This is a genomic window from Marinobacter lipolyticus, from assembly GCF_018424605.1.
Classification (GTDB): Bacteria; Pseudomonadota; Gammaproteobacteria; order Pseudomonadales; family Oleiphilaceae; genus Marinobacter; species Marinobacter lipolyticus_B.
Genome location: NZ_QTKT01000016.1, coordinates 1 through 48,247, shown reverse-complemented (window position 1 = coordinate 48,247; position 48,247 = coordinate 1). Strand labels below are relative to the sequence as shown.

At 59.8% G+C, this 48,247-nt stretch carries 41 protein-coding genes, 1 tRNA gene and 1 other RNA gene; 16 read left to right on the top strand and 27 right to left on the bottom strand.

Annotated elements, in window-relative coordinates:
* Positions 1 to 175: 175 nt before the first annotated feature.
* Positions 176 to 1,039: a thioredoxin gene (gene trxA, locus DYI22_RS16595; protein ID WP_213479171.1), complete on the bottom strand. Its 864-nt coding sequence runs from the start codon at positions 1,037 to 1,039 to the stop codon at positions 176 to 178.
* Between the two features lie 195 nt (positions 1,040 to 1,234).
* Here trxA and lon point away from each other — a divergent pair, with 195 nt between their 5' ends.
* A complete protein-coding gene (gene lon, locus DYI22_RS16590; protein ID WP_213479170.1) occupies positions 1,235 to 3,685 on the top strand; it encodes an endopeptidase La in 2,451 nt (816 codons plus the stop codon).
* Positions 3,686 to 3,896: 211 nt separating this feature from the next.
* Here the strand turns inward: lon and DYI22_RS16585 are convergent, their stop codons facing one another.
* Positions 3,897 to 4,391 carry a MarR family winged helix-turn-helix transcriptional regulator gene (locus DYI22_RS16585; protein WP_213479169.1) on the bottom strand — a complete coding sequence of 165 codons (495 nt, stop codon included), beginning with the start codon at positions 4,389 to 4,391 and terminating at the stop codon, positions 3,897 to 3,899.
* Between the two features lie 352 nt (positions 4,392 to 4,743).
* Between DYI22_RS16585 and DYI22_RS16580 the strand changes: the two genes are divergently transcribed.
* The 6 genes from DYI22_RS16580 (at position 4,744) to DYI22_RS16555 (ending at position 10,720) form a co-directional block, all read left to right on the top strand.
* Positions 4,744 to 5,616: a tetratricopeptide repeat protein gene (locus DYI22_RS16580; RefSeq protein ID WP_213479173.1), complete on the top strand. Its 873-nt coding sequence runs from the start codon at positions 4,744 to 4,746 to the stop codon at positions 5,614 to 5,616.
* A 162-nt stretch (positions 5,617 to 5,778) separates the two neighbouring features.
* Positions 5,779 to 6,891, top strand: a complete 1,113-nt coding sequence (locus DYI22_RS16575) for a branched-chain amino acid ABC transporter substrate-binding protein (RefSeq protein WP_213479168.1) — start codon at positions 5,779 to 5,781, stop codon at positions 6,889 to 6,891.
* A gap of 161 nt (positions 6,892 to 7,052) precedes the next feature.
* Positions 7,053 to 7,976, top strand: a complete 924-nt coding sequence (livH, locus tag DYI22_RS16570) for a high-affinity branched-chain amino acid ABC transporter permease LivH (RefSeq protein WP_213479167.1) — start codon at positions 7,053 to 7,055, stop codon at positions 7,974 to 7,976.
* Complete coding sequence (locus tag DYI22_RS16565) at positions 7,976 to 9,247, top strand: high-affinity branched-chain amino acid ABC transporter permease LivM (protein WP_213479166.1); 1,272 nt, start codon at positions 7,976 to 7,978, stop codon at positions 9,245 to 9,247. The genes livH and DYI22_RS16565 overlap by 1 nt, the downstream gene beginning before the upstream one ends.
* Positions 9,248 to 9,253: 6 nt before the next feature.
* Positions 9,254 to 10,009, top strand: a complete 756-nt coding sequence (livG, locus tag DYI22_RS16560) for a high-affinity branched-chain amino acid ABC transporter ATP-binding protein LivG (protein WP_213479165.1) — start codon at positions 9,254 to 9,256, stop codon at positions 10,007 to 10,009.
* A gap of 9 nt (positions 10,010 to 10,018) precedes the next feature.
* Positions 10,019 to 10,720: an ABC transporter ATP-binding protein gene (locus DYI22_RS16555; protein WP_213479172.1), complete on the top strand. Its 702-nt coding sequence runs from the start codon at positions 10,019 to 10,021 to the stop codon at positions 10,718 to 10,720.
* Between the two features lie 81 nt (positions 10,721 to 10,801).
* Here DYI22_RS16555 and DYI22_RS16550 read toward each other — a convergent pair whose 3' ends face one another.
* A complete protein-coding gene (locus DYI22_RS16550; protein WP_213479164.1) occupies positions 10,802 to 11,236 on the bottom strand; it encodes a hypothetical protein in 435 nt (144 codons plus the stop codon).
* A 322-nt stretch (positions 11,237 to 11,558) separates the two neighbouring features.
* Here DYI22_RS16550 and DYI22_RS16545 point away from each other — a divergent pair, with 322 nt between their 5' ends.
* The 3 genes from DYI22_RS16545 (at position 11,559) to DYI22_RS16535 (ending at position 14,817) form a co-directional block, all read left to right on the top strand.
* Entirely contained in the window at positions 11,559 to 12,023 is a 465-nt protein-coding gene (locus DYI22_RS16545) for a DUF3015 domain-containing protein (protein ID WP_213479163.1), read from the top strand.
* A gap of 89 nt (positions 12,024 to 12,112) precedes the next feature.
* Positions 12,113 to 13,978: a DUF4105 domain-containing protein gene (locus tag DYI22_RS16540; RefSeq protein WP_213479162.1), complete on the top strand. Its 1,866-nt coding sequence runs from the start codon at positions 12,113 to 12,115 to the stop codon at positions 13,976 to 13,978.
* Positions 13,948 to 14,817 carry an alpha/beta hydrolase gene (locus DYI22_RS16535; RefSeq protein ID WP_213479161.1) on the top strand — a complete coding sequence of 290 codons (870 nt, stop codon included), beginning with the start codon at positions 13,948 to 13,950 and terminating at the stop codon, positions 14,815 to 14,817. The genes DYI22_RS16540 and DYI22_RS16535 overlap by 31 nt, the downstream gene beginning before the upstream one ends.
* Before the next feature lie 51 nt (positions 14,818 to 14,868).
* Here the strand turns inward: DYI22_RS16535 and pnp are convergent, their stop codons facing one another.
* The 13 genes from pnp to ftsH form a co-directional block, all read right to left on the bottom strand.
* A complete protein-coding gene (gene pnp / locus DYI22_RS16530; RefSeq protein ID WP_228301099.1) occupies positions 14,869 to 16,983 on the bottom strand; it encodes a polyribonucleotide nucleotidyltransferase in 2,115 nt (704 codons plus the stop codon).
* A gap of 375 nt (positions 16,984 to 17,358) precedes the next feature.
* On the bottom strand, positions 17,359 to 17,628 hold the full coding sequence (gene rpsO, locus DYI22_RS16525) for a 30S ribosomal protein S15 (RefSeq protein ID WP_213479159.1): 270 nt from the start codon (positions 17,626 to 17,628) through the stop codon (positions 17,359 to 17,361).
* Between the two features lie 88 nt (positions 17,629 to 17,716).
* A complete protein-coding gene (truB, locus tag DYI22_RS16520) occupies positions 17,717 to 18,637 on the bottom strand; it encodes a tRNA pseudouridine(55) synthase TruB (protein ID WP_213479158.1) in 921 nt (306 codons plus the stop codon).
* Positions 18,634 to 19,056: a 30S ribosome-binding factor RbfA gene (gene rbfA, locus DYI22_RS16515; RefSeq protein WP_213479157.1), complete on the bottom strand. Its 423-nt coding sequence runs from the start codon at positions 19,054 to 19,056 to the stop codon at positions 18,634 to 18,636. Before rbfA ends, truB begins: the two co-directional genes overlap by 4 nt.
* Before the next feature lie 25 nt (positions 19,057 to 19,081).
* Positions 19,082 to 21,643, bottom strand: a complete 2,562-nt coding sequence (gene infB, locus DYI22_RS16510) for a translation initiation factor IF-2 (protein WP_213479156.1) — start codon at positions 21,641 to 21,643, stop codon at positions 19,082 to 19,084.
* 18 nt (positions 21,644 to 21,661) lie between these two features.
* Complete coding sequence (gene nusA, locus DYI22_RS16505; RefSeq protein WP_213479155.1) at positions 21,662 to 23,155, bottom strand: transcription termination factor NusA; 1,494 nt, start codon at positions 23,153 to 23,155, stop codon at positions 21,662 to 21,664.
* A gap of 42 nt (positions 23,156 to 23,197) precedes the next feature.
* Positions 23,198 to 23,659, bottom strand: a complete 462-nt coding sequence (rimP, locus tag DYI22_RS16500; RefSeq protein ID WP_213479154.1) for a ribosome maturation factor RimP — start codon at positions 23,657 to 23,659, stop codon at positions 23,198 to 23,200.
* Between the two features lie 359 nt (positions 23,660 to 24,018).
* A tRNA-Leu gene (locus DYI22_RS16495) sits at positions 24,019 to 24,103 on the bottom strand.
* Positions 24,104 to 24,110: 7 nt separating this feature from the next.
* A complete protein-coding gene (gene secG / locus DYI22_RS16490) occupies positions 24,111 to 24,488 on the bottom strand; it encodes a preprotein translocase subunit SecG (RefSeq protein WP_213479153.1) in 378 nt (125 codons plus the stop codon).
* A 42-nt stretch (positions 24,489 to 24,530) separates the two neighbouring features.
* Complete coding sequence (gene tpiA, locus DYI22_RS16485) at positions 24,531 to 25,295, bottom strand: triose-phosphate isomerase (RefSeq protein WP_213479152.1); 765 nt, start codon at positions 25,293 to 25,295, stop codon at positions 24,531 to 24,533.
* Between the two features lie 75 nt (positions 25,296 to 25,370).
* Positions 25,371 to 26,714 (bottom strand): phosphoglucosamine mutase, encoded by a 1,344-nt coding sequence (gene glmM / locus DYI22_RS16480; protein ID WP_213479151.1) that lies wholly within the window; start codon positions 26,712 to 26,714, stop codon positions 25,371 to 25,373.
* Complete coding sequence (gene folP / locus DYI22_RS16475) at positions 26,711 to 27,544, bottom strand: dihydropteroate synthase (protein WP_213479150.1); 834 nt, start codon at positions 27,542 to 27,544, stop codon at positions 26,711 to 26,713. Before folP ends, glmM begins: the two co-directional genes overlap by 4 nt.
* 89 nt (positions 27,545 to 27,633) lie before the next feature.
* Positions 27,634 to 29,577: an ATP-dependent zinc metalloprotease FtsH gene (ftsH, locus tag DYI22_RS16470; protein WP_213479149.1), complete on the bottom strand. Its 1,944-nt coding sequence runs from the start codon at positions 29,575 to 29,577 to the stop codon at positions 27,634 to 27,636.
* A gap of 392 nt (positions 29,578 to 29,969) precedes the next feature.
* On the opposite strand from ftsH, the gene yhbY reads away from it, so the two are divergent.
* Entirely contained in the window at positions 29,970 to 30,281 is a 312-nt protein-coding gene (yhbY, locus tag DYI22_RS16465) for a ribosome assembly RNA-binding protein YhbY (protein ID WP_213479148.1), read from the top strand.
* Positions 30,282 to 30,371: 90 nt separating this feature from the next.
* Here yhbY and greA read toward each other — a convergent pair whose 3' ends face one another.
* The 7 genes from greA to grpE all read right to left on the bottom strand — a co-directional run bounded on the left by greA (position 30,372) and on the right by grpE (position 40,131).
* On the bottom strand, positions 30,372 to 30,851 hold the full coding sequence (gene greA / locus DYI22_RS16460; protein WP_213479147.1) for a transcription elongation factor GreA: 480 nt from the start codon (positions 30,849 to 30,851) through the stop codon (positions 30,372 to 30,374).
* 4 nt (positions 30,852 to 30,855) lie between these two features.
* Positions 30,856 to 34,074, bottom strand: a complete 3,219-nt coding sequence (carB, locus tag DYI22_RS16455) for a carbamoyl-phosphate synthase large subunit (protein WP_213479146.1) — start codon at positions 34,072 to 34,074, stop codon at positions 30,856 to 30,858.
* Between the two features lie 83 nt (positions 34,075 to 34,157).
* The gene (carA, locus tag DYI22_RS16450) at positions 34,158 to 35,282 is read right to left on the bottom strand and encodes a glutamine-hydrolyzing carbamoyl-phosphate synthase small subunit (RefSeq protein WP_213479145.1); all 1,125 of its coding nucleotides are present in this window, start codon (positions 35,280 to 35,282) and stop codon (positions 34,158 to 34,160) included.
* A gap of 195 nt (positions 35,283 to 35,477) precedes the next feature.
* Entirely contained in the window at positions 35,478 to 36,278 is an 801-nt protein-coding gene (dapB, locus tag DYI22_RS16445; protein ID WP_213479144.1) for a 4-hydroxy-tetrahydrodipicolinate reductase, read from the bottom strand.
* An 11-nt stretch (positions 36,279 to 36,289) separates the two neighbouring features.
* On the bottom strand, positions 36,290 to 37,417 hold the full coding sequence (gene dnaJ, locus DYI22_RS16440; protein ID WP_213479143.1) for a molecular chaperone DnaJ: 1,128 nt from the start codon (positions 37,415 to 37,417) through the stop codon (positions 36,290 to 36,292).
* 79 nt (positions 37,418 to 37,496) lie between these two features.
* Entirely contained in the window at positions 37,497 to 39,422 is a 1,926-nt protein-coding gene (gene dnaK / locus DYI22_RS16435) for a molecular chaperone DnaK (RefSeq protein WP_213479142.1), read from the bottom strand.
* A 112-nt stretch (positions 39,423 to 39,534) separates the two neighbouring features.
* Positions 39,535 to 40,131: a nucleotide exchange factor GrpE gene (gene grpE / locus DYI22_RS16430; RefSeq protein ID WP_213479141.1), complete on the bottom strand. Its 597-nt coding sequence runs from the start codon at positions 40,129 to 40,131 to the stop codon at positions 39,535 to 39,537.
* 239 nt (positions 40,132 to 40,370) lie between these two features.
* Here grpE and recN point away from each other — a divergent pair, with 239 nt between their 5' ends.
* Entirely contained in the window at positions 40,371 to 42,050 is a 1,680-nt protein-coding gene (gene recN / locus DYI22_RS16425; RefSeq protein ID WP_213479140.1) for a DNA repair protein RecN, read from the top strand.
* Positions 42,051 to 42,151: 101 nt separating this feature from the next.
* Here the strand turns inward: recN and fur are convergent, their stop codons facing one another.
* On the bottom strand, positions 42,152 to 42,562 hold the full coding sequence (fur, locus tag DYI22_RS16420) for a ferric iron uptake transcriptional regulator (protein ID WP_213479139.1): 411 nt from the start codon (positions 42,560 to 42,562) through the stop codon (positions 42,152 to 42,154).
* A gap of 122 nt (positions 42,563 to 42,684) precedes the next feature.
* On the opposite strand from fur, the gene DYI22_RS16415 reads away from it, so the two are divergent.
* Positions 42,685 to 43,011, top strand: coding sequence for an outer membrane protein assembly factor BamE (locus tag DYI22_RS16415; protein ID WP_213479138.1), 327 nt, complete (start codon positions 42,685 to 42,687; stop codon positions 43,009 to 43,011).
* Positions 43,012 to 43,018: 7 nt separating this feature from the next.
* Here DYI22_RS16415 and DYI22_RS16410 read toward each other — a convergent pair whose 3' ends face one another.
* The 3 genes from DYI22_RS16410 to DYI22_RS16400 all read right to left on the bottom strand — a co-directional run bounded on the left by DYI22_RS16410 (position 43,019) and on the right by DYI22_RS16400 (position 45,435).
* On the bottom strand, positions 43,019 to 43,300 hold the full coding sequence (locus DYI22_RS16410) for an RnfH family protein (protein WP_213479137.1): 282 nt from the start codon (positions 43,298 to 43,300) through the stop codon (positions 43,019 to 43,021).
* On the bottom strand, positions 43,297 to 43,743 hold the full coding sequence (locus tag DYI22_RS16405; protein WP_213479136.1) for a type II toxin-antitoxin system RatA family toxin: 447 nt from the start codon (positions 43,741 to 43,743) through the stop codon (positions 43,297 to 43,299). Before DYI22_RS16405 ends, DYI22_RS16410 begins: the two co-directional genes overlap by 4 nt.
* Before the next feature lie 72 nt (positions 43,744 to 43,815).
* Positions 43,816 to 45,435, bottom strand: a complete 1,620-nt coding sequence (locus DYI22_RS16400; protein ID WP_213479135.1) for a sodium-dependent transporter — start codon at positions 45,433 to 45,435, stop codon at positions 43,816 to 43,818.
* A 179-nt stretch (positions 45,436 to 45,614) separates the two neighbouring features.
* Here DYI22_RS16400 and smpB point away from each other — a divergent pair, with 179 nt between their 5' ends.
* From smpB to ssrA, 3 genes are all read left to right on the top strand, one after another.
* Positions 45,615 to 46,094: an SsrA-binding protein SmpB gene (gene smpB / locus DYI22_RS16395; RefSeq protein WP_213479134.1), complete on the top strand. Its 480-nt coding sequence runs from the start codon at positions 45,615 to 45,617 to the stop codon at positions 46,092 to 46,094.
* A gap of 160 nt (positions 46,095 to 46,254) precedes the next feature.
* Complete coding sequence (locus DYI22_RS16390; RefSeq protein ID WP_213479133.1) at positions 46,255 to 47,676, top strand: wax ester/triacylglycerol synthase family O-acyltransferase; 1,422 nt, start codon at positions 46,255 to 46,257, stop codon at positions 47,674 to 47,676.
* A gap of 99 nt (positions 47,677 to 47,775) precedes the next feature.
* Positions 47,776 to 48,141, top strand: a transfer-messenger RNA (tmRNA) gene (ssrA, locus tag DYI22_RS16385).
* Positions 48,142 to 48,247: the final 106 nt, after the last annotated feature.

The window sequence follows — 48,247 nt, the reverse complement described above, 5'->3', positions numbered from 1 at the left end:
GTCTGTTCCCCGTGTTTTTATTGCTTGGAAATACAAACCGACTCAAAGCAAAAATGCCCCGGACAATGTCCGAGGCATTTTGCTTGCCAGCCCAGGGGCTATGTAAATCGAGTTTTTACACAGCCTCAATTGCGGCCCTTTTTTCATGGGATGTCACACCATCCGATAAGACCGCTCAGTGCATCAGCGTATACAGCTTGCGCCGATAGGTCCGCACATCCGGATTGTTGTTGCCCAGCTTGTCGAACAGCTCGATCAGGGTGGTCTTGGCCACCTCGTCCTTGTATTTGCTGTCGACCTGCATCAGCCGGAACAGCAGCTCCATGGCCTCGGCATTGTTTTCCCTCAGCACATGATGAAGCGCCAGCTGGTGCAAGGCATTGGGGTCTTTCGGGTCCTGCTCCAGCGCCATTTCCAGGTCTTTGACGGGCGGCAGTTCCGCGGACTGTTTGAGGAATTTGACTCGGGCGGCAAGCTGTTTGGCCTGGTGCTGCAGTTTTTCTTCCGGAGGCAGGCTTGCCAGCACCTGCTCGGCGGTTTCCAGGTCACCCTGCTCGGCTTTCAGCTGGGCCAGATCAATCAGTACCTTCAGATTCTCGGGGTCCTTCTGGTTCATATCGGTGAGAATCGCCAGGGCACCGTCGACGTCGCCCGCGCCCCACAGCCGATGGGCCTTGTCGTAGGGGTCTTCTTCCGGCGCTTCCACGTGCTTGTCCAGCACCTTGCGAATCTCGCTCTCCGGCAGCGCGCCGTTGAAGCCATCCACCGCCTGACCATCCTTCACCAGAATGATCGTCGGCAGGCTGCGCACACCCAGTGAGGCGGTCAGTTGCTGCTGCTCGTCGGCGTTCACCTTGGCCAGCAGAAACGCACCCTGATACTCCTCCGCCAGCTTTTCCAGCAGCGGCATCAGTTGCTTGCACGGCGCACACCACTCGGCCCATACGTCGACAAGCACGGGCGTGGTTGAAGAGGCCTCCATCACTTTCTGCTGGAAGTTCTCCATGTTGGCTTCAAAGATATAGGGGGACTGGCTCATCGGTAGCACCTGAACGGATTGGAAATTGTCGTCGAATTTGCTGTGTTTCTGGGGGCAAACCGCCGAAATTCAAGGCACGTACACATCTTTAGCACGCCGCCTTGAAAACCGGGCGACCGACGTTACATAGGTTATTAATACTGCGCCGGGGCCATCGGCCCTGCCCCCCACTTTGCAAATGGATACCTGCACGGCATGAACGACGATACCCGCAACGATCCGCTGGAAGAATTCGAGGAAGACGTGACCGAATACATTGGCAAGGACGAGCACAGCAAAAGTCTGGCCCTGCCCCAGCAGATGATGCCGCGGCGCATGTACATACTGCCGGTGTCCAACCGGCCGTTCTTCCCGGCGCAGGTGCAGCCGGTGGTGGTCAACCAGAACCCCTGGCACGAAACTCTCAAGCGCGTGGGCGAAACCGACCACAAGGTACTCGGCATCTGCTATGTCGACGGCACCGACGCCGACGGCGGCATTCCGGCCAGCGACGAACTCGAGGGCATCGGCTGTGCCGTGCGGGTCCACCACGCCCAGCAGGAAGGCGGTAAGGTCCAGTTTATCGCCCAGGGTCTCCAGCGCTTCCGCATCGTGCAGTGGCTGCGGCGCAAACCGCCCTACCTGGTGGAGGTGGAATACCCCAGCGAGCCCGAAGAAGCCGCCGATGAACTCAAGGCCTATACCCTGGCCATCATCAGCGCCATCAAGGACCTGCTGCGCACTAATCCGCTTTACGGCGAAGAAGTGAAGCAGTACCTGTCCCGCTTTGGCCCGGACGACAGCTCGCCCCTGGCGGACTTCGGGGCGTCGATGACCAGCGCCCCCGGCCGCGAACTGCAGGACGTGCTCGATACCGTTCCGCTGCTGCGGCGCATGGAAAAAGTGCTGCTGCTGATGCGCAAGGAACAGGAAGTGGCGCGCCTGCAGAGCGAAATCAGCGAAGAAGTGAACGAGAAGGTGCAAAAGCACCAGCGCGAGTTTTTCCTGAAAGAACAGCTCAAGGTCATCCAGCGCGAGCTGGGCATGGCGAAAGACGACAAGACCGCCGACGCCGAGCGTTTTGAGGAGCGCATGGCCAAACTGAATCCGCCGGAACAGGTGCAGGAGCGTTTCGAGGACGAGCTGCAGAAACTGCAGATTCTGGAACAGGGTTCGCCGGAATACGGGGTCACCCGCAACTATCTGGACTGGCTCACCCAGGTGCCCTGGGGCATTACCTCCAGCGATCATTTTGACCTGGCCGAGGCCCGCCGCATTCTCGACCGCGACCACGATGGCCTGGCGGACGTCAAAGACCGCATCGTCGAATTTCTCGCCGAGGGCACGTTCAAGGGCGAAGTCAGCGGATCCATTCTGCTGCTGGTGGGCCCGCCTGGTGTCGGCAAGACCTCAATCGGCCACTCGGTCGCCGACGCACTTGGGCGCAAATTCTACCGCTTCAGCGTCGGCGGCATGCGCGACGAAGCCGAAATCAAAGGGCATCGCCGCACCTACATCGGCGCCATGCCCGGCAAGTTCGTGCAGGCATTGAAAGATTCCAGGGTATCGAACCCGGTGATCATGCTCGATGAGATCGACAAAATCGGCGCGTCTTATCAGGGCGATCCGGCCTCTGCACTGCTGGAAACCCTCGATCCCGAGCAGAACCGGGAGTTCCTCGATCATTACCTGGATGTCCGCATGGACCTGTCGAAGGTGCTGTTCATCTGTACCGCGAACCAGCTGGACACCATCTCCCGCGCCCTGCTCGACCGCATGGATGTCATCCGACTGTCCGGCTACATTGCTGAAGAAAAGCTGGCCATCGCCAAACATTACCTGGTGCCGCGGCTGCTCAAGCGCGCCGGCCTGCTGAAAAAGCAGCTCAACATCACCGATGCCGCCCTGAAACAGGTCATCGAAGGCTATGCCCGGGAAGCCGGCGTGCGCAACCTGGAAAAGATGCTGCACAAGATCATCCGCAAGGGCATCGTACGCTTGCTGGAAGATCCCGATACCCCGGTGAAAGTGGGCGTCGCGGACCTGACCACCTACCTCGGCCAGCCCGCCTTCCGCAAAGAGAAATCCCTGAAAGGCACTGGCGTGGTCACCGGCCTGGCCTGGACCGCCATGGGCGGCGCCACCCTGAGCATCGAGGCCTCGCGGATTCACAGCTCCCAGCGCGGCTTCAAGCTCACCGGCCAGCTCGGAGACGTGATGAAGGAATCGGCAGAGATCGCCTACAGCTACGTATCGTCCAACCTCAAACGCTTCAAAGGCGACCCCACGTTCTTTGATAAATCCTTCGTGCACCTGCACGTACCGGAAGGCGCCACCCCCAAAGACGGCCCCAGTGCCGGTGTCACCATGGCCACCGCCCTGCTCTCCATCGCCCGGCGGGAAGCACCGCAGCAGAACGTGGCGATGACCGGCGAGCTGACCCTGACCGGCCAGGTGCTACCGGTGGGCGGTATCCGCGAGAAAGTCATCGCCGCCCGCCGGCAGAAGATCAGCAACCTGATCCTGCCGGAGGCGAACCGGGGCGATTATGAGGAATTACCGGACTACCTGAAGGAAGGCCTGACGGTCAATTTCGCCAAGCAATACAGCGACGTGTTCCAGGTGTGTTTCGGGGACAAGCCGAAGCGGGGTTCTTCGGTACATTAACGATTGGTTTGTCGGATGCCGCTTGGTTAATCCGACCCACGCTCTCTGCGACACGTTGGGGGAGTTGTCTCACCGAGTCTGATCGGTGTCAGGGTGGGGGTGCTTTTTCTGCAGGGACAAAGGTGTCTGAGCGAAGCGAGTTCTTTTCCCGAAAGAAAGGGCACCCCCACCCTGGCACCAGCCCCCGTGAAGCAGCCTCCAGAGAAAACCGTCAGGCCTTCTCCTTCCAGCCATCGTCCTTCAACACCGGCCCCACGTCCAGTACCGGCGAGGCGTCGATATCATCGGCGTCCATCATATTGGCCACCCGCTGCAGCGACGCGATGATCATGGTCTGCTCCCACTCATGCAGGCTCTGGAACTTCTTGATGAAATCCTCCTGCAACGGCTGCGGTGCGCGGGCCAGAATATCCGCACCGTCTTCCGTCAGGTGCGCGTGAACCTTGCGCTTGTCCTGGGTGCTGCGCACCCGGTAGACCAGCTTCCGGTGTTCCAGGCGATCCAGAATCGTCGTCACCGTCGCCTGGCTCAGGCTGACCTTGTCAGCAATGGTACCGATGGTCACCTCGCCCAGGTCGCGGATCGTGCGCATGATCAATAACTGGGGCCCGGTCAGGCCGGCATGCTTGCTTAACCGCTTGGAATGCAGATCCGTTGCCCGAATCACACGCCGCAGCGCCACCAGCACCTGTTCATAATTATTCACGCTTCCACTCCGATCCGGACCTTTGGCCCCGCTCTGATTTCCATCGGAGGCGTTGAGCTGTTTCGAGTAAAGCACCTTGTTACCCGTCATCGGCTTAAGCCCCGCTACCGTTATGCATTTTCTTTATACCACTAACTATTAGAGGTCTTTACTCCTGCAAATGCAAGTCGGCAGTTTTACCCATCCATTCGTTCCTGCGGCATTTTTTCCGCCAGCCACTATGCTAAGGTCACGTTCTTTCAGTAATCCGGTTGATGGACAGGGCGCAATGACTACGCATTTTATCCGACAGATTTCTCTGGCAAATTCCCGCTGGCTGGCCACCCTTGCAGGCTTTTTTCTGACCCTGCTAATGGCAACCGGGGCCCAGGCCCAGCAAGGCGGAGAAACGCCGGACGACCTCACCGCGGAGGATGTCGAACAGCGTATCGAAACCCTCGAAAAGCCCATGTACACCCCGTTTGTGGAACTCTACCTGCTGGAAGAGAGCAAGGCCCTGCGCAAGGAAATGCAGAACACCCGCGCCGAGCTCATCGAGAAAGTCGTGGACAAGGAACTGTCGGTGGCCGACAAGACCATGTCTTACGCCACCGATACGGTGACTTACTTCTTCTACCTGATTGCCGGCGCCACCTCGATTCTCGTGGTGATCGGCTGGAATTCCATCCGCGATATGCGCAACCAGCTCACCAGCCTGGCGGAAAAACGGGTCAACGAACTGGTGGTGGAATACGAAAAGCGCCTCAAGTCGATCGAAGAACAGCTGCAGCAGAAATCCGACATCATCCATCAGAACCAGGCAGAGATTGAGCGCACCAACGAAGTGCACTCCCTGTGGCTTAAAGCCAGCCAGGAAACCTCCCAGCAGAACAAGATTGGCGCCTACGACCAGATTCTCGATTTGCGGCCCGACGACGTGGAAGCCCTGAGCTACAAGGCCGACGCGGTGTTGGAGATGCAGGAGCCACTGTGGGCCATCAGTCTGTGTCAGCGTGCCCTCAAGCTGGACCAGGGCAATGGCCACGCGCACTACCAGCTGGCATGCGCCTATGCGGAAATCGGCCGCTGGGATGACGCGGTAACCACGCTGCAGAAAGCCATCGACATTTCCGAAGCCTACCGCGATGACGCCTCGGTAGACCCGAGCTTCGAGCAATTAAGGGATCACGAACGCTTCAGGACACTGATATTCCCGGAAACGGACGACACCAACACGGACAGTTGAGCAGGCGCCGGCACAGTCTTTGCTGGTCAATTTACCGCTTACCGATTGCCGCATGTTCCGGAGCAAAGACTGGCCCGATTTGCTTGACAAGCAACGGGGTGTGGTGTTTGTTTAACTATCTGAGAACATAAGAATAACCCTGAACCAAACAGGACAGACCCAATGAAAACGTCAGTAAAGAAACTCGTAACCGCTGTTAGCGCCTCCGTCGCCCTGCTGGGTGCCGGCCACGCCGCCGCTGAAATCAAGATCGGCATTGCCGGACCGGTTACCGGCCCGGTCGCCCAGTACGGTGACATGCAGTTCTCTGGCGCCCGCATGGCCATCGAGCGTATCAACGCCGACGGCGGGGTGAACGGCGAGATGCTCGAAGCCGTGGAAGTGGATGACGTCTGCGACCCCAAGCAGGCAGTAACCGTTGCCAACCGCCTGGTCAACGAAGGCGTGCGCTTCGTGGTGGGCCACCTGTGTTCCAGCTCCACCCAGCCGGCGTCTGATATCTACGAAGACGAAGGCATCCTGATGGTAACGCCGGCGTCCACCAGCCCGGACATCACCGAGCGCGGCTATGAACTGGTGTTCCGCACCATCGGTCTGGACAGCATGCAGGGCCCGGTGGCCGGCAAGCACATCGCCAGCCTGAACCCGGAGCGCGTCGCCATCGTTCACGACAAGCAGCAGTACGGTGAAGGCATCGCCACCGCCGTGCGCGACACCCTCAAGGACGCCGGCGTTGAAATTGCCATGTTCGAGGGCATTACCGCCGGCGACAAGGATTTCTCGTCACTGATCACCAAGCTCAAGCAGGCCGACGTGGATTACGTCTACTACGGCGGCTACCACCCGGAACTGGGCCTGATCCTGCGCCAGGCGCGCCAGGCTGAGCTGGACACCGTGTTCATGGGCCCGGAAGGTGTGGGTAACAAGGACATCAACACCATCGCCGGTGATGCCGCCGAAGGCCTGCTGGTCACTCTGCCCCCGGCCTTTGATCAGAAAGAAGAGAACAAGGACCTGGTCGAAGCGTTTGCAGACAAAGGTGAAGACCCGTCCGGCCCCTTCGTACTGACCTCCTATACCGCCGTGCAACTGATTGCTGAAGGCATCGAAGAAGCGGGCTCCACCGATCCGTTCGATGTCGCCGAGGCACTGCGCAACGGTACTTTCGAGACCCCCATCGGCACTGTCGAGTACGACGACAAGGGTGACATGAGGTCATTTGAGTTCGTGGTCTACGAATGGCATTCAGATGGAAGCAAAACTCCGGTAAACTGAGCCGAAATCGTTAAAAAACGGTAATAATGAGAGCACCTTCTCACCGCGATCCGGGAGAAGGTGTTTTTCTAGGCTCCTGCTGATCCTGACCACACTCGCGCCGTTACCCCGGCGGGTTCGTGTGGCCGGTGTAGGGAGCAGGCTTTCGGAGTCCCATTACAATGCAAGACCTCCTGTACTTCTCTCAGCAGCTCATCAACGGGCTGACGATCGGGAGCACCTACGCCCTGATCGCCATCGGTTATACGATGGTTTACGGCATCATCGGCATGATCAACTTTGCCCATGGTGAGATTTACATGATTGGCGCCTACACCGCGCTGATCGCCATCACCGGCCTGGCCGCCCTCGGTATTGCCTGGCTGCCACTGGTACTCATCGTGGCACTGGTGTGCGCGATGATCGTCTCCAGCTCCATGGGCTGGGCGGTTGAACGGGTGGCCTATCGTCCGGTACGCGGGCGCCACCGCCTGATCCCCCTGATCTCCGCCATCGGCATGTCGATATTCCTGCAGAACTACGTTCACCTGGCCCAGGGTTCCCGCAACATCGGCTTTCCGGCGCTGATCGAAGGCGGCTTTCGCTTCGGTGCTGCCGACTCGTTCCAGATCTCCATCTCTTACATCCAGATCACGATCTTCCTCACCACTCTGGTGTGCATGACTTTGCTGTCGCTGTTCATCTCGCGTTCGCGCATTGGCCGCGCCTGCCGCGCGGTGTCCCAGGATCTGGGCATGGCGAACCTGCTGGGCATCGACACCAACCGGATCATCTCGGCCACGTTTGTGATCGGCGCCGCTCTGGCGGCGGTGGCTGGCCTGTTGCTGGGCATGTATTACGGTTCCATCGACCCGTTGTTCGGCTTTATCGCCGGGTTGAAAGCCTTTACCGCGGCGGTACTCGGCGGCATCGGCAGCATCCCAGGAGCAATGCTCGGCGGGCTGATTCTGGGGGTTGCCGAAAGCATGACGTCGGGCTACCTCAGCGGGGAATACAAAGACGTGGTGTCTTTCGGCCTGCTGATCCTGATCCTGCTCTTCAAACCCACCGGCCTGCTCGGTAAACCGGAGGTGGAGAAGATCTGATGCCTGCACATAACCTGAAACACGCACTCTTCTGCGCCGTTGTCACCCTGATCATTGCGTTCCCGATCCTCGGGTTCAATCTGGTCGCTTCCGGCACCGACATTGTACTGGAAGGCGCCAAGACCCAGACCATGATCTCGGTGGTCCTGGCCGCCATCGTCGTCTTCCTCTTCCAACTGTTCCGCGATCACATCATGGCGTTGCTGGGCAAGGCGCCGGCACTCAATCCACTGGCCAATCGCGAGCCGATGGAGCAGAGCAAACGGCTGAAACTGGAATCCACCTTCCTGACGCTGATCATCATCGGCGCGTTGATCTGGCCCTTTTTCGTCTCCCGGGGCTCGGTCGATCTGGCGACGCTGGTGCTGATCTACATCATGCTGGCCCTGGGCCTCAACGTGGTGGTCGGGCTCGCCGGTCTGCTGGATCTGGGCTACGTGGCCTTCTACGCCGTTGGCGCCTACACCTTTGCGCTGCTGTCCCAGTATCTCGGGCTGTCGTTCTGGATGGCGCTGCCGATCGGTGCGCTGCTGGCAGCGCTGTTCGGTCTGGTGCTGGGCTTTCCGGTGCTGCGACTACGGGGGGATTACCTGGCCATCGTGACCCTCGGCTTCGGGGAAATCATCCGCATCCTGCTTAACAACATGACCAACCTCACCGGCGGTCCCAACGGCATCGGCGGCATCCCCGACCCCACCCTGTTCGGCATGGAGTTTGGCCGGCGGGTGAAGGAGGAAGGTAACACCTCGTTCCACGAAACCTTCGGCATTGCCTACAGCAGCGAGCACAAGATCATCTTCCTGTACCTGATTGCCCTGGTACTGGCGGTGATCACCGCGCTGGTGATTCGCCGCCTGATGCGCATGCCCGTCGGCCGCGCATGGGAAGCGCTGCGGGAAGATGAGATTGCCGCCCGCTCCCTCGGGCTCAGCCGTACCGGGGTGAAACTCTCTGCCTTCACCATCGGTGCCTTCTTCGCCGGCTTCGCCGGCACCGTGTTTGCCTCCAAGCAGGGCTTTATCAGCCCGGAGTCGTTCGTTTTCCTGGAATCGGCCATCATTCTGGCCATCGTGGTACTCGGCGGCATGGGTTCGCAGATCGGTGTCATCCTCGCCGCCATTGCCGTCACCGTACTGCCGGAACTGGCGCGGGAGTTTTCCGAGTACCGGATGCTGATTTTCGGCGCCGCCATGGTGCTGATGATGGTGTGGCGCCCGCAGGGTCTGATGCCCATGCGTCGCATCCACATTGAACTGAAATCACAGGAGTAACGGACGATGCTAGAAGTACAGAATCTGTCCATGCGCTTTGGCGGGCTCCTGGCGGTGGATCAGGTGTCGCTGGACGTCAAAGAGCACGAAATCGTGTCCATCATCGGCCCCAACGGGGCCGGCAAGACCACCGTGTTCAACTGCATGAGTGGCTTCTACAAGCCCAGCGACGGAAAAATCCTGTTTGAAGGCGGTGAAGTACAGGGCAAGCCCGACTACAAGATCTCGCGGTTGGGCATGGTGCGAACCTTTCAGCATGTCCGCCTGTTCAACCGCATGACGGTAGTGGAAAACCTCCTGGTGGCGCAGCACCGGCACCTGAACACCAACCTGCTCTCGGGGTTGTTGAAAACCCCCAACTACCGTGCGCGGGAACAGAAATCGCTGGATCGCGCCTCCTACTGGCTGAAGCGGGTGGGGTTGCTGGATCTGGCGAACGTCGATGCCGGCAACCTGGCTTACGGCCAGCAACGGCGTCTTGAGATTGCCCGCTGCATGGTCACGGAACCGAAACTGCTGATGCTCGACGAGCCCGCGGCCGGCCTCAACCCGTCGGAAACCCGCGCCCTCAATCAGCTGATCGTCAGTCTGAAGGAGGATTACAACGTCTCGGTGGTGCTTATCGAACACGACATGAGCCTGGTGATGGACATCTCCGACCGCATCAACGTGATCAACCAGGGGCGCCCCCTGGCCAGCGGCACGCCGGATGAGATCCGCAATAACGACGACGTCATCAAAGCGTACCTGGGTGAGGCCTGAACCATGTCAATGCTAGTACTAGAGGATGTGCATACCCATTACGGCAAGATCGAGGCGCTGCACGGGGTGTCGGTTGAGGTCAACAAAGGCGAGATTGTCTCGCTGATCGGCGCCAACGGGGCCGGCAAGACCACTCTGCTGATGACCGTCTGCGGAAGCCCCCAGGCCAGTTCCGGCCGGGTTATTCTGGAAGGCCGGGACATCACGCGGGACCCTACGTCCAGCATCATGCGCTCGGGCATCGCCATCGTGCCGGAAGGCCGGCGGGTGTTTTCCGGCCTGACGGTGGAGGAGAACCTCCACATGGGCGGATTTTTCAACACCAAGGCCGAGATTCGCAAGAGCCAGGAGCACGTGTATGAGCTGTTCCCCAGGCTCAAGGAACGCGAGCATCAGCGTGCGGGCACCATGTCCGGCGGTGAACAGCAGATGCTGGCGATCGGCCGCGCGCTGATGAGCAAGCCCAGCATGATCATCCTGGACGAGCCCTCCCTCGGGCTGGCGCCACTGGTGATCAAACAGATCTTCGAGATCATTGGTCAGCTCAGGGAAGAGGGCATTACCGTGTTTCTGGTGGAACAGAACGCCCATCAGGCACTCAACCTGGCCGACCGGGGCTACGTGCTGGAAACCGGCCGGATCCGGCTGCAGGATACCGGCAAGAACCTGTTGGCCAACCCGGACGTGCAGAACGCCTACCTGGGGGGATAATCCGGGCATCCGGATACCGCTGAAAAAGAAAAGCCGGCGCATGGGATCATGCGCCGGCTTTTCTGTCTCTGGCGTGGCGGATTACTTCACGCTTTTGATGGTGCCCTTGTAGCCTTCGACGGTGACGTCGATGGTGCCGTACACCAGGTAATCGTTTTTCTTGACGGTGTAACGCGGTGCCACAATCACGTCGGCACCGGAGGCCGAGATGGCATTGAATGCCGCAGCGGACTTCACCGATGCCACCGGATCCAGACCACCCAGACCAAACGCGCTGCCGCCGCCGTTACCGTATTCCATGCCATCAGCGAACTGGTTGTCGTCACTCATGGTGAAGAACAGAACCTTGGTTGCCGAGGATTGACCGGTGATTTTCTCGCCCACCTCGATATCGGCCTTGATATCGGTGCCAACGGAACCGTTGAGGGGAACCGGGCTGGAGCTGACGTTGAGGGAGGAACAGCCGGTCATTGCGCCGGCCAGCAGCAGACTGGATACGATAAGTGCGTTTTTCACAGAATATTCTCCATGTGTTGTATGTGAGCCTTCATGGCCGCGCGCACTATACCGAATGACGCCAGATATAACAATAATAACGTTAAAACTGTTTTTATAGTCATTTTGGGAATATGAACACCTGATCATTTTTTTATTCTTTTGGGGACAAATCAACAACTCACGGTGCGGCGAACTTGTCTTTTATTTATTTCGACTATACTCAACGGAACGGTCAACCTGTCTCCACGGGAAACCATTCAGGGCCGTTACCGTGTTGGAGTCACCGGAAGGTGGCCAACACGGACAGCGACGAGAGCTAGACCACAACAAGGAGTGGACAATGAAAAAACTGATCGCAGGTGCAATTCTACTGGGTGCTTCATCCATGGCTTTCGCCCAGCCTGGCTGTGGTGTGGGCGCTATGATCTGGAAGGGCCAGTCTGGCGTTGCCCCGCACGTTCTGGCAGCCACCACCAACGGCACATTCGGTAACCAGACTTTCGGTATGACGACCGGGACGCTGGGTTGTCAGACCAACCAGGCTGTTCAGTCAATGGCCATGTACATGGACAGCAACATCGACAAGGTTGCCCGTGACATGTCCCGTGGTTCCGGTGAAAACCTCGATACCCTGGCCGTTCTTCTGGGTGTAGAAGAAGCGGATCGCGATTCCTTCCGCCAGATTCTGCAGGACAATTTCGCCACCATTTTCCCGAACTCGGAAACCACCTCCGGTGAAGCGGTTGACGCAATCGTGGCACTGCTGGAGAAAGATGAGGCGCTGAGCAGGTACGTCGCTGCCTGATCTTCCTACATCAAGGGACCCACTGCGCCAGGGACGGCGCACTCCCCTGACCCAACCCATCCGCCCAACCCGGATTCGATCGACTATTCATGCGCACTACGCTTCAGTATGGACTGGCCCTGATCTGGCTGGCCTCAGGCACGGACACACTGGCTACCCCCCTTCCCGACACAGGACAACTGCACGAACATCCGGACTGGCTTACGCTGATCCATTACCAGCCCAACCGGTATACCGAGGGCTACACCAGCCAGGCGGACGACAGCGACTTTTTCCTCAGCGAGGCAGGCAAGCACTCGCCTGAAGCCGAACTGCAGGCTACCCTGGCAGCGATCACCGCTCCGGGCGAGGGTGACAGCCACGCTCGCTGCCGCTTTCCGGCACGGGACCAGTGGCTCAGGGAGCAGCTGGACCTGCCGCACTCCGACCTGCAATGCCCCGAATACGACGACTGGAAAGCGACCCTGAACACCGAGACGGTGACGCTGGTGTTTGCAGCGTCGTATCTGAACAGTCCGTCGTCCATGTTTGGTCACACCTTTATCCGCCTCGACCCACCCCAGGACGACGATGAAGCGGACCTGCTGCTGGCCAACACCATTTCTTATGCCGCGGACGCTGCTGCCCACGACAGCGAAATACTGTTCGCCTACAAGGGCATTTTCGGCGGCTACCCCGGCATTACCTCCATCAAACCCTATTATGAGATGGTGCGCCTGTATTCCGACATCGAACACCGGGACCTGTGGGAGTATCAACTCAACCTGACCCAGGACGAAGTCGACGTCATGCTGGCTCACGCCTGGGAACTGCGCGATATCAACTTCGATTATTATTTCTTTGACGAGAACTGCGCCTATCGCCTGCTGGCACTGATCGACGTGGCCCGCCCCGGCGCAGACCTGCTGGCCGAAGTGAGCACTCACGCCATCCCCTCCGATACCGTGCGCTGGGTAGTGGATAAAGAACTGGTGGAAGAAGTGAAGTACCGCCCGTCCGCGGCGACCACGGTGACCTATTCACTGGACAACCTGCCCGCCGCTCACCAGACTCTCGCTGCGGCCGTCGCGAACGGTTACGTGGCGGTGGATGCGGATGAGGTACGCCGCTTGCCTGCGCGGGAAAGAGCCCACCTCCTGGACGCCACCTACGACTACGTGCGCTACCAGAGTGAAGCCGACGCCTGGCCCAGGGAGCACGCGGCCCCCCTGTCACACGAGTTGCTGCGGACCCGCAGCCAGATCGACGGCGTCGCCGCCCCCGAAAAGCCCCCGCAGCCAGACGTGCGTGACGACCAGGGCCACGACACCCTCCGTTTCAGCGTGGCCGGCGGCCGCATGGGTGACCGCAATTTCAGCCAGTTGACCCTGCGCCCGGCCTATCATGACGTATTGGACCCGCCCGCCGGTTACCGCGGTGGCGCCCAGCTGCAGTTCCTGCGCCTGGACGCCCGCTATTACACGGACAATGACGAACTGCAGATGGAACAGATCGTGGGGGTGGAAATCCGCTCACTGTCGCCCCGCAACCAGTTCTTCTCGCCGCTGTCTTGGCAGGTGGGCTTCGGCGGCCGGCGCACCGACATCGAAACCGACCGCGTGTTCACCCCCTACCTTGAAGGCGGCGCAGGGGGCAGCTGGATGCTCGGTGCCAGCGTACAGGCCTTCGCACTGGCCACCGCAGACCTGGAAATCGACGACGACCTCAGCAAAGGCTACGACGCCGCGCCGGGCGCCGACCTGGGCCTGCTGCATCAGAACAACCGTTTCAGCCTGCTGGCCGGGGTGAAAACCAAAGCCTGGATCGTCGGCAACCAGCACCGCCAGGACCAGCTCTACACCAAAGCCGGCTGGCACTTCGGCCGGGATTTCAGTCTGTTCGGCGAATTCACCCGGGAAGATCACTACGACAGGTACCGCACCACATGGCAACTGGGACTGCACGCTTACTTTTGAGGGCGCTGGCCAGCACTGGTCTGGCCCTGTTACTGCTGCTGCAAACCGGCTGCAGCAGCGTTTTCTTCTACCCGGACAGGGTGACCTACATCACCCCGGACCGGCTCAACCTGGACTACGACGACGTCTTCCTCGACACCGCCGATGGGGAAACACTCCACGGCTGGTGGCTACCCGCAGAGGCGTCTGAGAGCGCCGCCAAGGGCACAGTCTATTTTCTTCATGGCAATGCCCAGAACATCAGCAGCCACCTGATGAACGTCGCCTGGCTGCCCGGTAAAGGCTATAACGTCTTCCTCATCGACTACCGCGGTTACGGCCGCTCCACCGGCGCACCGGATATCGAAGGCGCCCTGCACGACAGCGAAGCCGGCCTGCGCTGGCTGATGGCGCAGCCACAAACCGAAGGTGGTTCGGTTTTTCTTCTCGGCCAAAGCCTCGGTGGAGCCCTGGGCATCGCCCTGGCCAGTGAATGGGTGCAACGGCAGGAACAACCACCCCTGGATGGCGTCATCCTCGACGGCACTTTCTCCGGCTTCCGCGGCATCGCCCGGGAAAAACTGGGCAGCTTCTGGCTGACCTGGCCGCTGCAGATACCTCTGAGCTGGACCATTACCGACGAGTACGAGGGCGTGGACCATATCGGCGGCATCAGCCCGGTGCCGTTGATGGTGATTCACAGCCAGCGAGACGGGATTATTCCGTTTCATCACGGTGAGGCGCTGTATCAGGCGGCAGAGGAGCCCAAACAGTTCCTACCCACCGACACGCCTCATGCGGCAACGTTTGTGATTCCGGCTTATAAAGAGGTTGTGCTCGGATTTATGAGCAGGCATTAAAAAACCCGCCAATCCAGAGGAAAGGCGGGTTCTTATTAGCCCAAAAAACTATCAGGCAGAGAAATCGGTCGGCTCGTCGCCTTCCTTGATTTCTTTCATGGACAGCTTAACGCGGCCACGGTTGTCCACATCCAGCACCTTGACCAGAACTTCCTGGCCTTCGCTCAGCACATCGGTCACGTTCTCGATGCGTTGGTCGGAGATCTGGGAAATGTGCACCAGACCATCCTTGCCGGGCAGGATGTTAACAAAGGCACCGAAGTCCACAATGCGCTCAACGCGACCCTTGTAGATAGCGCCAACCTCGATCTCCGCAGTAATTTCCTTCACCCGGTTCACCGCCGCCTGGGCCGCTTCCTGGTTGTCTGCGTAGATCTTCACGTTGCCGTCGTCATCCAGATCGATGGAGGCACCGGTTTCGTCACAGATGGCACGGATGGTGGAACCACCCTTACCGATGACGTCACGGATCTTGTCCGGATTGATCTTGATGGCGGTGATGCTCGGGGCGCGGGCCGACAGCTCGGAACGCGGCTCGGAAATCACCTTGTTCATCTCGCCCAGGATGTGCAAACGCGCGTCATGGGCCTGCTCCAGGGCCAGCTCCATGATCTCGTCGGTGATGCCGTTGATCTTGATGTCCATCTGCAGGGCGGTAACGCCCTCTTTGGTACCGGCAACCTTGAAGTCCATATCGCCCAGGTGATCCTCGTCACCCAGGATGTCGGTCAGCACCGCGAACTTGTCGCCTTCCTTGACCAGACCCATGGCGATACCGGCCACCGGTGCCTTGATCGGCACACCGGCATCCATCAGCGCCAGGCTGGAACCACAGACCGAGGCCATGGAGCTGGAACCATTGGATTCGGTGATCTCGGACACCGAGCGGATGGCGTACGGGAATTCTTCCAGTGTTGGCATAACCGCCAGCACACCACGCTTGGCCAGACGACCATGACCAACTTCACGACGGCCCGGAGAACCCACACGACCCGCTTCGCCGACCGAATACGGAGGGAAGTTGTAGTGGAACAGGAACGGGTCCTTACGCTCGCCTTCCAGAGCATCGATGATCTGCACATCGCGGGAGGTACCCAGGGTGGTGGTCACGATGGCCTGGGTCTCGCCACGGGTGAACAGGGCAGAACCGTGAACACTGGGCAGCACACCCACTTCAATCTGGATCGGACGCACGGTCTTGTTGTCACGGCCGTCGATGCGCGGCTTGCCATCGATCACCTGGTTACGGACGATGGATTTTTCCACCTTGCCGAAGTACTTCTTGACCTCATCCGCGGAAGGCTGGCCTTCGTCTTCACCGGCGAGTTTCTCCACCAGCGCGGTCTTGATCTCGCCCAGACGCGCGTAACGCTCCATCTTGTCGCGAATGGTGTAGGCTTCTTCGATGGCCGCGGAGGCCTCGGATTTCACCGCGTTCAGCAGTTCGGTGTTCTCCGGCTCCGGCTGCCATTCCCAGCGCGGCTTGCCGATTTCAGCGGCGAATTCCTTGATCGCGGCGACGGCGGTCTGCATTTCCTGGTGACCGTACAGCACGCCACCCAGCATCTGGTCTTCCGTCAGGCCCTTGGCCTCGGACTCCACCATCAGCACCGCGTCTTCAGTACCGGCAACCACCATGTCCAGCAGGGAGGTTTGCAGCTCTTCGAAGGTCGGGTTCAGGAAGTAACCACGCTCGTTGGTATAACCAACGCGGGAGGCACCGATCGGGCCATCAAAGGGAATGCCGGAGATGGTCAGGGCCGCGGACGCGGCCAGCATGGCGGCAATGTCCGGGTCCTGGTTCTTGCTGGACGACATCACGGTGGTGATGACCTGAACTTCGTTCATGAAGCCGTTCGGGAACAGCGGACGAATCGGACGGTCGATCAGACGGGAGGTCAGGGTCTCTTTTTCAGACGGACGCCCTTCACGCTTGAAGAAACCACCGGGGATTTTACCCACGGCGTAGGTTTTTTCGAAGTAGTTGACGGTCAGCGGAAAGAACGGCTGACCCGGCTTGGCTTCCTTGGCACCAACCACGGTACCCAGCACAGAGATGTCGTCGATGGTGACGAGTACGGAACCGGTTGCCTGACGGGCGATACGACCGGTTTCCAGAGTGACGGTCTTGCCGCCGAGCTCAAAACTTTTTCTTACGGGATTCAGATCCACGGTAACTCCTGAATTTATCTTGTCCAAATTGACTCGACCACTCCGCCCATGCGGACCGGCCGTTACCCCTGCAGGACATTCACACTGTGATCTGAAGGCAACCCGTCTGAAAGCTAACAGGCTGTTGCAAAACCCCGGTACTGACAACTGGACCTCAACCTACGAGGGCCCAGGCCGGGCTTTTTCAACAACCTGCTATCAATTTCGGCTTTCCATTACGACAGGGAATGCTTTGATCACTGACAAACCCACTGCAGTTTTACTGTTTCGAGAAAAGCACAACTGGCGAAGCACCCAGGGCGCCCCGCCAGTTGATTGCCAGTCGGCCCGAAAAAGGACCGCTGGCCGTCAGGTCGTATAACGACCGGATTAGCGACGCAGACCCAGACGCTGGATGAGCTCCAGGTAACGGTCGGCGTTTTTACGCTTGAGGTAGTCCAGCAGCTTACGACGCTGGTTTACCATCCGGATCAGACCACGGCGGGAATGATGATCCTGCTTGTTGGTCTTGAAGTGATCCTGCAGCTTGTTGATGTTAGCGCTCAGCAGTGCCACCTGAACTTCAGGGGAACCGGTATCGCTATCACCTTGCTGAAAATCCTTAACGATCTGTGCTTTTTCGTTGGCAGACAGTGCCATAACTCACCTCATGGTTTGCGATGCTATTGAATACGGCCGAACCACGCATCTCTACAGCCCGGCTAACCGACTCACGCGCCTGAACGCGTCAGCCGTTCTTTACCAGCCGACGAGGCACCAGCTTGGTGGCCTCCCCTTCCGGAAAAGCTTCTGCCAGCCCGACGAACCGCTCGTTGCCGTAAAGGCGCACGAACCCTTCCTCAAGCTGACCCGATATTCTAACTGGTTGGCCGTTAATTATCGATACCAACGGCTGACCGCTCAACGCCTGCTCCGGGAACATCGACAACGCCGCGTCCGGCGCCACCAGCAACCCGTCCAGACTCTCGCCGCGCTCGCGCATGGCTTCAAGCTGCTCTACCGGATGGGCATGGGCCAGGGTAAAGCCCGACGCCATGGTGCGGCGCAGGGCCGTGACGTGAGCCCCACATCCGAGCGCCTCGCCGATATCCTCGACGAGTGAGCGGATGTACGTACCCTTGGTGCAACTGACCGCGATATCCAGCTCATCCTCACGCACTTCGAGCAAGGTCAGCTCGTAGATAGTGACCGGACGGGCGGGACGCTCCACTTCGATGCCTTCACGGGCGTATTCGTACAGGGGACGGCCCTTGTGCTTGAGGGCCGAGTACATCGACGGCACCTGTTGGATATCGCCGCGGAATCCATCCAGAACCGACTCCAGCCTGGCGGCGCCAAGGTCGGCCGGCACCGGCCTCTCCTCAACAACCGCGCCTTCGCTGTCACCGGTTTCCGTGCGTACGCCCAGCTTGGCGGTGGCGATGTAGGCCTTGTCGCTGTCGAGCATCATCTGGGAGAACTTGGTGGCTTCCCCGAAACACAGGGGAAGAACCCCCGTGGCCAGCGGATCAAGCGCACCGGTGTGGCCGGCCTTGGCCGCACCAAAGAGGCGCTTGACCTGCTGCAGGATGCCATTGGACGTCACACCCATGGGCTTGTCGATGACCAGAATGCCGTTAACGTCCCGACCTTTGCGTCTGCGGCTCAAGCGTCTCGCTCCGAATCATCGCTGTCACCTTCATCACGGGAAACGGCAGGCTTGTCACCCACCGCTTCACGAATCAGGTTATCCATTCTGCGACTGTAGCCCTGCAGGGTATCGAAGTGGAAACGCAGATGCGGCATCACCCGCAACTTCATCGCCCGGCCCACCTGACCGCGAAGAAATCCGGACGCCTTGTTCAGCGCCGCCAGGGATTCCTTGACCTCGGGAGATTCCTCCGTCAGTTCCTCGGTGGACAACAGCGACACGTAAATGTCGGCATAACCCAGATCACGACTGACCTTGACGGCATTGACCGTGACCATGCCGACCCGCGGGTCTTTGACCTCCCGCTGGATCAGCTGGGCCAGTTCACGCTGCATCTGATCGCCGATGCGATCAACACGACTGAACTCTCTTGGCATCAGGCTTCCCTTAATCTCGTGGGCATCATGCGCCGGTAGACTCGAGCTTGCGCTCAACCCGGACCCGATCGAACACTTCGATCTGGTCACCGACTTTGACGTCGTAGCCCTTCACGCCGATACCGCACTCCATGCCGTTGCGCACTTCCGGTACGTCATCCTTGAAGCGACGCAGGGATTCCAGCTCGCCCTCAAAGATCACCACGTTGTCACGCAGCACCCGGATCGGCTTGTTACGATAAACAACGCCCTCGGTCACCATGCAACCGGCCACCTGGCCGAACTTCGGTGAGCGGAACACGTCACGCACATCGGCAATACCGACGATGTCCTCGCGGAACTCCGGTGCCAGCATGCCGGTCAGGGCTGCTTTCACGTCGTCGATCAGGTTGTAGATGATGCTGTAATAACGCAGATCCAGGCCTTCCTGCTCCACCAGACGCTTGGAGGCGGAATCGGCACGGACGTTGAAGCCGAAGATGACCGCATTGGTGGCCATCGCCAGACTGACGTCGGTCTCGGCAATACCGCCAACGCCGGAGGATACGATCTTGACCTGCACCTCGTCGTTGCCCAGATCCTGCAGGGCCTTGGTGATGGCCTCGAGCGAACCGCGCACGTCGGTCTTGAGCACCACGTTCAGGGTCTTGACCTCGTCCTTGCCCATGTTCTCGAACAGGTTCTCCAGCTTGGCCGCCTGCTGGCGCTGCAAGCGTTGTTCGCGCTCACGGGTCTGACGGAACTCAGCCAGCTCTTTTGCCTTGCGCTCGTCGGCCACGGCAAAGAATTCGTCACCGGCGTCCGGGGTGCCGTTCAGGCCAAGAATCTCGACCGGAATGGACGGCCCGGCTTCTTTGGTCTGCTTGCCAGCTTCGTCGGTCATGGCGCGAACCTTACCGAAGAAGGAGCCCGCCACAACCATGTCGCCCTGGCGCAGGGTACCGTTCTGGACCAGCACAGTGGCAACCGAACCACGGCCACGCTCAAGACTGGATTCGACCACCACGCCCTTGGCCGGGGCATCCGGGGAGGCTTCCAGCTCAAGGATCTCGGCCTGAAGCACGAGGGCCTCCAGCAAGTCATCAATGCCCTGACCGGAGTGCGCAGACACCGGAACGAACTGAACGTCACCGCCCCAGTCTTCCGGAATCACTTCCATGCCTGCGAGCTCGGTTTTGACGCGGTCAGGATCGGCTTCTTCCTTATCCATCTTGTTGATGGCCACAACGATCGGCACACCGGCGGAACGGGCGTGCTGCACCGCTTCTTTGGTCTGCGGCATGACACCGTCGTCGGCAGCCACCACCAGCACCACGATATCGGTGCACTGGGCGCCACGGGCGCGCATCGCGGTAAAGGCCGCGTGCCCCGGGGTATCCAGGAAGGACACCATGCCGTGATCGGTTTCCACATGGTACGCGCCGATATGCTGGGTGATGCCACCGGACTCACCGGAGGCCACCTTGGTGCGGCGGATGTAGTCCAGCAACGAGGTCTTACCATGGTCGACGTGACCCATCACGCTGACCACCGGCGCACGCTTGGTCTTTTCCTTGCCTTCGAAGGAGAATTCGCTGAGAACCTCTTCCTCGAACGCGTCCTCGTTCACCAGCTTCGGGGTATGCCCCAGTTCCTCGGTCACCAGAACAGCGGTTTCCTGATCCAATGCCTGGTTGATGGTGGCCATTACGCCCATACCCATCAATGTCTTGATTACGTCTGCCGACTTGACCGCCATTCGCTGGGCAAGGTCGCCAACCGTAATGGTCTCGGGAATCTGTACTTCTCTAACCATTGGCTTGGTCGGTCTCTCAAAGGCGTGGCGTTTTTCTTTCGGTTTCTTCTTCGCGCGCAGCGGCTTGCGCAGCGTGGTGTCTTCCTCGTCCTCGTTGATAATCAGAGGCTCTTCCACCGGGCGGCTGCGGGGGCCACGATGACCGGCCGACTTCTTCTTCGGCTTGCCTTCGTCCGGCTCATCACCGCGCTCACGCACTTTCTCTTTTTTCTTCTTCGGCTTTCGATCCTTGCCTTCGCCTTCTTCAGGCGGCGGAATCGGCATATCTTCAGGCGCAGGAATGGATACTTCTTCCTCCTTCCTGGCACCGGCCTTGGCGGCTGGCTTCTCTTCCGCCGGCGTCGCTTCGGCGGCAGTTTCGGCTGCCGGCGACGGGGCTTCGGTTTCTGCCTGCGGCGCCTGCTCGGCGGTCACCTTCGGCGCCTGTTCCGCTTCCGCTTGCGGCGCGGTGGTCTCTACCGCAGCTTCTTCGGCTTTCGCCGCTTCCGCTTCCGGTGTCAGTTCAGCGCGCTTGATGTACGTGCGGCGCTTGCGAACCTCTACATTTACTGTCTTGGCGCGGCCGGCTTTCAGAGTGGTGGTGGTCTTACGCTTCAGAGTAATCTTGTTGGGCTCTGCGTTGGTGTCACCATGATTCTTTCTCAGATAAGCCAGCAACTGCTGCTTCTCATCGCTGGAGACAGAATCGTTCTCAGAGCGGGCTTTCAGCCCCGCCTCAACGATCTGCTTCAGCAAACGATCCACGGGAGCGCCTACGTCTGCGGCCAGTTGTTTTACCGTTACTTCAGCCATACAGGTCCTCCTCCCGAATTAGGCCTGGTCTTCAAACCAGGGGGCGCGCGCAGTCATAATCAATTGGCCTGCGCGCTCTTCATCCATACCTTCAATTTCGAGCAGGTCATCAACTGACTGCTCGGCGAGATCTTCCATGGTACGAACACCCATACCTGCCAGCTTGAACGCCAGGCTACGGTCCATACCGTCCATTGCAAGAAGATCTTCCGCGGGCTCAGAGCCCTCAAGCGCCTCTTCGCTGGCCAGGGCCTGATTCAACAGGACATCCTTGGCGCGGCGGCGCAGCTCAGTGACGGTATCTTCATCAAACCCGTCAATGGCCAGCATTTCTTCCATGGGGACGTACGCCACTTCCTCAATGGACGTAAACCCTTCTTCGATCAGTACGCCGGCAAACTCCTCATCCACATCCAGATTGCTGGTGAAATGCTCGAGCAGGCGATTGTATTCCTGCTCCTGACGCTCACCCGCTTCCTCTTCCGTCATCACGTTCAGAGTCCAGCCGGTCAGCTCGGTGGCCAGGCGCACATTCTGGCCATTACGGCCGATGGCCTGAGCCAGGTTATCTTCTGCGACCGCAACTTCCATGGTGTGACGGTCTTCATCCATCACGATGGAAGCCACTTCCGCCGGAGCCATGGCGTTGATCACCAGTTGCGCGGGGTTGTCATCCCACAGCACGATATCAACCCGCTCACCGCCCAGCTCGTTGGACACGGCCTGTACACGGGAACCGCGCATGCCGACGCAGGCGCCGACAGGGTCAATGCGGCGGTCGTTGGTCTTGACCGCGATCTTGGCGCGGGAACCGGGATCGCGGGCGGCGCCACGAATCTCGATCAGTTCCTCGGCAATTTCCGGCACCTCGATGCGGAACAATTCAATCAGCATCTGCGCGTCGGTGCGGCTCAGGATGAGCTGCGGGCCACGGTGATCGGTACGGATTTCCAGCAGCAGCGAACGAACGCGGTCGCCCATGCGGAAGGTTTCCCGTGGAATCAGATGCTCGCGCGGCAGCAATGCTTCCGCGTTGGCACCGAGATCGACGATGACGTTGTCCCGGGTCACCTTTTTAACGGTACCGGACACCAGCTCGCCGACGCGATCACGGTAGCTGTCGACAATCTTGGTCCGCTCCGCTTCGCGCACCTTCTGGAAAATAATCTGCTTGGCGGCCTGGGCGCCAATGCGGCCAAACGCCACCGATTCAATCTGCTCTTCGTGGGTATCGCCCGGCTTCAGGGCGGAGTCAATCTCCTCCGCTTCCTGCAGCGTCAGTTCCGTACCCAGCGCCGGCACGGCGTCGTTGTCAACAACCAGCCAGCGACGGAAGGTTTCGTATTCGCCGGTACGACGATCGATGGAAACCCGGATGTCAGCTTCCTCGTCTTCAAAACGCTTTTTGGCAGCGGTGGCCAACGCCAGCTCAATAGCTTCAAAAATGACGTCCTTCTCGACACCTTTCTCGTTCGAGACGGATTCAACCACCAGCAAGATCTCTTTACTCATTGGATTGCCCTGCCCTTAAAAATAAACTTTGCGTCCACCGACTTATTCAAAAACCGGAACGATGTTGGCTTTCTCGATACTGTCGAACGGCAACAGGTATTCATGATCGTCAACCACGATCACGACATCGTCGCCTTCCACGCCCTTGATCAGGCCCTGAAACTTGCGACGCCCTTCGAAAGCCATTCGCAACTTCAGTTGAACCTGGTGACCGGCAAATGCCTCGTACTGTTCAGGACGAAACAGCGGCCGGTCCATGCCCGGAGATGACACCTCCAGGGTATATTCCGTCTGGATGGGATCTTCCACATCCATCACGCCGCTGGCCTGCCGGCTGACTTTTTCACAATCATCGATGCCGATGCCGTTGTCGGCATCGTCAATGTAAATTCTCAACAGGGAATGGTGCCCCTGGGAGCGAAACTCAACGCCCCAGAACTCGTATCCCAGACCTTCAACGACCGGCCTCAGTATGTCTTCCAGTTGCTTTAGCTTGGCTGACAAGGTTTTGCTGTCTCCATCTCTTGATTTCCCGACACCCGGACTGTCCCGGACCCCGGATTTTCCGGACCCCGGAAACAAAAAAAGGGCTGTTCATCAGCCCTTTTTATGCACCAGGGCCTGATGCGCCAGGCCCCTTAATCAAAAAGCCCCGAACGAGTGGGGCCTTTTGTTGCAAGAACTCACAGGAAACATACCCATTCAACCGGTTTCCTGCTGACAGACACCTGGCCTGTCAGGGGCCGACCCGAAACCTTCGCGGCTGCCCCAATATCCGCCGGAGTATAGAGAGGCCGGCAGGACTGGTCAAGGACTGACCAAAAAAAACGGCCTGGAAACTCCAAGCCGTTTTTCTTCTAATATGGTGCCCAGGGCCGGACTCGAACCGGCACGGCTTTCGCCACTACCCCCTCAAGATAGCGTGTCTACCAGTTCCACCACCTGGGCAACAACCTTACTCAAGCTCAGGGAGCTCGTCTTCACTGGAAGACTCCCCGCTCTCAGCTTCGCTCTCTTCCATATCCCCCGGGGCATCGGATGCTTCAGGCGACTCCTGGACCACCGGGATTCCGGCTTGTCCAGCGACTTCAGCACGCTGCTTGGCGAAAATGGCCAGCGAAAAACTCGTTACAAAAAACACCACCGCCAACAGGGTGGTCATGCGGGTCAGGAAGCTACCGCTGCCCTGACTACCGAAAACTGTCTGAGAGGCACCGCCACCGAAGGCCGCGCCGGCATCGGCGCCCTTGCCCTGCTGGATCAGCACCAGACCCACCAGCGCCACGGCGATAACCACGTGCACAACGACTACCAGTGTTTCCAACCAATCCATAACGACTCTCTAATGACTTTTGCTAATGGCTTTCGCAAACCTTTAACTTTCGGCATCCGCCGGCATAGCCTGGCAGATACTCATAAAATCCTTTGCGACCAACGATGCTCCGCCGATCAAACCGCCGTCCACGTCCGGCCCGGCGAAAAGCGCGGCTGCATTATCCGCTTTTACACTGCCGCCGTAAAGCAGGGATATCTCATCCGCTGGCGCACCCAGTGCTTCCAGCACATCCCGGATCGACCGATGCATGGTCTGCGCATCGTCAGCGGTGGCAGTCTTTCCGGTGCCAATGGCCCAAACCGGCTCATAGGCAACCACGATATTGCGCCAGGCACTTCCGGATACACCCGCCAGGCCTTTCTTCACCTGGGCAGCCACAACCTCTTGCGCCTGACCGGCCTCACGTTCGGCCAGGGTTTCGCCCACACACACAATGGCGATCAGATCCTGCGACAACAGCTGCACTACCTTTTCGGCAACCACGGCGTCGGTTTCACCAAACAACTGACGGCGCTCCGAGTGCCCAACCAGCGAATACCGGCAGCCGCAGTCCCGGGCCATCGCCGCAGAGACTTCGCCGGTGTAGGCGCCGGCTTCCCAGCGCGCGACGTTCTGCACACCGACGGCAACCTGCTCACCCGCCAGAGACTGCACATCCCGGACATACAGGGCGGGAGGAATAATAACAGCCTCCACACCATTATCAAGGGACGACACCTGTGACCGGACATAGCCAACCAGGTCTTCCACCAGGCCTTGCGACCCGTTCATTTTCCAGTTTCCGGCTACGATCTTACGGCGCATAACAGCCCCCGAACTCAAGGGAGGGCGAACTATACAGCAGTCCACCCGACCAGACAACATTCCCACTCCACAAATTCAGGCGCGGGAATTCTCCACAACCAATGCCAGCTCTTCCGCTATGCGGATGATTTCCGACGCATTCTCCCCTTCGGTCATCACCCGGATCAGGGGCTCGGTGCCGGAGGCCCGTAGCAACACGCGACCGGTCTCACCAAGATGGGACTCCGCCTTGCGAACGGCGACGGCGATGTCTTCCCTCGACAGAGGATCGAAGCGCTGATCGACGCGCACATTGATCATTTTCTGCGGCAGCTTACTCATACCCTGACGGAGTTCCGCCAGGGTTTTCCCGGAGCGCCGCACTGCGAGCAACACCTGCAGCGCCGAAACGATACCGTCGCCGGTTGAGGTACAGTCACGGATCACCATGTGGCCGGAGCCCTCACCCCCGAGCAACCAGCCGTGGTGCAGCAGGCGCTCCATCACGTAACGATCCCCGACCTTGGCGCGCTCGAAGGCAATGCCCCGCTCTTTCAGTGCCAGCTCAACCCCGAGATTGGTCATCAGGGTGCCAACCACCCCACCATTCAGGGTGCCGGCCGCCTGTCGCTGGGAGGCAATCACATACAGCAGCTCATCGCCGTCCACTTCGGAGCCATCGCGATCCACCATCAGCACCCGGTCTCCATCGCCGTCAAAGGCAATGCCAAGATCGGCCTTTTTCTCGAGCACCGCAGCCTTGAGCGCGTCCAGGTGGGTAGAGCCAACACCTTCATTGATGTTGAGACCGTCGGGATTGGCGCCAATCACTGACACCCGGGCGCCGAGCTCGCGAAAAACCTTGGGTGCCACGTGGTAGGTCGCACCGTGGGCGCAGTCCAGCACGATATGCATCTTCTCAAGGGTAAATTCGTTGGGCACGGTGCTCTTGCAGAATTCCACGTAACGACCGGGCGCATCGTCAACCCGGAATGCCTTACCAAGATCGGATGACTCACACACCCGGATCGGCGCGTCCAGCCAACGCTCGATCTCTGCCTCCAGGGCATCATCCAGCTTGGTGCCGTTGGCGGAGAAAAACTTGATGCCATTGTCGTGGTGGGGGTTGTGGGAAGCGCTGATGACAATACCCGCTGAGGCGCGGAAGGTTCGGGTCAGGTAGGCAATCGCCGGTGTCGGCATCGGACCCAGCAGCTTCACATCAACTCCGGCGGCCGAGAGCCCGGCCTCCAGCGCGGACTCGAACATATACCCGGAAATACGGGTATCCTTGCCGATCAGCACGCTGTTACGCTGACCATCGCGCTTGAACGCCTGCCCGGCAGCCCAGCCCAGGTGCAGCATGAATTCCGGGGTAATCGGATACTCGCCCACGCGACCGCGGATGCCGTCCGTGCCAAAATATTTCCTGTCGGTCATCGACCCGCCTCCTTCATGGCCGCCACAACACTGACGGCATCCACTGTTTCTCTGACATCATGGACACGAATCACAGACGCGCCCTTCATGGCCGCTATTGTCGCGGCAGCCACGCTCGCCGGCAACCGTTCATTCACCTCGCGACCGGTGATATGGCCCAGCATGCTTTTGCGGGACATACCGACCAGCAAGGGATGCCCCAGAATGTGCAACTGCTCCAGCGATGCCAGCAGCGCCAGGTTGTGCTCCACGCGCTTGCCGAAGCCGAAGCCGGGATCCAGGATAATGTCCTCGGGCTTCACGCCCGCGGCCTCGACCACGCGCATTCGCTCGGTCAGAAAGGAGCTGACATCACGACGGACGTTGCGGTAGCGCGGGTTATCCTGCATCGAGTCCGGCTCACCCTGAATGTGCATCAAGCACACTGGAATGCCCGCAGCCGCCGCGGCTTCCGGCGCCCCGGGCCGCTGCAACGCGCGCACGTCGTTAATCAGGCCGGCACCGAGGCTCGCGGTTTCCGTCATCACTGCCGGAGCACTGGTATCCACCGAAATCACCACGTCGAGCTCGCGGGCAATCGCCTCCACCACCGGGCACACCCGGTCCAACTCTTCCTGCACCGACACTTCACTGGCGCCCGGCCGGGTGGACTCACCGCCCACGTCAATAAAGGCCGCGCCGTCCGCCACCATCTGCCGCGCCCTCGCCAGCGCCGCGTCGGGCGCATTGAATTTGCCGCCATCGGAAAACGAATCGGGAGTCACATTGAGAATGCCCATGACGTGACACCGGGACATATCCAGCACCCGACCGGCGAAGTTCATTTCCATAGCCAATCCTTATGAAGGACCACAAATACAAACGCCGCCCGGAAGGGGCGGCGCAGTCAGTTCAGAATCAGTGTGTGCAGGTTGCGCCTTCAGTGTTCGCCCGCAGGACGACCCACTCCGGGCTGCTGACCGTCGTCGGCACTTCGCGGTGACGGCGCCTTTTCCGGCTCATCCGTGGAAACACCACCGGTCGGGCCGCTGTCACCCCAACCTTTCGGCGGGCGCGGCACACGTCCTTCCATGATGTCGTCAATCTGGAACCGGTCAATGGTCTCGTACTTCATCAACGCGTCCGCCATCAGATCGAGCTTGTCCCGATTGTCGACCAGCAACTGCCGGGCTTTTTCGTAGCACTCATCAATGATGTTGCGGACTTCCTCGTCGATACGCTGGGCCGTCTCCGGTGAATACACCGTCTGAGCCTGGCCGGCGGAGCGACCGAGGAACGGCTCTTCGCTGTCGGTATCGTACTGCAGCGGGCCGAGCTTCTCTGACAACCCCCAACGAGTCACCATGTTGCGAGCCAGGCTGGTGGCACGTTCGATGTCATTGGATGCGCCGGTAGTGACGCCGTCAAAACCCAGTGTCAGCTCTTCCGCAATACGGCCACCGAACAGGCTGCAAATAGAGCTGGTCAGGAAGCGCTTGCTGTGGCTGTACTTGTCCTCTTCCGGGAGGAACATGGTCACGCCAAGCGCGCGGCCACGGGGGATGATGCTGACCTTGTACACCGGGTCATGCTCCGGCACCAGGCGCCCGACAATGGCGTGGCCGGATTCATGGTACGCGGTGTTCCGCTTCTCTTTCTCGCTCATCACCATGGACTTGCGCTCGGCGCCCATCATGATCTTGTCTTTGGCGAGCTCGAACTCCTCCATGGACACCAGACGCTGGTTGCGACGCGCGGCAAACAGGGCCGCCTCGTTGACCAGGTTGGCCAGATCCGCACCGGAGAAACCCGGCGTGCCGCGGGCGATCAGCGCGGGTTCCACGCCATCGGCCAGGGGCACTTTTTTCATGTGCACCTTGAGAATCTGCTCGCGACCGATGATGTCCGGCAGACCGACTACCACCTGACGGTCGAAGCGACCGGGGCGCAGCAGCGCAGGATCCAGAACATCCGGGCGGTTGGTGGCGGCAATGACAATGACGCCTTCATTACCTTCGAAACCATCCATCTCGACCAGCAGCTGGTTCAAGGTCTGCTCACGCTCATCGTGACCACCACCCATACCGGCACCACGGTGACGGCCGACCGCATCGATCTCATCAATAAAGATGATGCACGGGCTCTGCTTCTTGGCCTGCTCGAACATGTCGCGGACACGTGAGGCACCAACGCCCACGAACATCTCAACGAAATCGGAACCGGAAATAGAGAAGAACGGCACCTTGGCTTCGCCAGCAATGGCCTTGGCCAGCAGGGTTTTACCGGTACCCGGCTGCCCCACCATCAGCACGCCTTTGGGGATGCTACCGCCGAGGCGCTGGAACTTGCTGGGATCCCGCAGGAAATCCACCAGCTCTTTGACGTCTTCCTTGGCCTCATCCACGCCGGCAACGTCTGCGAAGGTCGTCTTGATCTGGTCCTCGCTCATCAGCCGCGCTTTGCTCTTGCCGAACGACATGGGGCCTTTGCCACCGCCGCCGCCCTGCATCTGTCGCATGAAAAACACGAACAGTGCAATGATGATGAGGATCGGGAATGCAGCCACCAGCAGTTGCGTCCAGAGGCTCTGGCGCTCCGGCTCCTTACCGACCACCTCGACCTGATTGGCCAGCAGATCGTCCATCAGCTTGTTGTCAGCAACCTGCGGCCGAATGGTCTGGAACTGCGAACCATCGCCACGGGTACCCTGAATTTGAAGGCCGTCAATGGTGACCTGACGGACCTGGCCGTCCTGCACCATCTCGACGAACTGCGAATAATTGACCTGTTGCCCGCTGGTGGTGGGAGAAAAGTTCTGAAACACCATCAGCAGTACGGCGGCTATAATTAGCCAGAGAACCAGATTTTTTGCCATATCGTTCAAGGATCGTCACCTGTGAATTGAAAGGTTGACCGTCTTCAGGGAAACCTTTTGGAACACCTTACACCAATTGTACGCCGGTCCACCACAATCGGCCCATCCGTAACAGCCACCGCCCACCGTGGAAAGCTGACCTTCGCGCAGCGTCTACTCTTTATGTTGGGCGTCCCACCGGAAATTACAACGCCCGTGCAGCAATCAGCGGACTAAATACACTGTTTCCGGCCTTTTGATCCCGAGACGGCGTAAACGTTCCGCAAGGGCAGGGTCGCCGCGATAAGTGGTAATGGCCATTTCGCAACCCATCTGATCTGTTACAATCCGCCGATTATACGATTACGGCGGCGCCAGTGCCGCTGACGTTTTGTTAATTGCACCTATTAAGAGATTACATCATGAGTCTTTCACCGGAACAGCGCCGGGAATACCGGGGCATTGCCCACAACCTGAAGCCCGTCATCATTGTCGGCGACAAGGGCCTGTCTGAAGGTCTTCAGGACGAGCTGGAGCGCGCCCTGAACGATCACGAGCTGATCAAGGTCAAGGTCGCCAGCACCGACCGCGAGACTCGCCAGCAAGCCATTGCCGAGCTCTGCAAAGCCTCCGGCGCCGAGCTGGTCCAGACCATTGGCAAGATTGCGGTGATCCTGCGCCGGGCCAAGAAGCCCAACCCCAAGCTGTCCAATCTGCTGCGTCACAAGCAGTAATTCGATCGGACCGCGAAGACGGGAAACAAAAAAGCCGGCTGTGGAACCCACAGCCGGCTTTTTAGTGCGCGGGGCGAACACCGCTCCGGGTCACACGTACTCGACTTCCTCGATCTCGTATTCCACGGTGCCGGAGGGCACGCGGATGGCGACCACGTCGCCCTCGCTCTTGCCCACCAGGGCACGGGCGATGGGCGAGGAGATGGAGAGCTTGCCGGACTTGATATCCGCTTCGTCTTCCCCGACGATCTGGTAGACCACCTGCTCATCGGTGTCCATGTTCAGCAGATGCACGGTGGTGCCGAAGATGACCTTGCCGGTATTCTCCATCGCAGTGACGTCAATCACCTGCGCTGCCGACAGCTTGCCCTCGATTTCCTGAATACGACCCTCTATGAAGCTCTGCTGCTCGCGGGCCGCGTGGTATTCCGCGTTTTCCTTCAGATCGCCGTGCTCACGGGCATCGGCAATGGCCGCAATCACCCGCGGCCGGTCTTCGCTTTTCAGCTTCTGAAGCTCCTCGCGGAGACGGGTTTCCCCCGCCTTTGTCATGGGTACTCTGTCAGCCATAGTCTTACTTTCCTGCGTGTAGATCCTGGAGGCGACGCACCGTGCGCTCCGGGCCAAACTTGATGGCCCGACAGAAGGCTTCGCCGCCCGCCAGGGTCGTTGTATAGGTTACCTTGGTCTGCAAGGCTGACTGGCGGATCTGTGCCGAGTCGGAAATGGCCTTGCGCCCTTCGGTGGTGTTGATAATCAGCTGAACCTGACCGTTCTTGATGGCGTCCACGATGTGCGGGCGCCCCTCACGGACCTTGTTAACTCGCTCAACCTCTATGCCCGCGGCTTTCAGGGCCTTGGCGGTGCCGGTGGTGGCAATCAGCTTGAAGCCGGCATCCACCAGATCACGCGCCACACTTGCCGCTCCCGGCTTGTCGACGTCACGTACGGACATGAACGCCGTGCCCTGGGCCGGCAAACGCTCACCAATGGCCAGCGCAGCCTTGGCGAACGCCTCATCGAAGCTGTCGCCCAGCCCCATCACCTCACCGGTGGACTTCATTTCGGGGCCAAGAATCGGATCCACGGCCGGGAACTTGTTGAACGGGAATACCGATTCCTTCACCGCATAGTAGGTCGGCACAATCTCTTTGGTGAAGCCCTGCTCGGCGAGTGACTTGCCCGCCATCACCCGTGCAGCCACCTTCGCCAGCGACACGCCGATTGCCTTGGACACGAAAGGCACGGTGCGGGAGGCACGCGGGTTCACTTCGATCACATATATCCGGTCATCCTGCCACGCCAGCTGAACGTTCATCAGGCCAATCACGTCAAGCTCGATGGCCATCTTGCGCACCGCTTCGCGCATCTCGTCCTGCACGTCGTTCGGCAGCGTGTAGGGCGGCAGCGAACAGGCCGAGTCGCCGGAGTGCACGCCAGCCTGCTCGATATGCTGCATGATGCCACCGATAACCACATCCTTGCCGTCAGAGATGGCATCGATATCCACCTCAATGGCCGCGTTGAGGAAGTGGTCCAGCAACACCGGGCTGTCGTTGGACACCAGCACGGCGTTGCGCATGTAACGCACCAGCTCGGCCTCGTCGTAAACGATCTCCATGGCGCGGCCACCCAGTACGTAGGAGGGACGCACCACCAGCGGATAGCCGATTTCCCGCGCCGCCAGGATGCCTTCCTCGTGGCTGCGCACGGTGGCGTTTTCCGGCTGCAGCAGGCCAAGACGGCCAATCATTTGCTGGAAACGCTCACGGTCCTCGGCACGGTCAATGGCATCCGGGCTGGTACCGATGATCGGCACGCCGGCCGCTTCCAGGCCACGGGCCAGCTTCAGCGGGGTCTGGCCGCCGTACTGGACGATCACGCCCTTGGGCTTCTCGACGTTGATGATCTCCAGCACATCTTCCAGAGTGATCGGCTCGAAGTACAGACGATCCGAAGTGTCGTAGTCCGTCGACACCGTCTCCGGGTTGCAGTTGATCATGATGGTCTCATAGCCGTCTTCACGCATGGCCAGCGCCGCGTGAACACAGCAGTAATCGAACTCGATACCCTGACCGATGCGGTTGGGGCCACCGCCGATCACCACAATCTTGTCACGGTCCGAAACATCCGCCTCGCACTCTTCCTCATAGGTGGAGTACATGTAGGCGGTATCGGAGGCAAACTCCGCGGCGCAGGTGTCGACCCGCTTGTACACTGGGCGGATATCGAGATCATGGCGCAGCTTGCGCAGGCTCACCTCGGATATGCCCAACAGCTTGGCCAGCCGCGCGTCCGAGAAACCCTTGCGCTTGAGGCGGAACAGCGTGGCGTGGTCAAGATCCGCCTTGCCGGCGGACTTCAGCGCCTGCTCCTCGCGAATCAGATCCTCGATCTGCACCAGATACCAGGGGTCAACGTGGGTGTTGTTGAACACCTCCTCCACGGTCAAACCGGCACGGAACGCATCGCCGATGTACCACAGGCGCTCGGCGCCGGGTACGTTCAGTTCCTGGGTCAGGGTTTCCTGACCATCGTCGGAGGACAGATCCTCGATCTTTTCCTCGAAGCCCTCGGAACCCACTTCCAGACCGCGCATTGCCTTCTGCAGCGATTCCTGGAAGGTGCGACCAATGGCCATGACCTCACCCACAGACTTCATCTGGGTGGTCAGGCGGGCATCGGCCTGGGGGAACTTCTCGAAGGTGAACCGGGGGATCTTGGTGACCACGTAATCGATGGACGGCTCGAACGAGGCCGGGGTGACGCCGCCGGTGATTTCGTTGCGCAGCTCGTCCAGGGTGTAACCCACGGCCAGCTTGGCCGCGACCTTGGCGATCGGGAAGCCGGTGGCCTTGGAGGCCAGCGCCGAGGAACGGGACACCCGCGGGTTCATCTCGATCACCACCATACGGCCGGTGTCCGGATTGATGCCGAACTGGACGTTGGAGCCGCCGGTTTCCACCCCGATTTCACGCAGAACCGCCAGCGAGGCGTTCCGCATGATCTGGTATTCCTTGTCGGTCAGGGTTTGCGCCGGGGCCACGGTGATGGAATCGCCGGTGTGCACGCCCATGGCATCAAAGTTCTCGATGGCGCAGACGATAATGCAGTTATCGTTCCGGTCGCGGACGACCTCCATCTCATATTCTTTCCAGCCGATCAGGGATTCGTCGATCAACAGCTCGTTGGTGGGCGACAGATCCAGACCCCGGGTGCAGATTTCCTCGAACTCGTCGCGGTTATACGCGATACCACCACCAGAACCGCCCATGGTGAAGGACGGACGGATAATGCAGGGGAAACCGATATCTTCAGACGCGGCCCAGGCCTCCGCCATGGAGTGGACAATCGTCGCGCGGGGACATTCCAGGCCGATCTTCCGCATCGCCTTGTCGAACCGGTCGCGGTCTTCCGCCTTGTCGATGGTGTCGGCGTTGGCGCCGATCATTTCCACGCCGTGCTTGTCCAGCACACCATGCTTTTCCAGATCCAGTGCGCAGTTCAGCGCGGTCTGACCACCCATGGTGGGTAGCAGGGCGTCCGGCTGTTCTTTCTCGATGATCTTTTCGACGGTCTTCCAGGTGATCGGCTCGATGTAGGTGGCATCGGCCATCACCGGGTCGGTCATGATGGTTGCCGGGTTGGAGTTAACCAGGATGACCCGGTAACCCTCTTCCCTCAGGGCCTTGCAGGCCTGGGCTCCGGAGTAGTCAAACTCGCACGCCTGACCGATCACGATGGGGCCGGCGCCCAGGATCAGAATGCTTTTAATGTCGGTACGTTTTGGCATCTCTTGGTAAACCTGTCAGCAACTTTTAAATTCTTGCATCGCAATGTGCGGCGCCTGTGTGACTTGCGGAACTGCGCCCGGCGTTAGCGGGCTTCCATCAACCGGATAAACTGGTCGAACAGCGGCGCCACGTCATGCGGGCCCGGACTGGCTTCCGGATGACCCTGGAAGCTGAACGCCGGCTTGTCAGTGCGGCGAATGCCCTGCAGCGAGCCATCGAACAGCGACTTGTGGGTTGCCTCAACGTTGTCGGGCAGGCTCGACTCGTCCACTGCGAAGCCGTGGTTCTGGCTGGTAATCATCACCGTGCCGTCCGCCAGATCCTGCACCGGGTGGTTGGCGCCGTGGTGGCCGTGCCCCATCTTCACGGTCTTGGCACCGCTGGCCAGCGCCAGCAACTGGTGCCCCAGACAGATACCGAAGACCGGAATGTCGGTCTCAAGCACTTCGCGAATGGCCGTGATGGCGTAGTCGCAGGGCTCGGGATCACCGGGGCCGTTGGACAGGAACACGCCATCGGGGTTCATCGCCAGCACGTCCGAGGCGGGGGTCTGGGCCGGCACTACCGTAATCTCGCAGCCGCGGGCGGCCAGCATGCGCAGGATGTTCAGTTTCACGCCGTAATCCCACGCCACCACCTTGAACCGGGATTCGGTACGCTCGCCGTAGCCTTCACCCAGGGTCCACTCGCTCTGGCTCCAGGTCCAGGTCTTGTCTGAACTGACTTCCTTCGCCAGGTCCATGCCTTTCAGGCCGGGGAAGGCGTTCGCAAGTTCCAGTGCGCGCTCCGCCGTAGCGTCTTCGCCTGCAACCACCGCGCCGTTCTGGGAGCCCTTATCACGGAGGATTCGGGTCAGGCGGCGGGTGTCGATATCTGCAATGCCCACGATGTTGTTCGCCCGCAGGTACTCGTCCAGGGTGCCGGTGCTGCGCCAGTTGCTGGCAATCAGCGGCAGATCGCGGATGATCAGGCCAGCCGCCTGAACGCGGTCTGACTCAACGTCTTCCTCGTTCACGCCGGCGTTGCCAATGTGCGGGTAGGTCAGGGTAACAATCTGGCGGGAATAGGACGGATCGGTCAGGATTTCCTGATAACCGGTCATTGCGGTGTTGAACACCACTTCGCCGCTGGTTTCTCCCTCAGCGCCAATGGCGGTGCCGTAAAACAGGCTTCCGTCTGCGAGTGCAAGGATTGCAGGTGTGCTCAAGGCTTGTATCCTCATCGAGTGGCGTAGAAGTTCGTCACGAACAGGAACGCAAGCGCAAATTCAGGTTGCAAAAAAGCGAGACAGAGTCGTAACCCGGTCCCGCTTTTTGTTGAAACTTTTTCAAAACTACGCTTGGTGCAGTTAAACCGCCTTATTGTAAAAAATATGGCGGTTTATGTCCACGAGAAGCACAGCTTATTTCAGGCCCAGCACGTCCTGCATGTCGTAGAGGCCGGCCGGCTTACCCTGCAGCCACAGCGCCGCCCGCATCGCTCCCTTAGCAAAGGTCATGCGGCTGCTGGCCTTGTGCGTCACCTCGATGCGCTCGCCTTCGGTGGCGAAAAGCACGGTGTGATCGCCCACCACGTCACCGGCGCGGACGGTCTCAAAACCGATTTCCTTGCGGGTGCGCTCGCCGGTGAAACCTTCGCGACCGTAGACGGCGCACTCTTTCAGATCGCGACCGAGGGCGTCAGCCACCACTTCACCCATGCGCAGGGCGGTGCCCGAAGGCGCATCTTTCTTGTGACGGTGGTGGGCCTCGATGATTTCCACATCGTAGTCATCACCGAGGGTAGCCGCAGCGGTTCGCAACAGGTTCAACACCACGTTCACGCCCACGCTCATGTTGGGCGCAAACACCACGGGGGTCGATTCCGCGGCCACCGCCAGCTGCTCTTTTTCGGCGTCGGTCATACCGGTGGTGCCGATGACAATCATCTTGCCGTTAGCCTGGCAAAAACGGGCATTCTCCAGCGTCAGATCCGGAAAGGTGAAATCCACCAGCACGTCGAAGTCGTCTTTCACTTCGGCGAGGCTGCCGGCCATTGTCACGCCGGTTTTTCCAATACCGGTCATCTCGCCGGCGTCCGCGCCGATCAGAGAACTGCCGGGCTCGACGACCGCAGCCCCGAGCTCAAGGCCTTCGGTACCGTCAACCGCCTCGATCAGCACTTTACCCATGCGCCCGGCGGCGCCGATGATTGCTACCCTCATGATCTCTGCCCTCAGAATTTCATTTCGTCGAAGAAGCTTTTCACACCTTCAAACCAGGAGGTTTTCTTCGGCGCATGATGGGTGCCGTTGCTGCCGTCCAGGGTCTGCTGAAACTCATCCAGCAGCTCTTTCTGACGCTTGGTCAGGTTCACCGGCGTCTCCACGATCACCCGGCACAGCAGATCACCGGCCGGGCCGCCACGAACCGGACTGACGCCCTTGTTGCGCAGGCGGAACAGCTTGCCAGTCTGAGTCTCGGGCGGGATCTTCAGCTTGACGCGACCATCAAGGGTCGGCACTTCCAGCTCACCGCCGAGAGTGGCGTCGATGATGCTGATGGGTACCTCGCAGTAGAGGTTACGGCCATCCCGGGTGAAGATGGAATGCTCACGCACCGCGACCTGCACGTACAGATCGCCGGGGGGACCTCCATCCATGCCCATCTCGCCTTCACCGGACAGGCGAATGCGGTCGCCGGTATCCACGCCGGGGGGCACCTTGACCGAAAGGGTTTTCTCTTCCTGGACCCGACCCTGGCCATGACAGGCCTTACAGGGGTTCTTGATGACCTGACCGGAACCCCGGCAAGTCGGGCATGCCTGCTGCACGGTAAAGAAACCCTGCTGCATACGGACCTGCCCCATACCCTTACAGGTACCACAGGCTTCGGGACGGGAACCTTTCTCGGCCCCACTGCCGTCACAGACTTCGCACTCGCGGTGGCCCGGAATGCGGATCTGAACGGTTTTGCCTTTCACCGCCTCTTCCAGATCCAGTTCCAGGGTATAGCGCAGGTCGGCCCCGCGGGTGTTGCGACCGCGGCCACCGCCACCCCCGAAGATATCACCGAACACATCACCAAAAATATCCGAGAAACTGGCGCCGCCGCCTCCGAAGCCACCACCGGCCTGACCATCCACACCGGCATGACCGAACTGATCGTAGGCGGCCCGCTTGGACTGATCTGCCAGGATCTCGTAGGCTTCGCTGGCCTCTTTGAACTTGTTCTCGGCGTCGGTGTCGTCCGGGTTACGGTCGGGGTGATACTTCATTGCGAGCTTGCGATAAGCCCGCTTGATTTCCTTCTCGTCCGCATCCCGGGAAACCCCGAGAATGTCGTAATAATCGCGCTTGGCCATGCTTTAAAACCCTGTTTTTAAAACGCGGAAAACGCGGGAGCATCCCCGCGTTTTCCAACTACCTGATGTACGTCAGAAATTACCGCTTGTCGTCGTCTTTGACTTCTTCAAACTCAGCGTCGACGGCGTCGTCAGAAGACTGCGCCTGGGCACTTTCTTCCCCGCCAGCCTGCTGCGCCTGCTCGGCCTGATCTGCGTACATTTTCTGGGCCAGCTCGGAGGACACTTCAGTCAGCTTCTGGGTCTTGGCCTCGATGTCGTCCTTGTCGGAACCGGTCAGCGCTTCTTCCAGCTCCTTGATGGACGCCTCGATGGACTCTTTCTCGCTGTCGCTGACCTTGTCGCCGGCATCTTTCAGGGTCTTGCGAACGGCGTGCACCATCGCGTCACCCTGGTTGCGGGCCTGCACCAGCTCCTCGAACTTGCGATCTTCCTCGGCGTTGGCCTCGGCATCACGCACCATCTTCTCGATCTCGTCATCGTTCAGGCCGGACGAGGCCTTGATCACGATGGACTGCTCCTTACCGGTCGCCTTGTCTTTGGCGGACACGTTCAGAATACCGTTGGCATCGATGTCGAAGGTGACTTCGATCTGCGGTACGCCACGCGGCGCCGGCGGAATGTCGGCCAGGTCGAAGCGACCCAGGGACTTGTTCTGCTGCGCCTGCTTGCGCTCGCCCTGCACCACGTGGATGGTAACCGCTGTCTGGTTGTCATCCGCGGTGGAGAAGGTTTGCGACTTCTTGGTCGGGATGGTGGTGTTCTTGTCGATCAGCGGCGTTGCCACGCCACCCATGGTTTCGATACCCAGGGTCAGCGGGGTAACGTCCAGCAGCAGAACGTCTTTCACGTCACCAGACAGAACCGCCGCCTGAATGGCAGCACCCATGGCCACGGCTTCGTCCGGGTTGACGTCCTTGCGGGCTTCTTTACCGAAGAACTCCTTAACCTTTTCCTGCACCAGCGGCATGCGGGTCTGGCCACCCACCAGGATCACCTCGTCGATTTCAGAGGCTTTCATGCCGGCGTCCTGCAGGGCCACTTTACAAGGCTCCAGGCTGCGCTGGACCAGATCTTCCACCAGCGACTCGAGCTTGGCGCGAGTCAGCTTGACGTTCATGTGCTTCGGACCGCTAGCATCGGCAGTCACGTACGGCAGATTCACGTCGGTCTGCTGGCTGCTGGACAGCTCGATCTTGGCCTTCTCACCAGCCTCCTTCAGACGCTGCATCGCCAGGGAATCGCCACGCAGGTCGATGCCGCTGTCTTTCTTGAACTGGTCGGCCAGGAATTCGATGATTTTCATATCGAAGTCCTCACCACCCAGGAAGGTGTCACCGTTGGTGGCCAGCACTTCAAACTGGTGCTCGCCATCAACGTCAGCGATTTCGATGATGGACAGGTCGAAGGTACCACCACCCAGGTCATAAACCGCCACGGTGCGATCGCCGCTCTTCTTGTCCAGACCATAGGCCAGGGCTGCCGCAGTCGGCTCGTTGATGATGCGCTTCACGTCCAGACCGGCAATCTTGCCCGCATCCTTGGTGGCCTGGCGCTGGCTGTCGTTGAAGTAAGCCGGCACGGTGATAACCGCTTCGGTTACCTTCTCGCCCAGGTAGTCCTCTGCAGTTTTCTTCATCTTCTTCAGAACTTCTGCAGACACCTGCGGCGGCGCCATCTTCTGGTCTTTCACTTCCACCCAGGCGTCACCGTTGTCCGCCTTGGCAATCTTGTAGGGCACCATCTTGATGTCTTTCTGGACCACGTCGTCTTCAAAGCGACGACCGATCAGACGCTTGATGGCGTACAGGGTGTTGTGCGGGTTGGTGACCGCCTGGCGCTTGGCCGACTGGCCAACCAGCGTCTCGCCATCGTCGGTGTAGGCGATGATCGACGGGGTGGTGCGATCACCCTCTGCGTTTTCAATAACCTTGACCTTGTCACCATCCATGATGGCTACACAGGAGTTGGTCGTTCCCAGGTCGATACCGATAATCTTGCTCATTGAGTCACTCCAATTCGTCTGTTCAATCCGGTTGCGGCATCGCTGTGCCGATGCCTGACATCTAATCTGGCGCTGCCTGTTTACTGCCTATATTGGCGCCTTAATTAACTTTTCAAGCCTGTTCGTCGATTTTTGGTGCATTACCCGCCTGGGCCACCACCACCATCGCCGGCCGTACCAGCCGCTCATTGAGGGTGTACCCTTTCTGAACCACGGCCACTACGCTGTTGGGCTCCGCGTCAGGCGCCGGCACCATGGACATGGCTTCGTGCAACTGTGGATCAAAGGGCTCACCCACCGGGTTCACCTGGGCCACGTTGAATTTCTTCAGGCTGTTCATGAACAGGTTGAGCGTCATCTCCACACCTTCGCGGATGGAGGCGACCAGATCGCCGGCCGCTTCCTGGCCCTCGGTGCTTTCCACCGCCTTTTCAAGGCTGTCGGCCACCGGCAGCAGCTCTTTGACGAACTTCTCCAGGGCAAACTTGTGGGCTTTCTCCACATCCAGCTCGGCGCGACGGCGCACATTCTGCATCTCAGCCTGTGCACGCAGCATCTGCTCCTGAAAATCCTGAACCTGCGCCTGAAGCGCCTCGGTTTCTGAAAGCTCAGCGCCCTGCTCGCCCTCGGCCGTTTCCGCCGATTCACTTTCCGCAGCCGCTTTCAGCTCTTCCTCGACCTGCTCGTTACGATTCTCGTCAGCACTCATGGCTACTCCTGATCATTCATCCGCGGCCGCCGCAGCGACCGGTTAAACGTGTCACCCGCCCGTGAGGACGGATCAAATAGGGTTGCGAACGGATATGGGGCCCGTTACTGCAGTTTCAACCTCGATGAATGGATTTATGCGCAAATTCACAGCCCTGGATTTGCAAACGCACAAAACCCTGTATATATTCACAGTCACTGTATGTAACCACAGTATATTTCAGAGCGGAGGTCACCTGCATGCTCACACAGCTCACCGTATCCAATTACGCCATTGCCGAAAGAGTCGAACTTCAGTTCAGCAAAGGCATGACCGCACTGACCGGGGAAACCGGTGCCGGCAAGTCGATCGTGCTGGATGCGCTCGGACTGGCCATGGGCGGGCGTGCCGATGCGGGTGCCGTTCGCCACGGCGCCAAACGGGCTGACATCACCGCCTCCTTTGAAGTCTCCCGCATTGCCGAAGCAAGAGCCTGGCTGGAGCAGCATGAACTGGATGATGACCACGACTGCATTCTGCGGCGGGTGATCAGCAAGGATGGCCGCTCACGGGCTTACATCAATGGTCAGCCCTGCCCGCTGGCCCACCTGAAAGACCTCGGCAGCCTGCTGATGGACATCCACAGCCAGCATCAGCACCAGTCACTGCTGCGCAAGGATACCCACCGCAAATTACTTGATGAGTACGCCAGCGCGGATGCCCTGGCCAGCGAAACCCGGGAGGCCTGGAAAAGCTGGAGCAAGACCCGCCAACGGCTGAACGAACGCCAGCAAAACGCCGACGAAGCGGAAGCGCGGCTGCAGTTGCTGCGCTATCAGGTGGAAGAGCTCGACCGCATGGCCCTGGAGGCGGGCGAACAGGAAAGCCTGGAGCAGGAGCAGGCGCAGTTGAGCCATGCCGATACCGTGCTGCACAACAGCCAGCAGGCGGCATTGCTTTGCACCGAAGAAGACAACAGCGCTGCGGACCTGGTTCGCCAGGCGCTGCAGCAACTGGAGAACCTGCCCACGGAAGTACCGGCATTGGCAGACACCATACAGATGCTGAACGAGGCACAGATCCAGATCAGCGAAGCCGGCGACAATCTGCGCCGCTTCGTCGAAGATTACGAGGCGGATCCGGCACGCCTGAACGAGGTGGAAGAACGCCTGAGCGCCATCTATCAGATGGCCAGGAAGCACCGGATCACCCCGGAGGAGTTGCCGGAGTTTCACCAGCGCCTGAGCGCCGAGCTGGCGTCGCTGGATGATGGCGAAGGCAGTGTCGCGCAGCTCGAGGCGGAACTCGCTGCCCAGCGCGCGCATTTTGACGAGCTGGCCGGAAAGCTATCGGAGATCCGCCAGCAAGCCGCCGCCAACCTCGACCAGCGCATCGCGCAAGAGCTGGCCCAACTGAGCATGCCCGCGGTGCAGTTTGTCACCCATCTGAACCGCAACACGGGTGACGAACCCGCCCCCCATGGCCTGGAAGAAGTGGAATTCCTGGTCAGCGCCAACCCCGGCCAGCCCGCCAGACCGTTGGCGAAAGTGGCCTCGGGCGGCGAACTGTCACGTATCAGCCTGGCGATTCAGGTGGTAGTTGCGCAAACCTCCACCACCCCCACGCTGGTCTTCGACGAGGTGGATGTGGGCATCGGTGGCGGCACCGCAGAAGTGGTCGGTCGACTGCTGAGAACCCTTGGGGACGACGGCCAGGTACTCTGTGTCACTCACCTGCCCCAGGTGGCAGCCCAATGCCACCAACACCTGTTTGTCAGCAAGTTCACTGAACAGGATGCGACCTTCTCGAAAATTGAAACGCTGGATGATCACGGGCGGATCAGTGAAGTGGCAAGAATGCTGGGCGGTGTCGACATGACCGAACACACCATCGCCCATGCCCGGGAAATGTTTACCAAGGGCCAGGCAACCCATCACTGAGGAACAAACACATTCCCCTCTCGTTTCAGAGAGCTTTGGGGGCGGGCTGATACCCGCCCCTTTTTTTGTTCTTGCACTCTGCATTCAGGCAGAGCCGGGACTTACTTCTTGATGGGTTTGACGTACAGAATCAGGCTGTGATCGACGATTTCGAAGCCGCGCTCCCTGGCAATCTTCTGCTGGCGTTCCTCAATCACCTCGTCAACAAACTCGATGACCTCACCGGTCTGGGTGCAGACCATGTGATCGTGGTGATCGTCGCCGGCCATTTCGAACACCGCATGACCACCCTCGAAGTTATGACGGAGCACCAGGCCTGCGGCCTCGAACTGGGTCAGTACCCGGTAAACGGTCGCCAGCCCCACGTCATCGCCCTGCTCCAGCAGTTTCTTGTATACATCCTCAGCACTGAGGTGATGCTCCTCAGACGTTTCCAGGATGTTGAAGATCTTGACTCTCGGCAGAGTCACTTTGAGACCGACTTTTCGTAATTCGGCGTTTTCAGATGACATGTTACTATTCACTCGTTGGTGTGCCCCACGGCTTCCGGTATGATGAAGCCGCATTCAGACGGTAATACCGTGTCACACCTGCCTCTGGCAGGCGATTTCAAGATAGAGGATTTCCCCCGGCGATGCAAAAGCTCACAGCTCTCATTCTCACTCTCATTGTGTCTGGCTGTGCCTTCCCCGGCGTTTATAAAATCAACGTCCAGCAAGGCAACATTCTGACCGACGAGGAGCTGACATCACTGTCCGAAGGCATGTCCCGCAGCCAGGTGCATTCCGTGCTGGGCACACCGCTGATGGTGAACCCGGTGGATCCATCGCGGGAGTACTTTATTTACACCTTCCAGCGCCGGGGTGGGGATATCAAAGAACAGCGCGTTATCGTCTATTACGACAACAACCAGTTTTCCCATTACGAGGCGCAGCTGCTGGAAGAAACGCCCGCCTACTGACAGGGCCTCAGCCTTTCTTTTTCGCCCGGTTAAGCCGGGCCTGCTTGGGATCAATCTTCAGCGGCCGGTAAAGCTCCACGCGGTCTCCGTCCCGCAGCGCGTGATCAGCCGGCGACTTGATGACCTTGCCAAAGATACCCATGTCGTTACAGTCCGGATCAATCTCCGGAAACACCCCGACAATGCCTGAACGCTTGACTGCCTCCAGCGCAGTGGTGCCGTCCGGCACCTGCAGGGCGATAATCTCTTGCCGCTCTGGCCGGGCATAGGCCACTTCCACGCGAATCATTGCCCCGCTCCCGCATACACCTCATCGGCCCGCCGGCAGAACGCATCCACCATGGCGTTGGCGGCCTGACTGAACACCGTCCCGAAGGTCATGCGGGACAGGGATCCGGAGAACTCGAATTCCAGTGTCAGAATGACCTTGCAAGCGTGGTCATCCAACGGTTTGAAGTGCCAGCGGCCACTGAGATTGCGGAAGGGCCCCTCCACCAGACTCATATCGATCCGCTCCGGCTGCGACAGCTCATTGCGGGTGGTCAGCCGGTGGCGAATCCCGCCCTTGGCCACTTCCAGGGATGCGGTGATCTGCTCATCATCCTGCGCATGGATTTCCGCACCCGCGCACCATGGCAGAAACTCGGGGTAACGGGCGATATCGTTGACCAGCTGAAACATGCGCTCCGCGGAATGCATGACCAGGGCCGATTTGTCGATCTGATGTGGCATTGGAACCGGTTGTCCTGCTTACAATCTCACTGAAAATGACGCACGGGGATGGCTTCAGGATACCCGCGCCAGTCAGACGCTATCATAAAGGATATCGCCCGGTTTGGGGGCTTTTTCCGTATCCGATCCCGGGGCAGGCTGCGGCTCGTGCTGGGTAGGGCGCGCCTCTCCTTCCTCTGAGGCGGGCGGTTCAACGCCGGGCTCGCCCCCTGCCGACGCGGGGCTCCCGGCCGGTGCCGCCGGCTCCGGCTCGGCAACAACCGGCTCAACCTGGGCGCACCAGCGCACCTCCTCCCGGCGGTTGTCACAGAGATTGTCCAGAGAGAACAGCGAGTAGGAAATCCCGATGTAACCGGCTACCACCGGCAGTACCAGGCGCATGACCCAGAACCAGATCCGGCTGAACAGCCGCGGGGCCGCGCCGATGATGTTCAGCGACAGCGAACGGGTGAGGCACCAGCCGGTGAATACGGCAATCAGAATCGCGACCAGGGGAATCAGCAGGCCGCCGGTGATCAGCTCGAGCCAACGGAACAGTGTCCCGCCGGCGAATCGCACATCCGACCACAGATTGAACGACAGCAACGTCACCAGCCCGCCAAGCCAAACCAGCCCGCCCATCAGCACCGCAGACCAGCCGCGGGGCGCACCGGTCCATTCGCGGAACCACCCCACCACCGGCTCCAGCAGTGCCAGGGACGTGGTCCATACCACCAACACCACCAGCAGGAACGCCGCAGCAATGATGAACTGGCTTCCGGGCAGGGGGGACAGCGCCACGGGCAAAGACACGAACAGCAGGCTAAAGCCGCGCTCGCCGTTGAAACTGCCCTCGGCGGTGGCGGTGGCGAAAATCAGCACACCGGCGAGAATTGCCACCAATGTGTCCATCAGCACCACCGCCAGCACCGACCGTTTGAGCTTCGCCCCGGCGGGCGTGTAGGCACCGAAAATGGCCCACACTCCCATACCCAGACCAAGGGTAAAGAACGCGTGAAACAGCGCCGCTCGCACACTGCCCCAGCCCATGTCCTCCGGACGGAACTGCAGGATGGCCGTCACCGCCCCGTCCAGCCTGCCGTGCCACTGGGCCAGCGCGAACAGCCCCGCCAGCAGCAGTAACGATGCCGGCACCAGGGCCCGGAACACCCGCTCCAGCCCCTTGACCACGCCCTGCACAGACACCCAGACAACCAGCACCAGGAAGAACAGGTGCCAGGCCATGAACACCTTGTAGTCTCGGGTATCGGACACCAGATCGGCCAGCACCGCGGTAGCCGATACCTGACTGGCATCGTCGAACAACCCAAAGGCCCCGTAAAACACATAGGCCAGGGCGATGGCGCCAAACACCGCGGTGTAGGACAACACCAAAAAGGCCGCCAACACACTCAGACGCCCCGCCAGCATCCACCACCGCGAGCAGCGGGCGCTGCGAATATACCCGTCCATCGCCAGCACAATGCCATGGCGCGAGTGCCGGCCCAACGCGGCCTCGGTCACCATCAGCGGTAACGTCACCAGCAGCAGGCAGGCTACATAAAGCAGAATGAACAGCCCACCGCCATGCTGGCCTGCCAGGTAGGGAAACTGCCACAGATTGGCCAACCCGACCGTGGCGCCAACGGCGGCCCAGAAAAAGGTGGACTGGCGGGTCCAGGACCCGATCGGGGTTTCATAAGGTGCAGGCATGCATACATCCAGAACAGCTGAGCGTTCATTGTAGCGGATACTCCGCTCAGGCTACGACCATTGGGAAAGGCCCGCGCGCTGATTTCGTGACCGGTCTGGCACTCCTGGGCTACAATGCGCGTTTTACCGGAGCGCGCATCGCCCGGAAAATTCTTTATCCGACGCCGGATTAGTGATTCATGAGCAAGAAAAAACCCGCACCTCAGAGCAACACCATTGCCCTGAACAAAAAGGCAAAACACGAATACCATATTGAAGAGCGTTACGAAGCCGGCCTCGCACTGCTGGGCTGGGAGGTCAAATCGCTGCGGGCCGGCAAGGCCCAGCTGACGGACGCGTACGTGTTGCTCAAAGATGGCGAAGCCTGGCTGCTGGGCTCTCATATCACGCCGCTGATTGCCGCCTCCACCCATGTGATCGCCGACCCGACGCGAACCCGCAAACTGCTGTTGCACGCCAAGGAAATTGCCAAGATCGTCGGCAAGGTCAATCAGGAGGGTTACACCTGCGTACCGCTGGCGCTGTACTGGAAGCAGAACAAAGTGAAATGCGAGATCGCCCTGGTGAAAGGCAAGAAGCTGTTCGACAAACGCGCCACCGAAAAAGAGCGGGACTGGAACCGCCAGAAACAGCGGATACTGCGCGAAGCCAACGTATAATTCAGCACGGATGCGACACCCAACCATGTCGCATCTGCACTCTCTTTTCCCCTCGCTCTGATCGGCCTATACTCACGGGTCTGACCGCCGACAGGCCACCCGCCCCAGGGTGACCTCGCTGTCCGTTCGGCCAAAGGATTGCATTCAGAACGGAGGTTTCATGTCCCTGAGCAAGACCCTCATGTCAGCCGTGGATCGTTCCTGGCTGCGCATGGACAGTCCCACCAATCCGATGATGATTTCCGCGGCGCTGGTGTTCGACCAACCGATTGCCATCAACCGCCTGAAACGCACGCTCAACGAGCGCTTCCTGTGTTTCCGGCGGTTCCGCCAGCGCGTCGTCCATGAAGGCGACCGCGTCTACTGGCAGGACGATCCGCTGTTCGATATCGCCAACCACATCCACCGCATCGCCCTGCCCGGCCACGGCGGCAAGGATGAATTGCAGGCCATCACCAGCGATCTCAACAGCACCTCGCTCGACTTCCGCCGCCCGCTCTGGCAAATCCATTATATCGACAACTACAACGACGGCTGCGTGCTGCTGGTGCGCATTCACCACTGCATCGCCGACGGCATATCGCTGGTGCGGGTATTGCTGTCACTGACCGACAAGACGCCGGAAGCCAAACTCAGCCGCCTCGCGGTGCCCACCGCAGTGCCAGCGACCGCCACCGGCAACAGCCTGCGACGCTTCACCAATCGCGTGCTGGACAGCGGCCAGGCGGCCCTTGAGCAAAGCCGGCTGTTTCTGCAGTCGCTGCGCAAAGAACCCGACTATCCCCTGAAAATGGCGACCGCCGCGGGCAATATCGTCATGGATCTGATCAAACTGGGGCTGGCCCCCTTTGAGCCCCAGACCGGGCTGCGCTCACCGCTTTGCGGGCGCAAGCAGGTGGCCTGGGCCGACCCGTTAAGCCTGGCCGAGGTCAAACTCTGCGGTCGCGCACTGCGCGGCAGCGTCAACGATGTGCTGCTGTGTGCCGCCACCGGCGCCCTGCAGCGGCATTTCCGCGAAACCGGCGAACACATCCCCAACTGCGGCATCCGCGTGGCGGTACCGTTCAACCTGCGACCACTACGGCAACCCATCGAGACCCTGGGCAACCAGTTCGGTCTGGTTCTGGTGTGCCTGCCGGTGGAAGTGGACGACCCGGTGATGCGCTTCCGCCAGGTGCAGGAGAACATGAACCGGCTTAAACGCTCCTACCAGGCGCAGGTGACCTACAGCCTGCTCGACCTGTTCGGTCGCGGCCCGGACATCCTCGAACGCCGCGCCCTGGCCCTGCTCAGCAACAAGGCCTCGGCGGTGCTCACCAACGTGCCCGGCCCCAAGGAAGCCGTCTACCTTGCCGGCGCCAAACTGGTGCAGCCCATGTTCTGGGTACCCCAGAGCGGCAACATCGGCATCGGCCTGAGCATTTTCAGCTACGCCGGCACCGTGCAGTTCGGCATCACCATCGACCGCGCCATCAAGGCCGACCCCAACGCGGTGATGGGGTATTTCCGCGACAGCTTTGCCGAGCTCAAGGATGCCGCCCTGCAGCGCACAGAACACCGAGCCGCCGTCGGCGAGGTCTGAACCGACGCGGGCGCGTAGGTACATTCCCCGCGCCCGCCGGCAAAACTTCACCAAATCGCCCTTGAAGTTGCCGGAGCGGCACCCATATACTGTCGGTGAGGGGACGACATGGCTTCGACGCTGGTGGCGATCCCTTGAGTGCATGTCGAGATGGCAGCGAATCTCGTTAATCCAAAGCTGCAACGCAATAGTCGCAAACGACGAAAACTACGCACTAGCAGCGTAAGCTGCTAGTCGTCCTGACCGGGTCGCCCGTAGCCCGGAAGCAACATCTCAGGACGTCATCGCTTACGGGATGCTCCGTTATCCAGAGCTCACTGGCTAACGGCTAAGATATAAAGAGATCGCTTCTTGCACCCTGACCTTCGGGTCGCTTGAAGTTAAATCAATAGAAGGACACTATGCATGTAGATTCTCAAGGCTGAGTACTGGCGGACGCGGGTTCAATTCCCGCCGTCTCCACCAAATCAAGAAACGGAGAAATCCGAACCACCCCGAAACCCGTGTAACAGCGGGTTTTTTATTGCCCGAATGGTTCGTTGCTGTCCGAGAGGATACGCTGTCTCTTATA

Coding starts and splice junctions, on each gene's coding strand:
- trxA (WP_213479171.1), bottom strand. CDS start 1,039: ATGAGCCAGTCCCCCTATATCTTTGAAGCCAACATGGAGAACTTCCAG.
- lon (WP_213479170.1), top strand. CDS start 1,235: ATGAACGACGATACCCGCAACGATCCGCTGGAAGAATTCGAGGAAGAC.
- DYI22_RS16580 (WP_213479173.1), top strand. CDS start 4,744: ATGGCAACCGGGGCCCAGGCCCAGCAAGGCGGAGAAACGCCGGACGAC.
- DYI22_RS16575 (WP_213479168.1), top strand. CDS start 5,779: ATGAAAACGTCAGTAAAGAAACTCGTAACCGCTGTTAGCGCCTCCGTC.
- livH (WP_213479167.1), top strand. CDS start 7,053: ATGCAAGACCTCCTGTACTTCTCTCAGCAGCTCATCAACGGGCTGACG.
- DYI22_RS16565 (WP_213479166.1), top strand. CDS start 7,976: ATGCCTGCACATAACCTGAAACACGCACTCTTCTGCGCCGTTGTCACC.
- livG (WP_213479165.1), top strand. CDS start 9,254: ATGCTAGAAGTACAGAATCTGTCCATGCGCTTTGGCGGGCTCCTGGCG.
- DYI22_RS16555 (WP_213479172.1), top strand. CDS start 10,019: ATGCTAGTACTAGAGGATGTGCATACCCATTACGGCAAGATCGAGGCG.
- DYI22_RS16545 (WP_213479163.1), top strand. CDS start 11,559: ATGAAAAAACTGATCGCAGGTGCAATTCTACTGGGTGCTTCATCCATG.
- DYI22_RS16540 (WP_213479162.1), top strand. CDS start 12,113: ATGCGCACTACGCTTCAGTATGGACTGGCCCTGATCTGGCTGGCCTCA.
- DYI22_RS16535 (WP_213479161.1), top strand. CDS start 13,948: ATGGCAACTGGGACTGCACGCTTACTTTTGAGGGCGCTGGCCAGCACT.
- rpsO (WP_213479159.1), bottom strand. CDS start 17,628: ATGGCACTGTCTGCCAACGAAAAAGCACAGATCGTTAAGGATTTTCAG.
- rbfA (WP_213479157.1), bottom strand. CDS start 19,056: ATGCCAAGAGAGTTCAGTCGTGTTGATCGCATCGGCGATCAGATGCAG.
- infB (WP_213479156.1), bottom strand. CDS start 21,643: ATGGCTGAAGTAACGGTAAAACAACTGGCCGCAGACGTAGGCGCTCCC.
- nusA (WP_213479155.1), bottom strand. CDS start 23,155: ATGAGTAAAGAGATCTTGCTGGTGGTTGAATCCGTCTCGAACGAGAAA.
- secG (WP_213479153.1), bottom strand. CDS start 24,488: ATGGATTGGTTGGAAACACTGGTAGTCGTTGTGCACGTGGTTATCGCC.
- tpiA (WP_213479152.1), bottom strand. CDS start 25,295: ATGCGCCGTAAGATCGTAGCCGGAAACTGGAAAATGAACGGGTCGCAA.
- glmM (WP_213479151.1), bottom strand. CDS start 26,714: ATGACCGACAGGAAATATTTTGGCACGGACGGCATCCGCGGTCGCGTG.
- folP (WP_213479150.1), bottom strand. CDS start 27,544: ATGGAAATGAACTTCGCCGGTCGGGTGCTGGATATGTCCCGGTGTCAC.
- yhbY (WP_213479148.1), top strand. CDS start 29,970: ATGAGTCTTTCACCGGAACAGCGCCGGGAATACCGGGGCATTGCCCAC.
- greA (WP_213479147.1), bottom strand. CDS start 30,851: ATGGCTGACAGAGTACCCATGACAAAGGCGGGGGAAACCCGTCTCCGC.
- carB (WP_213479146.1), bottom strand. CDS start 34,074: ATGCCAAAACGTACCGACATTAAAAGCATTCTGATCCTGGGCGCCGGC.
- dapB (WP_213479144.1), bottom strand. CDS start 36,278: ATGAGGGTAGCAATCATCGGCGCCGCCGGGCGCATGGGTAAAGTGCTG.
- dnaJ (WP_213479143.1), bottom strand. CDS start 37,417: ATGGCCAAGCGCGATTATTACGACATTCTCGGGGTTTCCCGGGATGCG.
- dnaK (WP_213479142.1), bottom strand. CDS start 39,422: ATGAGCAAGATTATCGGTATCGACCTGGGAACGACCAACTCCTGTGTA.
- grpE (WP_213479141.1), bottom strand. CDS start 40,131: ATGAGTGCTGACGAGAATCGTAACGAGCAGGTCGAGGAAGAGCTGAAA.
- recN (WP_213479140.1), top strand. CDS start 40,371: ATGCTCACACAGCTCACCGTATCCAATTACGCCATTGCCGAAAGAGTC.
- fur (WP_213479139.1), bottom strand. CDS start 42,562: ATGTCATCTGAAAACGCCGAATTACGAAAAGTCGGTCTCAAAGTGACT.
- DYI22_RS16415 (WP_213479138.1), top strand. CDS start 42,685: ATGCAAAAGCTCACAGCTCTCATTCTCACTCTCATTGTGTCTGGCTGT.
- DYI22_RS16410 (WP_213479137.1), bottom strand. CDS start 43,300: ATGATTCGCGTGGAAGTGGCCTATGCCCGGCCAGAGCGGCAAGAGATT.
- DYI22_RS16405 (WP_213479136.1), bottom strand. CDS start 43,743: ATGCCACATCAGATCGACAAATCGGCCCTGGTCATGCATTCCGCGGAG.
- DYI22_RS16400 (WP_213479135.1), bottom strand. CDS start 45,435: ATGCCTGCACCTTATGAAACCCCGATCGGGTCCTGGACCCGCCAGTCC.
- smpB (WP_213479134.1), top strand. CDS start 45,615: ATGAGCAAGAAAAAACCCGCACCTCAGAGCAACACCATTGCCCTGAAC.
- DYI22_RS16390 (WP_213479133.1), top strand. CDS start 46,255: ATGTCCCTGAGCAAGACCCTCATGTCAGCCGTGGATCGTTCCTGGCTG.